47 protein-coding genes and 1 riboswitch (2 of these 48 cut by a window edge) are annotated in these 57,671 nt (G+C 34.0%); of the genes, 10 read left to right on the forward strand and 37 right to left on the reverse strand.

What is annotated here, in order from left to right; genetic code table 11:
• Positions 1-1,144 carry the 5' portion of a sarcosine reductase complex component B subunit alpha gene (gene grdG, locus R9X47_RS10470; protein ID WP_432666769.1) on the reverse strand. The gene continues 143 nt to the left of window position 1, outside the view, so only the first 1,144 of its 1,287 coding nucleotides appear in the window; the start codon lies at positions 1,142-1,144; its stop codon lies beyond the left edge, outside the window.
• Between the two features lie 57 nt (positions 1,145-1,201).
• On the reverse strand, positions 1,202-1,597 hold the full coding sequence (locus R9X47_RS10475; protein WP_432666770.1) for a GrdX family protein: 396 nt from the start codon (positions 1,595-1,597) through the stop codon (positions 1,202-1,204).
• A 374-nt stretch (positions 1,598-1,971) separates the two neighbouring features.
• Here R9X47_RS10475 and R9X47_RS10480 point away from each other — a divergent pair, with 374 nt between their 5' ends.
• Positions 1,972-3,318, forward strand: coding sequence for a sigma-54 dependent transcriptional regulator (locus R9X47_RS10480; protein WP_432666771.1), 1,347 nt, complete (start codon positions 1,972-1,974; stop codon positions 3,316-3,318).
• 257 nt (positions 3,319-3,575) lie between these two features.
• Here the strand turns inward: R9X47_RS10480 and R9X47_RS10485 are convergent, their stop codons facing one another.
• Positions 3,576-5,048, reverse strand: coding sequence for a sodium:solute symporter family protein (locus R9X47_RS10485; protein ID WP_432666772.1), 1,473 nt, complete (start codon positions 5,046-5,048; stop codon positions 3,576-3,578).
• A 220-nt stretch (positions 5,049-5,268) separates the two neighbouring features.
• Positions 5,269-6,414 carry a hypothetical protein gene (locus R9X47_RS10490; protein ID WP_432666773.1) on the reverse strand — a complete coding sequence of 382 codons (1,146 nt, stop codon included), beginning with the start codon at positions 6,412-6,414 and terminating at the stop codon, positions 5,269-5,271.
• 462 nt (positions 6,415-6,876) lie between these two features.
• Here R9X47_RS10490 and R9X47_RS10495 point away from each other — a divergent pair, with 462 nt between their 5' ends.
• Positions 6,877-8,316 (forward strand): sigma-54 interaction domain-containing protein, encoded by a 1,440-nt coding sequence (locus R9X47_RS10495; protein ID WP_432666774.1) that lies wholly within the window; start codon positions 6,877-6,879, stop codon positions 8,314-8,316.
• A gap of 39 nt (positions 8,317-8,355) precedes the next feature.
• Here the strand turns inward: R9X47_RS10495 and R9X47_RS10500 are convergent, their stop codons facing one another.
• A complete protein-coding gene (locus R9X47_RS10500; protein ID WP_432666775.1) occupies positions 8,356-9,282 on the reverse strand; it encodes a right-handed parallel beta-helix repeat-containing protein in 927 nt (308 codons plus the stop codon).
• A gap of 332 nt (positions 9,283-9,614) precedes the next feature.
• The gene (locus tag R9X47_RS10505) at positions 9,615-9,791 is read right to left on the reverse strand and encodes a hypothetical protein (protein WP_432667618.1); all 177 of its coding nucleotides are present in this window, start codon (positions 9,789-9,791) and stop codon (positions 9,615-9,617) included.
• A gap of 375 nt (positions 9,792-10,166) precedes the next feature.
• Here R9X47_RS10505 and R9X47_RS10510 point away from each other — a divergent pair, with 375 nt between their 5' ends.
• Positions 10,167-10,484, forward strand: a complete 318-nt coding sequence (locus tag R9X47_RS10510) for a DUF4489 domain-containing protein (protein ID WP_432666776.1) — start codon at positions 10,167-10,169, stop codon at positions 10,482-10,484.
• 301 nt (positions 10,485-10,785) lie between these two features.
• Here R9X47_RS10510 and R9X47_RS10515 read toward each other — a convergent pair whose 3' ends face one another.
• A complete protein-coding gene (locus tag R9X47_RS10515; protein WP_432666777.1) occupies positions 10,786-11,058 on the reverse strand; it encodes a hypothetical protein in 273 nt (90 codons plus the stop codon).
• A gap of 356 nt (positions 11,059-11,414) precedes the next feature.
• Positions 11,415-11,540, reverse strand: a complete 126-nt coding sequence (locus R9X47_RS10520; protein WP_432666778.1) for a hypothetical protein — start codon at positions 11,538-11,540, stop codon at positions 11,415-11,417.
• Positions 11,541-12,064: 524 nt separating this feature from the next.
• Here R9X47_RS10520 and R9X47_RS10525 point away from each other — a divergent pair.
• A complete protein-coding gene (locus tag R9X47_RS10525) occupies positions 12,065-12,919 on the forward strand; it encodes an AAA family ATPase (RefSeq protein ID WP_432666779.1) in 855 nt (284 codons plus the stop codon).
• Positions 12,920-13,451: 532 nt separating this feature from the next.
• Here the strand turns inward: R9X47_RS10525 and R9X47_RS10530 are convergent.
• Positions 13,452-14,240: a formate/nitrite transporter family protein gene (locus R9X47_RS10530; protein ID WP_432666780.1), complete on the reverse strand. Its 789-nt coding sequence runs from the start codon at positions 14,238-14,240 to the stop codon at positions 13,452-13,454.
• Positions 14,241-14,807: 567 nt separating this feature from the next.
• Complete coding sequence (locus R9X47_RS10535) at positions 14,808-15,077, reverse strand: hypothetical protein (RefSeq protein ID WP_432666781.1); 270 nt, start codon at positions 15,075-15,077, stop codon at positions 14,808-14,810.
• A gap of 432 nt (positions 15,078-15,509) precedes the next feature.
• Between R9X47_RS10535 and R9X47_RS10540 the strand changes: the two genes are divergently transcribed.
• Complete coding sequence (locus R9X47_RS10540) at positions 15,510-16,046, forward strand: hypothetical protein (RefSeq protein ID WP_432666782.1); 537 nt, start codon at positions 15,510-15,512, stop codon at positions 16,044-16,046.
• 419 nt (positions 16,047-16,465) lie between these two features.
• On the opposite strand, the gene R9X47_RS10545 is transcribed toward R9X47_RS10540, so the two are convergent.
• The gene (locus R9X47_RS10545) at positions 16,466-17,140 is read right to left on the reverse strand and encodes a hypothetical protein (RefSeq protein ID WP_432666784.1); all 675 of its coding nucleotides are present in this window, start codon (positions 17,138-17,140) and stop codon (positions 16,466-16,468) included.
• A gap of 649 nt (positions 17,141-17,789) precedes the next feature.
• Between R9X47_RS10545 and R9X47_RS10550 the strand changes: the two genes are divergently transcribed.
• Entirely contained in the window at positions 17,790-18,284 is a 495-nt protein-coding gene (locus tag R9X47_RS10550; RefSeq protein ID WP_432666785.1) for a hypothetical protein, read from the forward strand.
• A gap of 304 nt (positions 18,285-18,588) precedes the next feature.
• Here R9X47_RS10550 and R9X47_RS10555 read toward each other — a convergent pair whose 3' ends face one another.
• The 8 genes from R9X47_RS10555 to R9X47_RS10590 form a co-directional block, all read right to left on the reverse strand.
• Positions 18,589-19,221: a hypothetical protein gene (locus R9X47_RS10555; protein WP_432667619.1), complete on the reverse strand. Its 633-nt coding sequence runs from the start codon at positions 19,219-19,221 to the stop codon at positions 18,589-18,591.
• A gap of 655 nt (positions 19,222-19,876) precedes the next feature.
• Positions 19,877-20,827, reverse strand: coding sequence for a potassium channel family protein (locus tag R9X47_RS10560; RefSeq protein ID WP_432666786.1), 951 nt, complete (start codon positions 20,825-20,827; stop codon positions 19,877-19,879).
• 275 nt (positions 20,828-21,102) lie between these two features.
• Positions 21,103-22,380 (reverse strand): hypothetical protein, encoded by a 1,278-nt coding sequence (locus R9X47_RS10565; protein WP_432666787.1) that lies wholly within the window; start codon positions 22,378-22,380, stop codon positions 21,103-21,105.
• A gap of 284 nt (positions 22,381-22,664) precedes the next feature.
• Complete coding sequence (locus R9X47_RS10570; protein WP_432666788.1) at positions 22,665-23,360, reverse strand: class I SAM-dependent methyltransferase; 696 nt, start codon at positions 23,358-23,360, stop codon at positions 22,665-22,667.
• Positions 23,361-23,665: 305 nt separating this feature from the next.
• The gene (locus R9X47_RS10575) at positions 23,666-24,094 is read right to left on the reverse strand and encodes a hypothetical protein (RefSeq protein ID WP_432666789.1); all 429 of its coding nucleotides are present in this window, start codon (positions 24,092-24,094) and stop codon (positions 23,666-23,668) included.
• 202 nt (positions 24,095-24,296) lie between these two features.
• Entirely contained in the window at positions 24,297-26,081 is a 1,785-nt protein-coding gene (locus R9X47_RS10580) for a hypothetical protein (RefSeq protein WP_432666790.1), read from the reverse strand.
• Between the two features lie 199 nt (positions 26,082-26,280).
• Positions 26,281-27,048 (reverse strand): FRG domain-containing protein, encoded by a 768-nt coding sequence (locus R9X47_RS10585; protein WP_432666791.1) that lies wholly within the window; start codon positions 27,046-27,048, stop codon positions 26,281-26,283.
• A 486-nt stretch (positions 27,049-27,534) separates the two neighbouring features.
• A complete protein-coding gene (locus R9X47_RS10590) occupies positions 27,535-27,825 on the reverse strand; it encodes a hypothetical protein (RefSeq protein WP_432666792.1) in 291 nt (96 codons plus the stop codon).
• Between the two features lie 113 nt (positions 27,826-27,938).
• On the opposite strand from R9X47_RS10590, the gene R9X47_RS10595 reads away from it, so the two are divergent.
• Both R9X47_RS10595 and R9X47_RS10600 read left to right on the forward strand, forming a co-directional pair.
• Positions 27,939-28,172, forward strand: a complete 234-nt coding sequence (locus R9X47_RS10595) for a helix-turn-helix domain-containing protein (protein ID WP_432666793.1) — start codon at positions 27,939-27,941, stop codon at positions 28,170-28,172.
• A 359-nt stretch (positions 28,173-28,531) separates the two neighbouring features.
• The gene (locus R9X47_RS10600; RefSeq protein ID WP_432666794.1) at positions 28,532-29,197 is read left to right on the forward strand and encodes a copper amine oxidase N-terminal domain-containing protein; all 666 of its coding nucleotides are present in this window, start codon (positions 28,532-28,534) and stop codon (positions 29,195-29,197) included.
• 81 nt (positions 29,198-29,278) lie between these two features.
• On the opposite strand, the gene glmS is transcribed toward R9X47_RS10600, so the two are convergent.
• The 6 genes from glmS to R9X47_RS10630 form a co-directional block, all read right to left on the reverse strand.
• The gene (gene glmS, locus R9X47_RS10605) at positions 29,279-31,108 is read right to left on the reverse strand and encodes a glutamine--fructose-6-phosphate transaminase (isomerizing) (protein ID WP_432666795.1); all 1,830 of its coding nucleotides are present in this window, start codon (positions 31,106-31,108) and stop codon (positions 29,279-29,281) included.
• Positions 31,109-31,800: 692 nt separating this feature from the next.
• On the reverse strand, positions 31,801-33,147 hold the full coding sequence (gene glmM, locus R9X47_RS10610) for a phosphoglucosamine mutase (protein ID WP_432666797.1): 1,347 nt from the start codon (positions 33,145-33,147) through the stop codon (positions 31,801-31,803).
• A 302-nt stretch (positions 33,148-33,449) separates the two neighbouring features.
• Entirely contained in the window at positions 33,450-35,981 is a 2,532-nt protein-coding gene (locus R9X47_RS10615; protein WP_432666799.1) for a PIG-L family deacetylase, read from the reverse strand.
• Between the two features lie 405 nt (positions 35,982-36,386).
• Positions 36,387-37,265 (reverse strand): carbohydrate ABC transporter permease, encoded by an 879-nt coding sequence (locus tag R9X47_RS10620; RefSeq protein WP_432666800.1) that lies wholly within the window; start codon positions 37,263-37,265, stop codon positions 36,387-36,389.
• Positions 37,266-37,279: 14 nt separating this feature from the next.
• Positions 37,280-38,155, reverse strand: a complete 876-nt coding sequence (locus R9X47_RS10625; RefSeq protein WP_432666801.1) for a carbohydrate ABC transporter permease — start codon at positions 38,153-38,155, stop codon at positions 37,280-37,282.
• Positions 38,156-38,224: 69 nt separating this feature from the next.
• Positions 38,225-39,568, reverse strand: coding sequence for an ABC transporter substrate-binding protein (locus R9X47_RS10630; protein ID WP_432666802.1), 1,344 nt, complete (start codon positions 39,566-39,568; stop codon positions 38,225-38,227).
• 321 nt (positions 39,569-39,889) lie between these two features.
• On the opposite strand from R9X47_RS10630, the gene R9X47_RS10635 reads away from it, so the two are divergent.
• Together R9X47_RS10635 and R9X47_RS10640 are read left to right on the forward strand one after the other, a co-directional pair.
• Positions 39,890-41,707, forward strand: a complete 1,818-nt coding sequence (locus R9X47_RS10635; protein ID WP_432666803.1) for a sensor histidine kinase — start codon at positions 39,890-39,892, stop codon at positions 41,705-41,707.
• On the forward strand, positions 41,685-43,280 hold the full coding sequence (locus R9X47_RS10640) for a response regulator (protein ID WP_432666804.1): 1,596 nt from the start codon (positions 41,685-41,687) through the stop codon (positions 43,278-43,280). Before R9X47_RS10635 ends, R9X47_RS10640 begins: the two co-directional genes overlap by 23 nt.
• Positions 43,281-43,628: 348 nt before the next feature.
• On the opposite strand, the gene R9X47_RS10645 is transcribed toward R9X47_RS10640, so the two are convergent.
• The 12 genes from R9X47_RS10645 to R9X47_RS10700 form a co-directional block, all read right to left on the reverse strand.
• Positions 43,629-45,245, reverse strand: a complete 1,617-nt coding sequence (locus R9X47_RS10645) for a carbon starvation CstA family protein (protein WP_432666805.1) — start codon at positions 45,243-45,245, stop codon at positions 43,629-43,631.
• 78 nt (positions 45,246-45,323) lie between these two features.
• Positions 45,324-45,818: a hypothetical protein gene (locus R9X47_RS10650; RefSeq protein ID WP_432666806.1), complete on the reverse strand. Its 495-nt coding sequence runs from the start codon at positions 45,816-45,818 to the stop codon at positions 45,324-45,326.
• Between the two features lie 402 nt (positions 45,819-46,220).
• The gene (locus R9X47_RS10655; RefSeq protein WP_432666808.1) at positions 46,221-48,458 is read right to left on the reverse strand and encodes a methyl-accepting chemotaxis protein; all 2,238 of its coding nucleotides are present in this window, start codon (positions 48,456-48,458) and stop codon (positions 46,221-46,223) included.
• Between the two features lie 324 nt (positions 48,459-48,782).
• Positions 48,783-48,870, reverse strand: a riboswitch (cyclic di-GMP riboswitch).
• Positions 48,871-49,220: 350 nt separating this feature from the next.
• Positions 49,221-49,766: a 2-oxoacid:acceptor oxidoreductase family protein gene (locus tag R9X47_RS10660; protein WP_432666810.1), complete on the reverse strand. Its 546-nt coding sequence runs from the start codon at positions 49,764-49,766 to the stop codon at positions 49,221-49,223.
• 1 nt (position 49,767) lies between these two features.
• Positions 49,768-50,514: a thiamine pyrophosphate-dependent enzyme gene (locus R9X47_RS10665; protein WP_432666811.1), complete on the reverse strand. Its 747-nt coding sequence runs from the start codon at positions 50,512-50,514 to the stop codon at positions 49,768-49,770.
• Positions 50,514-51,575 carry a 3-methyl-2-oxobutanoate dehydrogenase subunit VorB gene (locus R9X47_RS10670; protein WP_432666812.1) on the reverse strand — a complete coding sequence of 354 codons (1,062 nt, stop codon included), beginning with the start codon at positions 51,573-51,575 and terminating at the stop codon, positions 50,514-50,516. Before R9X47_RS10670 ends, R9X47_RS10665 begins: the two co-directional genes overlap by 1 nt.
• A 32-nt stretch (positions 51,576-51,607) precedes the next feature.
• Positions 51,608-51,838, reverse strand: coding sequence for a 4Fe-4S binding protein (locus R9X47_RS10675; protein WP_432666813.1), 231 nt, complete (start codon positions 51,836-51,838; stop codon positions 51,608-51,610).
• A gap of 67 nt (positions 51,839-51,905) precedes the next feature.
• On the reverse strand, positions 51,906-52,580 hold the full coding sequence (locus R9X47_RS10680) for an ATP-binding protein (RefSeq protein ID WP_432666814.1): 675 nt from the start codon (positions 52,578-52,580) through the stop codon (positions 51,906-51,908).
• 56 nt (positions 52,581-52,636) lie between these two features.
• On the reverse strand, positions 52,637-53,713 hold the full coding sequence (gene buk, locus R9X47_RS10685; protein ID WP_432666815.1) for a butyrate kinase: 1,077 nt from the start codon (positions 53,711-53,713) through the stop codon (positions 52,637-52,639).
• A gap of 81 nt (positions 53,714-53,794) precedes the next feature.
• The gene (ptb, locus tag R9X47_RS10690) at positions 53,795-54,700 is read right to left on the reverse strand and encodes a phosphate butyryltransferase (RefSeq protein ID WP_432666816.1); all 906 of its coding nucleotides are present in this window, start codon (positions 54,698-54,700) and stop codon (positions 53,795-53,797) included.
• Positions 54,701-54,702: 2 nt separating this feature from the next.
• Entirely contained in the window at positions 54,703-55,782 is a 1,080-nt protein-coding gene (gene buk / locus R9X47_RS10695; protein ID WP_432666817.1) for a butyrate kinase, read from the reverse strand.
• 213 nt (positions 55,783-55,995) lie between these two features.
• Positions 55,996-57,671: the 3' portion of a sigma 54-interacting transcriptional regulator gene (locus R9X47_RS10700; RefSeq protein WP_432666818.1), read on the reverse strand. The gene runs 46 nt beyond the window's last position; the window shows 1,676 of its 1,722 coding nt (coding positions 47-1,722); the start codon falls outside the window, past its right edge; the stop codon is at positions 55,996-55,998.

Consider the following 57,671-nt stretch of genomic DNA (forward strand, 5'->3'; position numbering starts at 1 on the left):
CTATTACTTTATCCATTGGTGGAAACTCAACAATTACATTACCATTTCCACAAGATGCAAGAGCATCTGCTTCAGGAACAGCATCTGCCAATGATTGAGATTTTCCATCTCTACCTGGAAATTCATCGGTTATAAGAACAACCTTAGCCCCTGCCTCTGTAGCCTTCTTGCAGTTCATCATCAAATCTGTATCGGGATTACCGTAACCCTCTTCCGTAATAATCACACCATCTAGTCCCAAAAACTCAACAAATTTTCCAACCATATCCGAAGATCTTTCCTTATCAGCTAGAAATACGTTTTCGTTTGTTAAAATAACCCCTACAAAATTCAAATCCTTACCATGTCTTTTATAAAGATCTTCAATAACTGGATTATTTAAATGATGGAATGTAGTAACCTTGTCACAAGGTGCAACACAATTGCCGCTTGTAATCGCTCCATCCATAATCTCAGTTGGATACATGAAAGTAGGAACCATCTCTTTTGCATCTACTCCATAATAATATGTATCATGAAGTAATCCCTGGGATTGAAGCATATGTATATATCCGACTTTTGGTAAATCTGGATATTGACCTACCTGCTGGAGAAGAGGTTTCGTTTCATAAACAACCACTTCATCGGGTTCAATATTTCTACCAGCTTCTCCTACAAAGGCTCCTATCTTTAAGCCAGCCATTCTAGCAGCTTCTTCGTATGCATGGGTCTCAAGCCCTTCTTTTGGTTCAATAACAATGCAAACATTGTATGTCTGAGAAAATGGAGTATATTTTGCTGTAGGACCAGACATATCAATAATGCCTTCTTGGAATCCCACGATTTTCCCACAGGTAAGAACGGTAGCACCTACTAATGCATGGGTACGTCCAGAACCAACAGTTTTTACTTTATTAACCATTCCGGGGAATATAGCTCCTAAACCTTCAACCTTAACTCTTGGTTCAATGACATCCTTTACTGGAGCAATTCTTATTGATTCTCCTGGGCGTGCAAGTTCAACATCTACATCCTTAATGCGATCGTCTTCCATTGCAATGTCAATTAATTCCTGCTTGTTAACATAAAGCGTTCCATTTTCAACTTTTGTTGTTTCGCCAAATTGAACATCAGTGATTTCAATTTTTCCAAGTTCTAAACGCAATAAAGCCACCTCCTTATATATTTAACAGCCTTGTGCATTTAGCACGACTGCCATAAACTATCCAATATATTTTCCACTCATAGATTTAATGGCACTGCTAATAATCGAGCAATCAATTAATCTAAAATCATCCCTTACCTTCTCTGTCCAAAGGGGTGTAGCTTTACCCTTAATAAATTTTTGGGCGGAAGCAATACTCTCTTCTATGATGGATAAACCATCAAAATCTAAATTTCCTTTCTTTTTACCTATAACAATGGATTTAAAAGGGGTTTCATTTGGTTTTATGCTTCCAGATAGGGGATGTGTCAACAGCTTATGTCCTTTGTGAATCCTATCTCTAACCCATTCTAAAATTTCTAAATATGTATATTCACATAAATACATGGTTTCAAACTTTTTATTATATTTTTCATGAACTAAGCTATTATTTGTAATGATCAATATATCCATAATCTCACCTCTAACCTTAAAATTCACTTATATATCGCTCAAAGAACTCTACTGCCTGTCGAAATTTTATCCTTACTTCTAATTTCTATTTATCTCTTACCTAATATAGGACACTTTTGTATTATGCAACAAATATGCCAATTATTTTTTTAGTAGTTATATTGACTGAAATAGGCAGTTGATAACCTATCCACAGTTTCTTAAGCTTAAAATCAATCAATATATATCGTTGCTAGTCCATGAACTTTTTTTCTTGTGCGTGAATTATTTTTCATGATATAATTTTGAAAATAGGAATTAAAGCTCAAAGGAACATTATCTGTTCAACATAGATATATGTTAAGCGATTAGCGTCGAAAGGAATTGATGTTAATATGGATATCAATATTTTAGTAGTTTCATCAAATAAAAAATATTATAATGATTTTCTTTCAACCCTATCTAACATGAATTTGAATACATTTTATTGTAATACCGTTGAAAAGGCTTTTAATGAAGCCTCAAACCATAATTATGATATTCTAATTTCTGATTTTGATATTTGGAAAGAGAAGATTTCATTAAGCAATTTTGCTAAACTCTATCCTGATACAGAAATAATTATTACAACAAATAAACCTACATATAAGGATGCAGGAATTGCAATCTCTCAAGGTGCCGCCGAGTACATTCCCCTAAACAAAGGAAAAGACTTTCTAATTAAAGCAATTAACAAAGCAATTAAATCTCACACCAATAGAAATTCAATTAAAAAGACGTTAATGACTAACTACTTACTCGAAAGTAAGAATAAAAAATATAATAAGATGTTAGAGTTTTGTCTAAAGGTTGCTAGATCAAATGCTAATATTTTACTTGTTGGCGAATCAGGAACAGGTAAAGAAGTAGCAGCAAAATATATACACCTATACAGCCAAAGAAGTGCCATGCCTTTTATTGCTGTTAATTGTAGTGCATTTACTGATACTTTACTTGAGTCCGAGTTATTTGGACATGAGGAAGGAGCTTATACAGGGGCAACAAAGGCAAGAAAGGGTAGATTTGAAATAGCCAATAAAGGAACGTTGTTTCTTGATGAAATTGGAGATATAAGCTTAACTACACAGGTAAAGTTGTTAAGAGCTATAGAAACAAAAACTATTCAAAGATTAGGTAGTAATATTGACACTTTGATAGACTTTAGATTGATATCTGCTACAAATAAAGATTTAAAATCAGAAATACTAAATAATAACTTCCGTGAAGATTTCATTTATAGGATAAGTACAATTGTTATAAAAGTGCCTACTTTGAGGGAAAGAAAGGAAGATCTAGAAAGTTTAATAAATTTCTTTTTGGAAAAAGCTCAAACTGAACATGGTATTAAGATTTCAAACATTGAACCGGAAGTTAAAAAGTTTTTATACTCATATGATTATCCCGGTAATATTAGAGAACTTAAGAACATTATTGATAGAATGGTTGTATTTTCTGAAAATGGAACTATCACAAAGGATGGTATACCTATAATGTTTGCAATAAGAAAAAGTCAAAATAATAGCTATGATAATTCTTTCAATGAAGTTAAACCCTTTAAAGAATTCAAGAAACTATCCGAATCAAAATATTTGGAATGGGTTTTAAAACAGACAGATGGTAATGTAGCAGAAGCTGCTAGACAGCTTGATATAAGTACTAGACATCTTTTTAATAAAATAAATGAATATAATATAAAGAAATAAAACTGAAATAAAAACAAAAAATAGAAGCGTATAAAAGTCCATTAAACTAAACAAACTTTATACGCTTCTCATAATTCTTATATGTTTTACTGGGTCAATTATTATCCTTTGTTCTTAGTACTATAGATGAACTCTTCGTCTTTAAGTTGAATAAATTCTTTCATTGCTTCTTTACCGTCTTCAATAGCTTTTATGATGGCAACTTCATATTTTGTAAGCTTTTCTTATACAGTTTTCACAAGAACCAATAGAAATTTTTAATTTTCTATCGAACCTTTCACACTAGCGCTCAATTCAAGATTCTTAGGCTTTCTTGCCCCACCATTTGTGATATATCCCATAACTAAATATACAATAGATCCTGCTAAACCAGCTAAAATTGGTGCTTCTACCCAACCAACTTCAAATTGGAATACTAAAATAACATTTACAAAGAATCCTACAAGCATAGAGCTAAGACAAGTACGTAAATCCGATTCAACAAATACACGCATGATTATCGGACCTACAAAGGCAGATATTAAACCTCCTGTACCAATATAAGCTATTTGATTAAGCATTCCTTGAGGAGCTAAGAATGTTAAAAATATTGCCCATATAGCAGTTGCTAGTACTCCTATGCGGTTAAACAAATCACCATGTTTTGAATTTTTATTAGTAACTGATACATACATATCATGAGATAACGAAGAAGCCAATGCTTGTAAAACTGAACTAATTGTTGAAAGCATTGCGAATAAAATAAATAGTGTAATCATGCCTCCTAAGACAGGTGGTAAAAAGGTATTTAAGAAAACTGGCATGGCACTATCTGGGTTAGCCAAGTTAGGATCCTTATAATACATATAAATACCTGTAATTGGAATCAAACTTAAAACTATACCTATAGGCGCCATTATTAAAGCCATAGTGTGTATCTTTATATCTTCTTTGAAGGATAGAAAACGCACTGACATATAAGGTAAAGTAGTGGTAAAAAGAAGTGCATAGATAAACACCAAGAATACACTATATATTCCATTACCATAAGGAACCGATGAAGTAGGATTTATGAATTCAGTTTTTAGTTTACCCACCTGAGTTAATAAATCTACTATAGCTATATCCTTTGTAATTGTAAAAAATACAATAATAGAAGCTATAATCATTCCTATACACATAATTGTATCTGTAATAGCTACAGCTAAAAGTCCTCCTTGCATTGTAAAAATAATAACAACAACCATTAATATCACTGCTGCTAATGCTTGACTAAGACCCAGCCATTCAGATGCTACAAGACCTACGGCTCTAATTTGACCAATTATGTACACTGAAAGGAAAACAAAGGTTGCTATACCTGCAACAAAATGCACTATTCTCTTTTGTTTATCAGTACCCCTGTGGGTTACTGCTATATACTCAGGAACTGTTAGTCCACCAGATTTTTCAGCTTGCTTACGCATAAAACCTGCAAACATCAACGTTCCAAACACAATTGCAGGAGCAAATAAAAAGTTTGCAAAAATTTCAATCGTACCATAAGCATAGGCGGTACCAGGAGAACCAATAAACCCCCATCCACTATAGCCTGTTGCCATTAATGTACCAGCACCTACAAAAGCACCTATCTGTTTTGCTCCCAATAAAAAGCCTTCACCAGATTCTGTAGCTTTCTTTATCTTTCGATTAGAGAGTGCGCCAACGGAGATTAATCCAACTGATGCTACAATTAATATAATCCAGTTCATCAATTTGTATCACCACTTTTCTTTAAATATATCTCTCTATAAAACCATACAGCTGATGGTATTAATATAAGAAGAATACATCCAATAATAAATCCATCCATAGTCCAAGAACCAGTCATTTTATTGCCTCCTTATAAATCCATTTTATGGAGCATAAACAATAAGAGCCAGATAACTAAAATTCTGACTCTCATTCTTCATAGTGTAATTATATCCAATTTTACCAAGTTTTATTTTCAAATGTTACTAATGTTGGATCTTCAACTTGATTTGGGAAGTAGTCTTCACATTTACCTTCACGATAAACGTCAGCAGTAGCACAGTGTAATCCGCCACCAAATGCATAAGCATCTCTAAATGGCACTGGAATTACATTCATACCAAGTTTATCCATTTGTTCCATTTGCGCAGTTTCACTAGCTTCTACTAATACAGTTTTATGATCTAGAACTAAACAGTTCATAGATAACCATACACTTGAATAGCAAAGTGCTGGTGGTTCTTTATGTGCTGGCATTGCAGCTTCAATTATTTCCCAACCGTTTGCTTCAAAGATCTTTCTTTGTTCTTTTGGCAGAAGTCTATGAGGATTGTTTAAGATAACACCAGGTTTTAAAGGTGTAAATGTTGCATCAATATGTATTGGGTATGGATCTCCTGGGAAGTTTACTGCATGTATACGCATATCTGGATACATACGTCTCATCCAGTCCATAGCTTTTCTATTTGTAGTTAATCCGTGTTGTACAAATAAGTCTTTACCTATACGTAATACGTCTGCAGCATCAAATAAAATCTCATGTTCAGTAGTAACCATCTCTAGATTTGCAGTACGTTCTAACAGAACTTCTTCAGTAATATCTCCATCATAATAATGCATGTCATAACTTGCCTTTCCTAATTCTGGACGAGGAGCAGCAATCCATCTAAAATCTGGATCTTGATCAAAGTATGTACGTAAATTTTTTGAATATGCTAGATATTCGAAGTATCTTGATCTAAAGGACATTGGAGCAGTTATAATGTCGCTACCAATTGTTAATAAAACATCTCTTGGCGGCATACATCCAAACATACTTCCTGTCTGGAAATGTGGTGTAACAACAGCTTGATTCCATTGTATAGGTTCTGGCCTATCAACTTTTACTCCATGATCCTCTAGAATCTTTACTAGATTATCAAGTTGTGCATTAGCTTTTTCAACAGTGTCTAGCGGACGAGGACCTGTCATACCACGCATTGGACTATCTAAAGGCACCTTAGCTTTAGATGCTGGTTCAGACGGTGGAATACAACAATTATCTGCTCTACCAACAATCACGTGCTTTAACGGATCAAAATCGTTCCATGAGTTTACTACTTTCATTCATACCCCTCCAAAATTTTTTTATTTATAGTTAACTGCATTTATTTGAAAGTCTGCAAAGCTATGCAGAATTACAAATCAATTTAACCTTCAATATAAAATTTATTAGGTAAGCGATTTATGTATTAAGTCACATTGTTAGCAATATACATTAGGATAATGTTTAAAAATAATACTATGTACTTCTTAGCGTTACTTTAACACGTAAGAAATCACTATAATACTTTGTGGTTCACTTGTTATACTTTTATAAAAGCAACTTCTATGCCAACTAATTAATTTTTTATCAATTAGCTATTTTGTAAGATTTAACAACATATTGAAAAATTGTAAAATAGCTTGCAATTTAAAAAAAGCAAAAAATTCTTATATTAGCTATGAATTTTTTGCTTTTTTGTTGAATAATGAACATGGTTATAGCATAATTATATTAAATCGTAATCTACTTAGGGGGGATAATATATGAATATAGTAAAAGTAAAAGATATGACTTTTACAGATGCTTATATTCAAATATTTAATCTGTTGGATGATTGTGTGTTTGTAATAGATATAGAAGGGAAAATAGTTTTATATAATAAGGCTAGTGAAAAATTAGATGGAATGAAAAAAGAAGATGTGATAGGAAAACATTTTCTTGAAGTGTATAAAATAAAAGAGCAAATAAGCTCTACTTTAAGAACACTTAAAAATAAAAAAGACTATATAAATGTATATCAGGATTATGTTACAGTTCTTGGGAAAAGAGTTTCTTCCGTTAGCAGTTCTTATCCTTTAATGCAAGAAGGTAATATGGTTGGAGTGTTAACTATTACAAAAGATATTACAAGACATAAGGAAATGTTAAATATATTCCATAGAAATGATGCTAAAGAAGCCAAAAAATCTGAAGGAATAGCGGATTTTACGTTTAATAATATTATAGGTGAAAATATAAATTTAAGAAATAATATTGAAATAGCTAAAATGGCATCCAAAACGAATACCAATATTCTAATATATGGTGAAACTGGTACTGGAAAGGAGCTATTTGCCCAAAGCATTCATAATGCAAGTAATGGGACAGGCAACTTTGTATCTTTAAATTGTGCAGCCATTCCAGAAAACTTATTAGAAAGTCTGTTGTTTGGTACTTCTAAAGGAGCATTTACTGGATCTATAGATCATGTTGGTCTTTTTGAAGAAGCAAATGGTGGAACGTTGTTCTTAGATGAATTAAATTCAATGAGTTTAAATTTACAATCTAAACTTTTAAGAGTAATAGAAACAGGTAAAATTAGAAGAGTAGGTGAAATAAAAGAAAGAATAGTCAATACAAAAGTATTAAGTGCTTTAAATATTCACCCTTTAAAAGCTATAGAAGATAATTTAATAAGAAGAGACCTATTTTATAGACTTGGAGCAGTAGTAGTTAATATACCTCCTTTAAGAGAAAGATTAGATGATATAGATCTTCTAGTAAAAGAATTTATAGAAAAATATAATAAAAATTTTTCAAAAAAAGTTCTAGGAGTTTCAAAAGAAGTAAAAGAAATTTTCTACAATCATTCTTGGCCAGGGAATGTACGTGAATTAGAACATGCTATTGAACATAGTCTGATAGTAATGGGTGAAGAGAATTTTATCCAAAAAAAACATATACCTTCTTTTATAGTAGATAGTTATAAAGGTATAGAATTAGAAAGTTTAGAAAGTAATAATCTCTTAGAACACGTTACAAGTGAATTAAAAACAACAGATATAAAAACTATTCTAGAAAATGTAGAAGAAAGTATAATAGATAAAACTTTAAAAGAAAATAAAGGAAATGTAGCAAAAACCGCAAAAAAATTGGGTATCAATAGGCAAACTTTAGATTATAGACTAAGAAAATTTAATATTCAATTAGATTTAAGTTCTTAATCAAATGTCATTTATTGTGATAAAAAGAGTTTTATAAGCTTAACACGAGGATGTATTGTCAATTTTATTATCTTTCCCGTTGTCTACAATATTTTTTAATGTATTACCTATAATCGTGTTTTTAATGATACTATTATTCTCCCCTACTATAGTAATACCGATTTGATTACCAGATATAATATTTTGTTCCACAGTTATTTGATCGGATAAAATATCAATTCCATCTTGTTTTTGACCTTGTATAATATTATTTCGAATTGTATTATTCGAACTATGCATGACGATGCCATATTCATTTTCAAATAAAAGATTTTTAAAAATTACATTATCGTTAGATTCCAAAGCTCCCCATAAGAAACCTATAGATGAACCTATAATTGTGCAATTAAAAATATTGTTACAAATTGCACCGCTTGAAACATTAGCAATACCAATGAATTCTCTGCCAAAACTGCAATTTCTAATCATATGATTTCTATCACTAACATTGATACCTGCAGTACCATTTGCAAAAAATTCAGAGTCCTCTACCGTTTGATTCTGACCTCTAATCACTATACCAAAAGTAGAGTTTTCTGTTGCAACAATATCCGTTATAAAATGGTTCTTGCCTCCAACAAAAATTCCTGTAGAGTAATTTATAATAAAAAAGCCTCGTATTCTAACACCTTCAGCTTGTTCAATTTCGAATCCAGTTCCACTTAGACCAGTTCCATTTAAAACTACAGTTTCATCTTCTCTGGATTGAATCGTAATACGATCTGTAGTAATGCGTACATTTTCGAAATAAACGCCTTCCAATACTTCTATCGTATCTCCAGGTTTAGCCGCATTGACAGCATCCTGAATGGTTAGGAAATCAGTCGGTACTACAAGGTTTTTACTATCTAATTCTATTTTCATTTTTTTCATTGGTTTTGGATCAAAAGAATGATATTTGATCTCTTTATTTTCATGGTTATTCATGTTGTTTTACTCCTTCCTTTCATGTGAGATATAAATGAATTGAAAAGTAATCCTCTATATTATATGAGCACATAAGTAAAAGTGTTCGGGATACAATTTCAATTAACTCTTCAAATTTCAAACTCTCAAATGCATAGATGTAACTCATTCTTTAACAAATCAGGGTCTGACTTTTATAATTTCGTTATCCTTAGAAATAGAAATAACAAAATTATAAAAGTCAGACCCTAATCATTTTCCATAAAAAATCTTATAAATTTATCATACCCAAAGTGTACACTAAAATGGGGTCACTCCAAACCGTCCCTGTCCCCTCGTCTGAGAATTATTTTTTATTTTCTCCAAGAATTAATGTACGCTCCAGAGACTTCAATAGTCTTGAAAATTGAGAACCCAGAAAGCTTTATAGTTATAAGATTCTTTTCGGATTTTATTTTTTTATCAAGGAATACATCAATTCCTTGGCACTCAACCTTTACATAGTTACTTTCATTATCAGGACTTTCCATAGTCACGTATGGAACTGGCAGTTTAGCTCAGCATCCTACCATACGAAAATCAATTTTTAAAGTTTTTTTATTTTTGTTCTTTATGTAATCCTTTACTTTTTCGTCTATCTTTATCTCCATACTTACCATCCCCCTTATCTATTCCATCCACTTTTCGAAATAATTATCTAGGTCTTCTCCAGTAACCTCTTCAAGTACATCTAAAAAATCCTCTGTGGTTGCAATCTTAAACTTATTATAATATATTTTTAGAATTTTATAAAACTTTTCACAGACAGAGGGACAGGGACTTGTCTTCTATTTAATCTCCCCCAGCCTTTTGTAATTTAGTTATTCTTATAAATAGAAATAATAAAATTCTCTAGTACTGTATGTATGGTTAACCTAGATCGAACAAATCTACAACCTGGAACAATTCGGTTGAGATACGAATTATTTAGATTTTGTGATAGTGGAAAACCTATATCCTTAGGAATCTGGATGTTTGATAAAGTTAATGTAACGAATGATTTTTTTGACAGCATTGAAGAGTCATTTAGTTTCATATTTTGTGAATGCCTAACCTGTAATGGCTGCTTTGAATATTTTGTAACTGTCACACCAATTGGAATAAGTACTACTGGCATAATTAGTGAGGTCTTTACAGTAACAGTTAGTAATGGTAGGATGGCAGTTTTGGCTCAAGAAGGATAGATAAGATGTGTAACTTTTAGTTTTGCTCATATAAATATTATAAATACTGCAAAAACTTAAGAAACTATCACAGCCCCTTAATGCTTAAGGCTGTTAAAAAGTAAGTCTTTGTAATCATTCAGTTAAGTAATTTTTTTAGTCATACCTTTTTTACTCTCTCATCTTTCTCACGCTACTAATACTCTCTTCTTTAAAAAACTTCTTGATTTGGTTGCATTTTAACAGTTCTACATATCGATATGTAGAACTGTTAAAATACAAAGTGTCATTAGAACCGTTCCTCTGACATAAAAAATAGTATTTATGGTAGAAACATGGTGAAAAAAGCCATTATCCCAATCACGATTGAAACAGCAAAGTAGAGATAAGATGACTTTCTATTTTGATTATAATTATCTATTCCAAATAAAAAAAACATTACCGTCATTAAAATCTGATTAATATTAGTGATGAGATTTCCATATCCATATATATCATAGTCTTTTACAATGAGGTTTCTAATAGCAAGAATAATTATTGTAAAAGACAATGCACGAATAGCAATTCTGAGTTTTGAAAATTTCTTATTTAACATTCCTAAACCTCCTAGATATTAATTTTTATAAGGAATTGTAATGTTCAAACACAATTATATAATAAGCGATTGTAAAAAGCTATTATGCATCAATTATAATATTAGTGAATATGTCAAACAGATTCTTTAACATACCTAAATTAAAAAACTGCTACCTTTAGACCCACGAAAAATTGAATCTATGGATAAATCACAAAAATAAAAACCTTGAAAATCAAGGTTTTAGTTTTCGTACGTCCTGAGGGACTCGAACCCCCGACGCCTAGATTCGAAGTCTAAGTATCTAATAATTATGTCACACTAAAGGTGTCTATGGAACCGTCCCACGACACCTGCAGAACCATCCCTCTGACACCTTAGTCTTTTTTTAATGGTTTGATCCTTTTAAAAATCAACTTCAAACTAGTGAATTCCATTAGACCTATAAAATAGAGTACAGATGCACCTGCAATAAATAAGATAGAATAAGCGATAAATTTCATAGACAATCACTCCTTCAGATTATAAAAGTAATTATAACAAAGAATTGATTCCAAAACAAACGACGTAAACTTTACTTTTTATTATCCAAAAACCGTTACCTTTAGACCCACGAAAAATCGAATCTATGCCTAAATCAAAATAAATAAAAACCTTGAAAAATGAAGTTTTTTTGTTTGGCACGTCCTGAGGGAATCGACCCCCCGACGCCTAGATTCGAAGTCTAAGTTTCTACTAATTATGTCATACTAAAGGTATCGCCGGAACCATCCCCTTGACATTACAAAATTTTTCAAACATTGACAAAATAGCTAGAGGAATTTTATAAAATTTACATAATTAATATAGTAAATGATTAGTAGGATAATCTTCTAATATTTTCAGTATAATATTACAAACATATATCTTGAATATCATAGTTATTTAGCCGTTCATGCTAGGTTTAAATAGCTGATATTACATCTGCAAAATAGTGTATTATGTGAACTAAAGATTATTTCAATAGAGTAATGGTTAGGAGAGAAGGATGATTTATTTAGATCTTTTTACATTCCCAAATGGGGAAACGGAATTCGATTTTTTTATGGAGATAAAAAGAACGTGCTATGACTCGTTTTATCCGTTTAGTATTTTATCAAAACGTGGTCTTGAAAGAATAGATTTTGAGCCAGTTACCATTCTATATGGCGGGAACGGCTCGGGAAAATCAACAGCATTAAATGTTATAGCAGAAAAAACAAGAATCAGTCGGGATTCTATTTATAATAAATCTAATTTTTTTCCTGACTATGTAGATATGTGTGAAATGCAGCTTAAAGCTCAAATTCCTGAAAATAGTAGAATTATTACCAGTGACGATGTATTTGACTATATGTTGAATATCCGTAACCTAAATGAGGGAATTGACCAAAAACGTGAAGAACTTTTTGAAGAATATTTGGATGCAAAGTATTCTCATTTTCAGATGAAGTCTATAGAAGACTACGATCAACTAAAAAAAGTAAATAATGCTAGATTTAAAACGCAGTCACGTTTTGTTAGAAATGAATTGATTGATAATGTACGGGAATATTCCAATGGAGAAAGTGCATTTCTGTATTTTACCGAAAAAATTGGTGAAAATGGTCTTTATTTATTGGATGAGCCTGAAAACAGTCTTTCTCCAAAACGTCAAATAGAATTAATGAGTTTTATTGAGGACGCTGCACGATTTTTTGGGTGTCAATTTATTATATCAACACATTCTCCATTTCTGCTTGCCATGCGAGGAGCAAAAATATATAACCTTGATGATAATCCTGTTAGTGTAAAACGATGGACGGAATTGGAAAATGTGCGTATATACTATGATTTTTTTAAGCGACATCAAAAGGAGTTTTGATTATTAGCAAAATTAGTGGCTAGGTAAATTCACAATCTTTATAAAAACAAGTAGCTAAGGTGTTAGGCTAAAACACGTAACTTAGAGCAATTAATTATAATTTTATATTTTATGTGTTCTAGTCTGACACCATTCTTCTGTTCCTTCAATTGTTCTGACAATACCAGCAGCTGTGCTTGGAGGTTACTGGGCAAAAAGAGCGAATGAGAAAGTTAAAAACAAAATCTAATTTTCTATTAAAAAAACAGCAAATAGTGAAAGTGTCGCTAGAACCGTCCCCGCGATACCTCTATTTCTTTTAACTCTTTTAGTATTGTATCTATTTCCTCCCTTTTCAGCAAATGGAGAAAACCATTTTTTACTCCATATTTTTCTTCTATTAGTTTAAGGAAAAGGCAAGAGTCAGGCTCTACTAATTCACTTTAGAGATTAATAAGTAAATTAGTGAAGCCTGACCCTGTTCTATTCAAAAAAATTAAAATACCTAGCTCCATTAAAAGTAGCGCTAGGCATTTTAATAACACTTAATTGTTTAGCTTGCTTTCTTTCTACTTGAAACAAGGCTTGCTACTCTTAAATCCTGATCCATGAAGTAATTAACACCAGCAACAAAAATACCGCCACCGATGAAGTTACCTACTGTAACAACACCAAAGCTTGTTAGAATTCCTGATACTGTTACTTCAGCGCCATTTACGAACGCCATCATTAGGTAGAACATGTTTGCAACAATATGCTCTGTACCACTTAATACGAATAATGCAATTGGGAACCAAATTGCAAAGATCTTACCAACAACTGTCTTTGCACTGTAAGCCATCATAACACCACTACATACGATAATGTTACATAGTACTGCACTGATAAACATACGTCCAATTGGCATTGTAGTTTTAGTTACTGCACTCTTGAATACAATTTCAAGCATTTTGTGACTAAAGATTCCTGCACCAGTAGATAATAGAGCCATAATAATTGCTCCAACCAAGTTTGCAATAACAACAGTTACAAGCATCTTCATAAAGCGGTCTAGTTGAACCTCTTTCTTGTAAACACTTAAAATTGCCATACAGTCACTTGTGAATAGTTCAACACCTAATAATAGAATTGCGATGATCCCTGTTGGGAAAATAAGTGCGCCTAAGAACTTACCTAAACCTGGATCAGCTGTATATGCTGCTAGCTTGAAGTACCCGATAGCACCCATAGCAATGAACATACCTGCTAAAATACCTTGTAGAATAAGTGCTCTAGATTTCTTTTCTACCTTACTTTTTCCAGCTGCTACGATGTAGTCAACAATTTCAATAAATGATTTCATATTTCCCCCCAATTATATATTTCAATAATAATTTCCTTTCAGATAATATCATATTTCCAAGCGTATTACAAGATTTTAATGAAAATAGACCGAGGTACATGTCCTCCAATTTCTACAAAAAAAATTGATCTCACAATCAATTAAATTGTGAAATCAATTTATACAACTTTAGTAATTAACTATGTTCATATTACTTATTTTCTTTCATTTAACTAACCTAGTAGAAACCAAGAATATTCCTGAACTTTATACTAATATCATCAGAAGACAACACTATCCTATAGTTTATGTTTTCCCGAACGTCTGAAAAATCCTCAACCTCGCTAAACTTTCGACGAGTATTGCATTAGTAACATTTATATTTCATGTTAATATCATTCTACTCTTAAAACCTTATAGTCAGATACATCAACCATCACACCTATTTAGTCAACTTTAGCAGTGGTCAGCGCTCCACATGCATAGTATGTGGGAAGGCAAGGGTCAGGCTTTTATAATTTCGTTATCGGCATAAGTTGAAATAACAAAATTATAAAAGCCTGACCCCAAGTCATTCCGCAAATTTACCTATTTATTAATTTCAGATGTTTCATCTTCAGTCTCATTGAAGCCAGATGTTTCATCTTCAGTTCCCTTTTCGTCACTATCTTCTAATGGTTGGTTTTCAGTCTCAGTATCTGTCTCAGAAGGATCCTGCTCTGTTTGAAATGGTTCTTCAACAGGAGCCTGTTCTTCTTGAAATGATTCTGATTCAGATGTATTCTCATCCCCAGGTGTGCATGCCACCATTGAAAACATCATTGTACCTAACAATATAATAGCAATTATTTTTTTCATTTTGAATACACTCCTTATATATAAATTTTAATGGCCTTTCTTTGTTACACTTATATTATAGTAAAGAATTGTGGTAGAAAAATGATATAATTATGTAAAAATAAGTGTATTCTCACTGGAAGTACCACTACCTTTATAGTCAATATCTATCTAAATCAATGCTAATCTTAGAACAGGACAAAGAGAATAAACAGGTTTTGTCCTGAAATTCCATCTCAACTAATTATCATCGGACACGCAACCTCTTACTTAGTCCTTTTAGCAAAATGCTGAAAGTGAATATTTCTTAATTAACTATGGATAATAAGAATAAAGAAATTGCAAAAGTCTTGGTATTACAAGTGTAGCGTCAGTAATAAAGGATATAGAGTTGCTAGATGCAACTGGATAGAAGTATAGATTGAGGGGAGTTTGAAAGGTGGTTAAGTAAAGGTGACGAAAGTAATTAAAATAGTTAAACTTTTATGCTTAGGAGTGGTTATAATTTTGGCATTTCGCTGGTTTATTTTTCCGTATGTAATTGACCCACATATTAGTAAGTATAAGTTTAGAGAATTCCTATCAGCATTAGAAAAAGGAGAAGTTAAAAAAGCTGCTGACTATGTACATTATTATGGTGAAAAGCATTCAAAGTATAGCATCAACCCTGATTTACCCATAATAACAGCAGAGGAAGAAAAAGAGCTATGGGTAAGTGGAATGAATAGACTTAAGGAGAAAGGTATTGATTTTATATCTCATAAAGACATGAGAGTGAGAACAGATGATAGTTTTACAAGTGGAAGCGTGATATTAATAATAAAGTATGAGGAGAGAACATATGATATACACCTCTATGCACATCTAAATAGGGGGCGATTATCACCTGGAGGGGTTCAAGGATTAGGTTCTTATCCTCACCCAGATCCTACAGTTCAGTACATAGTAGATCAAATTAATGTGGTAATGCCTACCACTGATCCAGGTTAGATAAATGGGTGAGGACTAAAAATCAAAGATAGAATAAAAAAGATTTCCATTTATCGATTAATGCAATATATCGCTAACTATAAGGTTAATGAATATATCAAACAAATTTATTAACATCGCTTAATCAAAAACCGCTACCTTCAGACCCACGAAAATTCGAATCTATGGATAAATTTTTAAAAATGAAAACCTTGAAAAATCAAGGTTTTAGTTTTGGAACGCCCTGAGGGACTCGACCCCCCGACGACTAGAGTCGAAGTCTAAGTATCTACTAATTATGTCATACCAAAGGTGTCGATGGAACCGTCCCCGCGACACCTCTTCTTTTTCTATTTCAGCCGGGTCCCGGTCCCTCTGTCCGTGGCAAACAAAACGTCCCCTCGCCATATAAAACTTGGGAAGGCAAGGGTCAGGCTTTACTAATTCACTTTAGAGATTAATAAGTAAATTAGTAAAGCCTGACCCCAAGTCATTCTATCTTCTATTTCAGACAAATTCCTGTCCCTTTGTCTGAATTCAATTCCACGTCTATACTTACCATTTATGCTGTTTTGTGGTAAAATTATGGTGCTATCATTAATTTGTATAGTTAATATTTTTTTAGAATAACTGTATAAAATATATGTTCTATATATATTTCCAAATTTCCGTCTGAAGTAGTCATCAAAATCTTTTGGGGCGTCTCCGATGCCTTCATACTCCACCCCCATTTTAGAATAAGGTAAATAACTTATCTTATACATATAGCCTTCATATATATGAACACCTAATACTTTAAAAATGATTTTTTTATCATTGATATATACTATACAGTTTCTCCCACTTTTTGTATCAGTTTTTTCAACTATATCAGTAATAACTGGATAATTTCCGCTTTCAGCTACTTTGTAATCTAAATAGGTATATATCAAAGATTTTGATGCAAATAGAACAGCAATAATAATTAGAGCAATGTATATTACATGTTTTTCTTTAGAAAAATTTTTATTTCCTTTTTCATCTTTGTAGTTTTTAACCCTCACTGCTCCACTAAAGACTAATACAATAACAATTATAAGTAGTTGGTACAATCGACTTAATAAAAGTTGTTCCACTTCCCCCACCCCTCATTAGTTATTGTACCATAAATTTATGTATAGTAATCTAAATTATGAAAGAGAACTACAAGTAATAAAATCTATTAGAGTAATCAGTATACATACCTTAAGATTGGATGTGAGTACATATGAAAAATTTCACTTGTCCACATTGTAATGAAAAGTTCATAACAGTTTGGAAAAAATTAGAGTTGTCTCCTAGAGACAAAAAGAGATGCCCTAATTGCGGACAATATATAGGATTGTCATATAAAATACCAGTAGTTTTTTTTATTCTTATTAGTATTTATTTTATTTTTGCTACAGAGTGGATAAATAGTAATACTGAATTACATTTTTTAGTATTGATCTGCTGGCTAGTTACTTCTATAATCTTAACGCTTATATTTTCTCCAATTATAAAAAAATAATAGATATTGAAAAAAAGGAATTGTCGCACAGACAGAGCTACAGAGACTTGTCTTCCAAAAGCTTATGGAAAATGCCACTATACTGTAGTTGAAAATACGAGATCAGCATATTATGAGAGAGATTTTTCTGTAAATGCTACACTTTACGATTCGATAAAAGTATATGCTGCGGATTAATAAAACATATAGTAGCGTAATACACAAATATATTTTATATATGATATAGGAGAGCTTACATGAGTAAAAAGATGACAATTATTATAATTATAATTCTAGTTCTTGTAGTAGTTATAATTTTTCAGCAAATGAGTATTATAGATGCAAGAAAGAAAGCTGGCGAATTTATTTATAGTAATATTGATTCCCTTCATTCAGATGTCCAATTCAGTAGAAATAAAATTCTTAACACAGAAAATAGGATTAGTACAGGAGCCATGGATACAATCAATGATAATTTTACTTATCAAAATGTAAAAATTTTCACTATTTATACACATGTTATCTATATTCTTGAAGATATCAATAGGTTAGAACGTACAACAAATAATGAAGAGTATTTGAAAGTAAAAGAGTCTTTATTGATTAAGCTTGAGGATTTACTAGAGGCATTAGATACAATAGAAGAAGATTGTAAGGATGAGCCTATTAACTACTATTATTTAAAATATGAAGATAATAATAGTACTATGGAAAAAGTTAAACAGATTCTAAACTACAATAAGAGAAAATGATAGATACTATTAAGCACCATGATTCTTAACTATCTTGAAAAATGTATAAAACTTTAATGTGGGTAAGTAAAGAAATCGTAAAGAAATCGGAAATCGGGGTCAGGCTTTTATAATTTCGTTATCAGCATAAGTTAAAATAACAAAATTATAAAAGCCTGACCCCAAGTCATTTGCTATTGCTAGGTGTCACTCCAAACCGTCCCCTGACACCTGTTCTTCTAGCTCATTGACAAACCCACGATATTTTTATTATGAGTTATGATTTTAAGTGAAAAAGTTTGAGTATCATTTTATATATTAAAAGTTATCTGTCTTCATCTGTAGCACATGAGTATTTAAACTCTGGTTGTGTCTGAATATAATAACCTGTTCTTACATGACCAATCCAATTTTGAAAAATTGATTTCCAATCATTCCTTGCAAAAAATGTTTCAATAGGATTTGGTACTGTGGAGTCCCACTCTAAGATTAAGAATGGACCAATTCCAAAAGCCCATATTCCATTCGGCTCTACGCCTGTTTCTCTAATGAGCAGCAAAGGAAGCCCATATTGATAGGCCATTCCAGGCTCAATCTGTGCAAAAGGACTTCCTTCCCACACTATTTGTCCTATAGGCTCATTAAGATTGTTTTCAATAATCTTAACTTTTTGTTGTCTTAAGTTAAGTGCCACCATTCCATAACTATTTAAAATCATTCTACGAATATTTGTTAACGGTGTCTCAGGGTATTGCTCAGTTTCAGGTAGTGTTCGTGGAAAAAGCAATGCCTTTTTAATTTGCCTAATCATTGCATCAACAAATTGATGCTGTACAGTATTGAGACGACTTGGATGACTTAAAAATACAGGCACTCTAAATAAAAGATTAGCAGATTCTTTCATAATCGCTGTAGGCACTGGACACACGTTGCTTGAAATTTTATTTATACCTTCCATTTGTGTCTCTACATCTATTTTAGCTTTATTCATGATTTCCCCCCATTCCACTATATCTTATGAAATAGAGCTTAATAGTTTACAAATTTTATAACAACAGATTTATATTTCATAGAATAGCCCAATAAATAATGCAGGCATGTAAAAATCTTAGCGAGTTCAAATCAAAAACAACTTAAAGGGTAGATTCATCAATGTTTCTTAATGAAGTACTGCCCTTTAAGTCGCTATCTCTACATTAGTCAAAAGCTCCACCCCTTGTTTCATAAAGGAGTGGAGGAAAGACATAGTAAATTATCTGTCCTGAAATAATTTTTCCTAGTCCTTTTCAAGTTTCTTCTAGTGTATCCTTCCTTGCCGGTTAATTCATCATGATAATTCGCCTAAGCGTCTTTATTTCGAGCTCTAGCATTCTCTATTCCCTTTTTAGTTGCAGAATCTTTCTTTCTGTCATATGAAATCTTCCACTTGCAGGAAATCAGGGTCAGGCTTTTATAATTTCGTTATCGGCATAAGTTGAAATAACAAAATTATAAAAGCCTGACCCCAAGTCATTCCAAATCACTTACACTCTATGTGAGGACATTTCTCCAGAGGCTTTATGACCCTCGCCCGAACCTTGTACAAATCTTTTGTTAGACGAAGTTACCAAACACTACGACCATTCTTTATCTAATAATCTAGAAATGAATATGCCAATTATAATTAAACCACTTAATGTTTGGAGCATTACCATACACCGTATTATTGTTGAATTTGGAAGGATATCACCATAACCTAATGTAGTTATAGTAACAGCACTAAAATATAGAAAATCCATTATTTGGTATGGAACTTTTCCCATTTCAATTTCTTTAAATTGCCAAATTGAGTTATCTTGTAAATTATATGATTTAGAAAGTTTGACCCCTAGTCCAAAGCTCAAAGGTAATAATTCGATTTGTTTACCTTCTATAGACAATGTATTCAAATTATGTTCAGTAAAAATGTAACAGGTTCTTTTTTCATATTTCTCTTTATTAGATTCTAAAATAATCTTATTCTCATTGCCATTAGCTTTGTAAAGATTGATTTTATACATTTTTAGAAGAGGTAATTCATCTTTGGTTTGCCCTTCTCGTAAAAAAAATTCTTCTTCTGTTGCAATATATGGATTATCAATCGGATTTTTCATCTCTAGAATAAATTCTTGATCATAATGGGTGTATCCAGATTTCAAAAATGAATTATAATACAAATCTGCCCAACTATCACCTATCTCACCATCTACAAAGAAAATATCCTCTTTAGCTACTGCACTTTTCATGCACACCATAAAATAAGATTTATCTTTGATAATATTTGCAATATCTTTTTTTGAATATTTAGTATCAAATTTATAATAGAGTGTTTTTGATATTGCATTTACCTTGATATCATTTTGGAAAATAAAATTTTCATTATTACTAAATGTGGCAAATGACCAGTATAATGAACCAAAAATAAGCCAAATAAATATATACATGTACAAAAATGCAAATGCTTTTGTTTTTTTAATTAAATAAAAAGATTTTAATACTGTTAAAAACATGCAAATAACAACTATTATTCCTATGATTTTATTCATCGTTACTCCCCTTCATATTGGCAAAGGTGTCAGGCTAGAACACGTAAATTAAATCAATTACTTATAATTTTATGTGTTCTGGCCTGACACCTTTCCTGTACACAGTTCCCGATGGAGAACGTAGGGATAGAACCTGTCCCCTCGCCACACATGTGTTCTAGCCTTACACCATTCTTTTTGTCACCTACTCCAATCTTTTAACCTTAAAAGAAGTGTTGTCAAAAACCCTGTCCCTCTGACACTTTACTAACTGGCGTGCTGGGCGTAGTTTTCAATTATTGTCTAAATGTATGTTCAATTATTTCCTTAGTACTAACAGATTGTAATTTTATGTTTTTAGCGTACTCATTCAATTCATTAGAAAATGTTAATACTGACTCAAAAGTTTTCTTGAATTCATCCTCTTCATGGTCTCCATAATAACAATAAATAATTTGAGGAGACTCAACATTTGCAAAATACAACCCTGTTATTAAATGTCTAAATATATGGTAATCATTTTCAACATTCACACCAAAAATTACAATTGTATCTATAGTTGAGTTCTTAATTTCTTGTTCTACCATTTCATAAGTGTATTCACATTCTGCATTAAAAGATTTGCCACTTGATAGTTTTTTTAATATCGGATAAAAAGATTTAAATGTAATATAATCTCCTATATCAATATTTGACATCTCAATTAGTTTATCTTCATATTCAAAAGATAAACTTTGAAAATATGAGTATGATTTCCGATTAATAATATACTCCCCATGAAGATGAGGTACTGATTTATCTATAATGCTTTCAAGAATATAATCATAATTCAATGTCCATACAACATCAAAATTATCGAAAAAATCCCTTATCTTATCGATATCTAATGATTCAATATTTTCAAGTTTGCTCGGTTCTATAACTTTACCATTGTTAAAAATAGCTACACTAAATAATGCTCTATAATATGTAAAAAAACCGTTAAGTACAATATTTTGTAAAATTGAAGGCTCAGCAACAAGCTCTCGATTTATGTCACCTGATTTTATTAAAGCTATAAATTCATTAGCTTCAGGATAATTAAAATCATAATCCTCTAATTCATTGATTGCATAATAGAAAAATAATAAAACTGACCAGTTTTCAATATTCACTGATGAATAGCCATACTTATTGCCCACTGTACATATTCTTTCTAAAATAGTTGCTTGTGAAATTCCAAAAGTTAAAACAGAAATACTTTTATTATCAATCAATTTCTTTATTAGAACTTTGTCATCATTTATTTTGTTAGCTAAGTCTAATCCATCTTGAAATAGATTGTCCATCTTTGATTGCGAAAAATATCTGATATAACTCTTTACACTATTAAAGTTATCTTTTAATCTACGCTTCAAAACCTTATTAGGAGTATTGATTTCATAATCTAGATTCCTTACTATAAACTTATTCGCATATCCTAATTTTTCGTAGATTCTTGAAAAGTCAGAGTCGAAGTTTATACTAAATCCATTCCCGGTAATTATTGCTGATTTAGATTTTATAATATTATCAATAAATATATTATGTTCCATTTGCAACCTCCATAATTAAAAATTACGTCTAACGTTCTGGATTTGCGACGTTTCTCAACCTTAGAGCGAAGGTACTCATGCCCTGGCAAGGACTAATGTGCCGAGTGGTCCGACGGACTTAGGTAGAGGGGTGTGTAGGGGCATGTCCCGTTAGGCTTTACGACCTTCGGCCGAACCCTGTGTAAATGCATTGTTAGCTGATGTAAATTCACATGTCCCCAGAGCCTTACCCCATTACTATAATCTATTCAATATAAAGTTCACATTTATCTAGGAATAATTCGTTACTTTTTACAGCACAAGAAATATTGAATCATCCCGCCTACTTTTTCGGTATTTTCAATTTCAAAGTAATCTTGCAACATAACATCAAATTCATTTGATGACATATTAAATTCGTCAGCTCTACCTAAATACTCCTCAATTAACATCGTAATTCGGAAGACTGGGCTATCAAAGTTAGGAATATCTAGAACAAATTTCCCATTAGGTTTTATGATTCGATTAGCTTCGGCGATTGCTTTTCCAACAAAATCTTTTTCAAAGTACTCAAGTATGCCGACGCATGCGCCAAAGTCAAAATAATTATCTTCAAAAGGCGTTTCATGTATACTTCCACAACATAATGATCCAATAGACAATTTCTTCTTTGTAACAAATTCATTAAGTAGCTGAATTGTTTTGCTGCTTATATCAACCCCATAATATGTTGAAAGCCATTTATCATACCCATTAAACATTAGGTTTAAGCAACATCCGAGATCAATAAATTTCATATTTATATCAGGGGAAAGAAAATCCTTGATTTCCTTACGTCCACTATCGGAAAGTAGTCCTTCCATTTTTAGCTTTTTAAATAGAGGGTAGTCAGGATGATTTGTAATATGTTCTGGTAGATTTTCGTACAAATCAATGCCTTTCCTCCCCAAATCAACGCCTTTATCATAAGAATTTGCAACCAATTCTAACTGGTTTTTCATTTTGCTTTCCCCTTTCGCTTTATGAGGACACAGGGACAGGTTTTTTATGTCCTGAAATTTTTATCAAATAATCAACCGAACATCAAACCTGGCCCTACGTCCTTTTAACTTTTTACAGAGAGCTAACTACTTAATTCTTTATATTTTTTCTATATTCTTTTGCAAAATCCCTTTATTCCATTTTCCCTTTTTGGTGAAATATAACGATTCCCATAAAAAACACCTATGACAATTGTCATAGGTGTTTTATTTATAAGCTTTTATTTATCACTTGTTAGGTGTCATTAGAACCGTCCCCACGACACCTACTCTTCTGTATAAACCATAGGATTTTTTGAGGAAGAAGTGTGAGTTGTTGTACTTGTACTTACATCTGTTCTCTTTTTAGGTTTACATAGCATATTTATCATTGCATCTAATTTATCTTGAATCTCATTATAACTTAATGAATTAATATACTTCTGTGCCTTTTTTCTTGAAGCATAGGGATAATTATAAGAACAACCTGATTCATGATTTTCTGATGGATACCTTCTTAAATGGGCAATCCTCTTTGATGTTTTATGTACAAAATATAACCCTGCCCGTTTACATTCTGGACAAAACATTTCTCTATCATAAATATCTGTATCCCCATTGTGTGAATCTGCATAATCAGCTACAACTTCTACTTCATATTTAATCCCATCAGGGCGATAATAGAATTCTTCAAAACTTTTTCGAGTATCTGCCATATAAAACACCTCATTTCGAATCAGTCAGACAGAGGGACAGGGCTTTGTCTTCCGAATGTCATGGGGACGGAGAAGGTGACAAAAGAGTGGCTCAGAAGAGTTGTCGCTAACCCCGTCCCTATGACACCTTCCAAGAAAAAAGCCATTACTTATGGTACGGTTTCACCATACTGTATTCAACAGCGGTTTTTAGATCAACTTATTACTTTCTGCAATGAATATGAACATCTATTCCTAGTTCATTACATCCATTTATTAGTGAACTAATGAACCATAGTATTTGTATTATCTGAGTCTTCTTTGTGCATTCTCCTGTATTCCTCAATTTATATAAGTTTAAAAATAATCTTTCCTTAGAAATAAAATTTATTACAATATTAACCCGCTTTCGAACATTAGGCTCAGATACCTTTTTGATATAGTTTTCTATACTTTCTTCAACTGTTACACCTTTACGAAGTCTATTAATCTGCGTTTGCACATTATCATTTCTGTATTTCTTAGACCATAACTCCTTTTTACTTTCCCACTGCTCAATAGAAGGTGTGAAAAAACTTAGATTTTTTAGTGCTTGACCTACTACATCTTGAAATGCCGTTGCAGAAAGCCCGTCTGCCCCCTTACTCTTAGCATGATAAAAGGATACTGAGTCATTTTCAACAGATATAAAATCTGCCCACTCATTTGATAAATCATCACATATAAGAACTTGACTGTTATTACATAATATAGTTTCTACAAAATTAAATACTGAATCCTCTGTAAAGCACGCTGCGTCTGGTTCAAAGCTCCCCTTTTCACTAGTACATTGACTCATCTCTTCATGTCCAATAAATGTGGACTCAAATAATTCTAAATTTCCCATCAATCTATTATCTCTAAAAATCTTTCTATTAGAATAGATATAATCCGGCTTATCAAAAGAAATGATAAAATTACTTTTTCTATTCATATATTCAAGCATGTTAATTTCCATTTCATCATCATATTTTATCACAACTCTTTTAAGTTTAGAACTCGATATCGTAATACTCTTCTTATTTACTTTTAGGGTAAGTGTCTTATCTATTGTGTTAGGGATTTTATATCTATTTTTAGCTATTTTCTCAACTTCAAAAAAAGTTGATAGCTTGGTGATTATTCCTTCTACTACTGAGTAACTTAGATTCTTTTCTCTGTTATTATGCTTATACATAAACTTTTCAATCAAGTCTAACTCAAGATCATTTAACAGCTCTTCCATTGTAAAAAGGACACATATAGGCGTAATGCTTTCTTTAACAGATTCAAAATCAATAGGTTCTGAGAATATATCTAAGTATGTATTCTTCTCTTCGTAACTTTCAATTTTATCTACAGTACTTATTACCCATGAAAATAACTCGGTAATATTTATTTTATTTCCAATTTTATTAATTCGTGATGTGTTAAGTGATAAAGACATTTTCTCCTTTTCATTGCTTACTCTAAGGTTATTTAATATATATCTACTAGCTGAAAATGTAGAAATTGAACTCCTCAAGTCATTTGACTCTAAAACTTTATTTCTAAGAGCACTATCTGCAATATCCATATTCTTCAAAGAAAATTTATTAAAAAATGTCTTTTCATCTATAAACAGTCGAGATAAAAGTTTATAGTCAATATTTTCAATTTTTTTATAGAATTCCTTTAATCCTGAGATATTTCTTTTACTAACAATAATATAGTCTTTATATTCAACGATTAATAGATACGCAAATTTTACTTCTTTAGCATCTGTATAATCTTCTGAAAGGAAATTAGGCTGACTTTCGAAATCAAATATAAGTAACGAATATATAATATCTAGTTCCTCATTAATACACTTAATAACTTGACATCTAATTTCATTTAACTCTTTTTCAGATGATACGTAACTAAATACCCGACCAATAAATTCCTCAGTAAGCTCTTCTTTACGTTTGTAAAAATAAGCATTTTCTGAGAGTACTAAATGATTTACCATGATATCCCCCCTTTAATATCAGTATACTAATTTCTATTTTGTACCATTATTCATTAATTTCCTTTAACTATATAAAATAGAAGACAAGTCCCGATCCCCTAGTCCGTCTTGATTAAACCTCTTCTTAAAATGTTTTATGTTTTGAAGTTTCATCTCAATTAAACATAAACGAACATTTAACTTGCCTCACTAGTTCTTTCTAATAGCCTTTGATTGTTAATTTATGATTACAATAATTTGTTGATCCAAATAAGTCAGGAAATAGTGTTAAGTAGTTTATATTCATTCTATTTAAATTTCGCATACAACTATCTCTATCTTTAGATGGAATAAGTATTTTCATTAGAATATATGTCGTATCTCTTCCTTTAAAATGCTTGGAAATCCATTTCTCTATATCAATACCTAAAGGAAATCTTGTAAACTCTCCGTTTTGATTTACTAGTCTAGAATTTTCATCAGATAAAGGTCTTATTGATTCAACTATTGATGAATTCTCATTACTGTTCTTAGATTTACGGATTACGCTCTTGATATTTAGTGAGTATATTGATCTATATTCTGAGTCACAATTTTCATTCTGAAATGCAAAAAAAGCAGCAACAAATGGAGAATTACTCCAGTCTAACAGTGGTGTAGCTAATCCATAATGTTGCCCCAATGCCCACCAATCATTCTCCTTCTCAAGTCTTGGAGGATTTGAGCCTCTCCTTCCTCTTACAGAGTATTTAAAGCTTTCTAGATGTCTTTTGACTGCTTTCTCATTTACTGACTTTTGTTTTTTAAGCACTCTATCCAAAGTTGGTTCCAATAGCCAATTTGAATTTTCTTGTCCTCTCCAAATATAATTTGGATAATCTAGCATCTCATCATGTACATAAGTACTAAAATACTTCCAAGATGAAAGTCTGATTATGCCTATACCATCTTTTATATCTTCTTCAATCCATCTAGCTGGTCTAGCCACTATTCCTCCCCCTTACTTTATTAAATATTAGATAACTTTCCCACATCCTCTACAAAATTTTAACTCTTATATTCTTATGTATAACATATTTAGAACTACCGTATTATGAGACGGGATTTATACCAACTTATATTAATAATATTACAATTCTCCCTATGATTGTATAAAAAAAGTCCCAACTCAGACCTAATAAATTCTTTTAATCATATAACTCTAATCCTAATACTTTATGAGTTATTCTAGGTATATAATATCTAACTTATAGATACCTCTCTATTCTACATTTTAGCACAGTTCATTTGTCTCTTTTTCTCATATTTTGTCATAAAGTATATTTTGTCATAAAGTATATTTTGTCATAAAGTATATTTTGTCATGAAAACTAAATATAATTAAAACTATTATATTTAGTTAAACCTTTATCCCTGTGTTCTGTATAGAGATTTATAGTCATTTTAAGTCCTCTCTCTAGTGTTATTAATATCTTCATATCACACCAATTCCTTTCAAAAAACTCACACAATCCCTAAACCCTTCAACATAAACAGCACTATTATAATCATAAGTTATAGCATTTATCGCAGACATATATTCATCAATCACATCTTTCTCATTGCTATCCAATCCCGATATCACTCTTTGCACTTCTTTACTCAGTCTAATTAAGTTAATCTCTTTTTTCCTTATTTTCGGGCTGTTATTTTTCAAATCATTAAGTATATAATCTAGTCTATCACTTACTACATCATTTAAAATACTTTTATAATTATTTTTCATTTAATTACCTCCACAGTCCATTTTGGTCTTTATTTTTTTCAATTATAGTCCGTTTTGTTCTTTATGTCAATAGCCCTCTATGGACTATAATATAATTTTCATGAGGTGGTTTTATGAAATACGAACGTTTAAAAGATTTAAGAGAAGATAATGATTTATTGCAAAAGCATGTAGCAGAAATACTAAGTATTGCTGAAAGAACATACTCACATTACGAGACAGGTCAACGAAATATCGCTGTAGAAGCATTAATAACTCTTGCGAAATTTTACAACACCAGTATCGACTATTTAGTTGGATTAACAGATGATCAATCCCCATATTCTAGATCTAAATCACATAATTAAAAAAATTTTCCACTCCGAACTCATCTATGATCTTAACCGTCATAGGTGAGTTTTCTTTTAATCTTTCATATTCAGTTGCCATAAACCACTCCTTAATTTATACTTGTATCTCTTCTACTAATCTGTAATTTCCTCTGCTTCCACAACTACTCAAGAACTTTTGATATTTCATTTGAGTGCTTTTGATCAGCCTCCTCATATTTCATTTTATAATATAAAAAGCTCCAACATTGACTTTTATGGGTATTTCCCATAAAACAATAATAAATAGGTCTCTAAATTTATTTACCGCATAGTAATTATTAACTACACATTCGTATATTAATAATTAGTAGGTTCAAGGAGGAGATCTTCAAAACATGAATAGAAAATGGAGCGCTTTCATAGGTAGCATCATATTAATCTCAGCTATCACCATTGGATCAGTATATGCATCAAACTCTATTAAATTAATCGTAAACAATAAGGAAGTAAAGTTAAGTGTTCCATTACACATTTCTAATGGTCGTACCATAGGTTCTATCAGGGATGTTGCTGAAGCTTTAGGTGCTTCTGTAGAATGGGATAACGAAAATCAAACAGTAAAAATAACCGATAAGGAGAAACAAGAGCTTAAGCGAAGAATTGAGCTACTTGAGTTTGCACTTATTTCCGATAGTCCAGAAGGAATTGCTAGTACCTGGGCTAAGGGTGTGATCTCTAGGAATGGCGCCTTACAGTATGCAGTTCTTTGTGACAATCTGCAAATCAAATACAAATCAAGTTATGAGTCATGGGATTGGATTACAGGAGCATCCAGTCCATGGATAGATGAATTTGTAATTGAAAGCAAAGAGGAACTAGATGATGGAACATGGAGATTTTCAATAAAATTTCACTGGACAGATTCCACAAGAAGTTCCAGCTACTCAACTCATAATGTCATTATTGGAAAAAAGAAGCTACAAGATGTTCAGTATCCATTACCTATTTATCCTGGTAGTGAAGCTAAATGGTGTGTGATTAGTGTAGAGAAAGCTGAGTGAAAGCTGAGTGAAATTTGAGTCTATTTAATGAATACAAAAAACCACCTCCAACAAACGTCATAGGTGGTTTCCAATCTTCATCTATTCAACCGTAACACTCTTAGCCAAGTTCCTCGGCTTATCAACATCACACCCTCTAGCCACAGCAACATAATAAGAGAACAGCTGCTGAGGTATTACACTTAGTATAGGTGTAAGCTCATCCATAGTATCAGGGATATATAAAACAGTATCTGCTGACTTTTCTACTTCCTTGTTTCCTTCCTTAGCTATAGCAACTACATAAGCTCCTCTAGCCTTTACTTCCTTGATGTTTGAAAGCATCTTTTCATATAGCCTATCTTGAGTAGCTAGAGCCATTACTAAAGTTCCATCTTCAATAAGGGCTATAGTTCCATGCTTTAATTCTCCTGCCGCTATCGCAAAGGAGTTGATATATGATATCTCCTTAAGTTTTAATGAACCTTCCATAGCTACATCTATATCTAAACCTCTTCCCATGAAGAATACACTTTCGTTGTTGAACTGTGTATCAGCTAGGTGCTGAGACTTAGTATAGTCATCTAATATACTCTGTACCTTTTCAGGCATTTTTCCGATTTCTGTTACTATTTCGTCGTATCTTTCTCTGCTTAAGGCTCCCTTAGTTATACCCATGTGTAGAGCTATCATATACATAGCAGTTAACTGAGTTGTGTAGGCCTTAGTTGATGCCACTGCTATCTCTGGACCAGCCCATGTGTAGAATACATCGTGGGATTCTCTTGCTACTGAGCTTCCTACTACATTTACTACAGAAAGGATTCTTGCTCCCTTTCTCTTTGCTTCCCTTAGGGCTGCTAATGTGTCTAGAGTTTCTCCCGACTGACTTACTGCTATGAATAATGTATTTTCATCTATAAAGGGGTCTCTATATCTGAACTCTGAAGCTATATCGCAGGTTACTGGTATCTTTGCAAACTTCTCTATAGCATACTTTCCAACAAGACCTGCATGGTATGCTGTACCACAAGCTACTATATATACCTTGTTTATTCCTTCTAAGTCTTCCTTAGTTATCTTTATTCCATCTAGCTCTATAGTTCCCTCTTTGTTTAATCTTCTGTGTAGAGTTTCGTGGATTCCCTTTGGCTGCTCATGAATTTCCTTAATCATGAAGTGCTCGTAGCCTTCCTTCTCAGCAGACTCTACGTCCCATGTCACCTTGTATACTTCCCTAGCTTGCACCTGTCTTAGCTCGTTGAAGATAGTCACCTTTTCCTTAGTAAGTAGTACTACTTCGTCGTTTTCTATTAAAAGTACGTCCCTTGTATGCTTTAGGATTGCAGGGATATCTGATGCTAGGAAGTTTTCACCTCTTCCGATTCCAACGATAAGTGGACTATCCTTTCTAACTGCCACTATCTTGTCGGGCTCATCCTTACAAACAACTCCTATCGCATATGCACCTTCCATCTTTTCTATGGACTTGAATACTGCGTCTAATAGGTCTCCTTCATAGTGGTAATCTATAAGGTGGGCTATTACCTCTGTATCTGTTTCTGATCTAAAAGTAACTCCCTTTTCTTCTATTAACCATTCCTTTATCTTCATGTAGTTTTCTATTATTCCGTTGTGGATAACTGCTATATTTCCCGACTGATTTGTGTGGGGATGTGAATTCTCATCGGATGGTGCTCCGTGGGTAGCCCATCTCGTATGTCCTATCCCGATTGTACCGTTATAGTCCTTATCCACAACCTTGTCGGCAAGTACGCTTAATCTTCCCTTGTATTTTTCCACATGTACTTCACTGTCCTTAAATACTGCTATACCTGCTGAGTCGTATCCTCTATATTCAAGCTTTGATAATCCTTCTATAAGTATAGGTGTTGCCTTCTTATCTCCTATATATCCAACTATTCCACACATTTACATGTCCTCCTATTTTATAATATTATTTTAGGTTTCATGATACTGTAATCTATGGAACAATTTCACATCTATGTATTCACTTTTAGTCCTTATCTATAAGGTTCTTTAAAAAAGGGCGTAAAAAACCCCTAGTTAAGAAGCACTGAAAAGCCTCTTTACCTTAGAATTAAAAAACGTGACATTAAAACAAACCCCTCAGGCACACTAAAAAGAATGTGTGTCAGATGGGTTAGTCCCAAGTCACATTTTCTTTATTCGTAGTAAGGTACACTTTTTCAGTGATCTCCTAGCTCACCCGACTTTTTTGTTCCCACAATCACTCGTGGGGTTTGTAAAGTCTTTAACGGTGGTGAGACACCGCAGGGCACCCGCCGAAAACTTCGATAAACCCTGACCCTCGTCAACTTAAACCGCTTTCCGATCCGATTTAAGTTCTGGCGCTTTAAAATGATACAAGATGTAAATTCCAAATTACAAGTATTCTGTTTAGCTCATTTTTATCATTACTTTTAAGTCTTAAGCTAAACTATAAAATCTAGCCAAATCACTAATATTCAGTTTTTAGTTATTTTCTCAATAGGCCTCACTCCTTTCAATGTTTGAAGTTAAGAATTTGAGTCACTTCTACATTATACCATAGATCCTACCCAAATTCTTAACATTATTTATTTACTACCATGTACCTATAACTAGCTAAGTCTTTCTTCTATAAGCTCAACTAACTCTGTTGCATACTTATCTAGTACTTCTTCGTCGCTTCCCTCTATCATTACCCTTACTAAAGGCTCAGTTCCCGACGGTCTTATAAGTACCCTTCCATCTCCGTGGAAGATTTCTTCTATTTCTTCGATTCTAGATGCTATAGCCTCATCCTCTAGATATCTATATTTGTTACCATTGGTTACCTTAGCATTTTTTAATATCTGAGGATATGTCTTCATTATTGAAGCCAGCTCAGATAGTGGCTTATTTTTCTTTTTAACTACTGATATAAGCTGTAGTCCTGATAAAAGTCCATCACCAGTAGTATTATGCTCTAAGAATATGATATGTCCCGATTGCTCTCCACCTAAAACGTATCCGCTTTTCTTCATTTCCTCTAGAACATATCGGTCTCCAACCTTAGTCTTTATTATGTCACAATTGTATTCCTTAAGTGCCTTTTCTAATCCTATATTACTCATTACAGTTGCAACTAGTGCATTATTTTTAAGCTTTCCTTCTTCCTTAAGGTAGGCTCCACAGATTGCCATTATTTTATCTCCATCAACGATATTCCCTTTTTCGTCAATAGCTATAAGTCTATCGGCATCTCCATCAAAGGATAAACCAAGATCTGCTCCAGTTTCAAGAACGTATTTTTTTATGATTTCTGGGTGAGTTGATCCACAATTATAGTTTATGTTATAACCGTCTGGATTGTGATTAACTATCTCTATTTCTGCTCCAAGATCAGTTAATGCTTTAGGTGCAGCCATATATGATGCTCCATTGGCACAGTCTATAGCTATCTTCATTCCAGTTAGATCAACGTCTATAGTAGATTTTACAAAATCAGCGTACTCGTCTACTGCGTTATGTACTTTGATTTTCTTTCCTACCTCATTGCCACTCGGCATGAAGTCTATGTCTTTATTATTTAAGATATAATCCTCTATCTTGTCCTCTACTTCGTCGGGTAATTTAAACCCGTCTTTATTGAAGAACTTTATTCCGTTATATTCAACTGGGTTGTGGGATGCAGATATTACTACTCCCGCATCGGCTCCATACTTTCTTGTTAGATATGCCACAGCTGGGGTTGGTACTACGCCTATACAGATGGCATCTGAACCAGCAGACAGTATTCCTGATATAAGGGCTGCCTCCAGCATGTCGCCCGATACTCTTGTGTCCTTTCCAACTAATATCTTAGCTTTTTTCTTTCCTTCTGTTAAAATATATGCACCTATTCTACCAAGTTTATAGGCTAATTCACAACTTAATTCTGTATTTGCTACTCCTCTAACTCCATCTGTTCCAAATAGCTTTCCCATTCTAAACCTCCAAAACGTAAGAATCCTAATCCCCTATATTTTATCATATTCTCAAACCACCAGCAATGTTAATGGAAATCACTGCTTGTACTATTGTATGAAAAGTAAATGGATTTAAGAACCAATAATTTAGTCAAAAAAATGGGTAAGGCCTCGGATGTCTAGCAAATCCAAGGCCTTACTATATTAAACAAAGTGGGGACAATTATGAAATGTAATAAATTTCTGGTAAGCTCAGTAATATTTTGGCATATAATACCTTGCTTTTTCTACAATCAATCTTGAGATGTTCAGTAAATGTCCTATTCTTCTGACAAGCTTAGAATATTTGCCATCATCCTGTAGGCACCCGGTACTAGATTATCTAATTCTAAATGCCATACGATAGATGTGTACATATATGTACCTTTACCGTAGTCTGCTACTAACCAGGTACCATCTCTAGGTGTGTCTTCTTGACCTGGGTCAGCGGCTGACATTAACTCGGTATAATTTTCTTTATCCCAAGATGTAGCTGTCCATTCAGCTCTTTGTTGGAACCAATTATCCCAATCCTTATCTGTAATCTTATTAGGTGTATTGAATACTGGATGATCTGGCGCAAGTAATGTAACTTTTGCATTTTCATCATTGATATTTGTACTACTTAATTCGATTGGATAAGGTGCAAATTCTGATTTCCATTCATATGTCTTGTGGAATTGAACAACCATATTACCACCGTTTTCAACATAGTCGAGTAATCTATCGTTTGCAGTTACAAGATCAGGTCTTGCTTTATATGCCCTTACTCCAAGAATAATAGTGTCATAGATGCTTAAGTCGGCTGTTGCTAAATCATCTGCTGTTAATAGTGTCACATCAACACCCATTTGTCCTAATGATTCATATACTCTATCGTAACCACTATCCACATATCCTATCTTAATACCGTCGGCTATTTTCACGTCTACAACGGTTAATTTATAGGTTGCTGGTTTATACAAGTATTTTGTGTATATATGAGGATATTCAATGATTTGATATCCCTGTGCAAATCTTTCATTATTGGCAACTGCCGTTGCTGTTAGGTAAAAGTCACCGCTTACATTGGCTGGTACTTCTACTTCTATTGCAACGGAGGTTTGACGATCTTCACCATCGATTTCAAAGCCTGTGCTCTGGTTGACTAACTTCCAATCCTCAGGCAAGTCAAATTCTACATAACCGCTTACTGGTCCTTCGTTGTTATTTCTAACAAGTACATTAAATGTATTTACCTGTGGTGCTTCCGATGCAATAAGCATAGCCCTCTCAGGTGTTACCTCTACCGATAGAGCAGGTACTAGTTTTAATTCGTTGAAGGTATCAACTGTCATTGTTTGATTTCCATAATTATAGGACACTTTAATATCTAATGGAGATTTATCATAGGCGTCTGTGTATGCTGATTTACCTGCTGTAATATTAAATTCAACTGTGGCCTGATTACCGGCTTTAAGCCCACCTATAGATATTGAATCATCTTGTAGTTCCCAACCTTCTGGAAGCTTAGCTTCAAGATTAATTTCCTTTAGGTTTGCCTTACTTCTGTTATAAACAGTTGCTGTAGCTGTGAAGTTTTGTCCCGGTATAACGGTCTCATCGGACAACACTATATCAACGGCTACTGCAAGAACGTCTTCCATAACGGTTTCAATATCTGCTTCTTTTTCTTCTAAGTATTGAAGTGCATAGTCTTTTTTCATGGAATCAGCGTTACTTTCACTAACATAGTCTTTTAATGTTCTAACTGACTTGATTGCATCAACTAAGTCTTTATAAATAACTGATTCGTCCTTAGGGTCATACTTTTCTATTATAGAATCAATGCTTTTCTCCAGCTCATCAAATTCCTTTTTAATAGTTCCATATTTCTTATCACCCTTAAGTAAGTCACTAACTTTATCTAAACTGGTGTCAATTCCATCCATAATGCTCTTATTTTTTTGACCTACAACGGTCTGGCTCAACATCCACCTTGAAATGCTTTCACCTTTTTGAGGTGACTTTACCTTCCCCTGACACATATGCATTGAACGTGCTAAGGTACCTAATTCACTATATGACATCCCAAGTACTGGAGAGTATTGACCTAGATTGACCTCAAAATCATAGGTCATACCTTTATTGATATCTCTAGAGCTAATGGCTTGGTAAAGTTTTTTAGCCTGCCAAGATTGCAGACCTTCCTTTGTTATTTGATCTGGGAATCTATTTGGGTCTGCTGCCGCTGTAAAGGCTTCTTCTAGTAAAACTCCCGTTGCCATATGATGACCATGGTCGCCCTTTCCGCTTCTGTGATGGGACATGATAACATCTGGTCTTTCAATTCTAATATGTCTTACCATATTTCCTAATAGTTCTTCTTTATCCCAAATACTAAAGGTTTCTTCTGTTGATACAGAGTAACCAAAATCCGTAGCACCTAAAAATAATTGTTTTGAACCATCGATGGCTCTAGCCGAAGCTAGCTCTTGAGAGCGGATAACTCCAAGTGCCTCATAGAGTTCATCACCGATCTCATTCTGTCCACCTTCACCCCAGTTAGATACTAAATAGCTTGATCTTAGGTGCAGTCCTTTGTCTAGATAAGTTAACATAGCATTGTTTTCATCGTCAGGGTGAGCCCCTATGAACATGACGTTACCAACTTCTTGCAGCTTTAGGATGTCTAACATGGTCTTAGATGTTCCCCTTACCCCTAAGTACTTGAACTGATCGTCCTTTGCTAGTGCTGTGCCTGTGAATAATCCAATCACCATCACTATTGTTAATATCATGCTAATCGCGGATTTCATTCTTTTTTTTCCCATTATTTCGCCCCCTAGAATTTAGAATTCATATGAAGATAAACTACTCTTTTGTGGTTTATCTCAGAAACAATGAATAGGATCCCTCCTCTCGAAATCTATGGATAACTTTGCATCAGTAGGCCCCCACCTAATTGAGTATAAAGTTATTTTTGTAATCTCATTCCCTGGATTGGTGCTTGGATTATGGTTTATATTTTGTATTGTTAGTTGGTAGCTATTTGTTTGGAAAACGTGACATGGGGACAGGCCCACGGACACACTGGAAAGAGAGTATGTCAGATGGGTCCGTCCCCAAGTCACATTTTCTACTCTAACCGTTGGGTTTACTTTATTTGGTTGCTAGTTGATTGTTATTACCTTTGAATCTTAATAGGTTTGACCTAAAAGCCTAGGAGCTAGCGGCTCCTACCCTTTTGTTGAGCCGGCTGCTAGGCTGTCTACTACGTGTTCTTGAAGTATGACGAATATTATTATACTTGGTATACTTACCATTACTATGGCTGCAAACAAGGCTGTGTAGTTGAAGCTGAATTGTGATGTGAAGTAGCTTAGTGCAACAGGTATTGTTCTATTGTTTTGTGAGTTTGTTAGGATTAGGGCGTATAGGAACTCGTTCCAGGACAATAGGAACTGTAGTACCGCCGCTGTTGCGAATCCTGGTTTTGCTATTGGTATCATTATTTTTAAATAGGTTTTAAAGAATCCTGCACCGTCTATATATGCTGCCTCTTCGATACTCCTTGGTATGCTTAGGAAGTAGCTTTTAAGTATATATAGAGTTGTTGGTAAACCGAGTGCAGTATATACCAGTATTAGACCGGCCTTTGTATCATATAGTCCCATCCTCTTTATGGTCATATAAACGGGATGGATAAGTGATGTCATAGGTAATAGTAATGATAAGGACAATATTAGATTTATGGTTTTGCTAAATCTAAACTGAAATCTGGCTAGTACATAGGCCGACATTCCAACTATAAATACATTTAATGCCGTACTTGATAGTGAAACTATTATACTGTTTATATAGAACTTGTGTAGTGGTGAAAGCTTAAAGGCATTTATATATCCATCAAAGGTCCAGCTCTTTGGCAGGCTCAGGGCAGATTCCAATATCTCACTATTTGTTTTAAAGGAGGATATTAGTACCCATAAAAACGGTACAATGGATATAAGTATGACTACTGCTAGAAAAATATTTCTTAATATCTTAAGAAATGATTCCGATGCTTTATCAGGTGAATTTTGATTTTTTTGTTTAACTATTGCTTTGGAAGTATCCATCTTCTACATCCTCTCTATACATCAGCCTTACCCATTCTGAAAATCCTAGAAATGAATATTATGCTGATTATTCCTAAAATTATTAATAGGGTTCCTATTGTGTTTGCATATCCAAAGTTGTTTTCAATCAATGCTGTTTTATACAGATATAATGGCAAGTTTATTGTTAAATCCATTGGCCCACCCTTTGTGGTGAGGTAAATCAATTCAAATTCCTTTAGCATACTTGTTGCCGATATGATTACACAGGTTCCCAATATATTTCTAATCATCGGAAGTGTTATATATATGGAGGTTTGTAAATCCGTTGCCCCATCTATCATAGCTGCTTCAAAGAGTGATTTTGGTATCGATTTGATTTCAGCTAATATAAGTATTGTTATAAGTCCTGCGAAAAGAAGCCAAGAAACTGTAACTGTTCCAAAGGCTGTATCGAAATCAAAGAACCAGTTTCTACTAAAGTCCTTAAAGCCTACTGCTCTAATGATGGAGTTTATTATTCCATACTGAGGATTAAATACATTTAATAGGATCATCCCAAGGGCCGAAGCCGATATAATATTTGGAATCATATATGTTGTTCTTATAAATTTCCATCCAAAGGGCTTTTTAGATAATATTAAAGCTAATATAGCACCTATAGAAACATGGACGGTTGTCTGTAGTAGTATCCATATAAATGTGTTTGAAAGTGCCTTTCTGAAGGTACTGTCATTTTTTAATACATCTATATAGTTTGAAAATCCTATGAAGGTCATTTCACCTGAAAAGCCCTTCCATTTAAAAAAGGAAGTACTTATTACTGTACCAACGGGTATTGCGAAAATTAATAGGAATAGGATTATCGTAGGTAATAGAAACATTGCTATCCATAATGTCTTGTTTTTCATAGTAACTAGTCTCCTTCTTAATAAACCTCCTCAAGAAAGACTTTCTCGAGGAGGTTTGCATATGATGCTCTACTTATTCTTTAATGCCGTTTCAGTTAATCTCTTTGCAAATTCCTCCGGTGTCATTTTATCAAGTGCTAATGCTGGATAGTCTGTGCTTAGTTTATCAAGTACGTTTGGATACCATAGAGACTGATAGTAATTGTACTTATACTTAGTTCCATTTGCCGCCTCTACAAGCTCAACTAATAGTCTATGCTTACCCTTGATATCGTCGCCTATTTGTATTTCTTCAGATGTAGGTATTCTACCAAGCATGTCTAATCCACGTAATTGAGTTTCCTTGCTAGTTAAGAACTTAAGGAACTTAACTGTAGCGTCTGCATGCTCTTTGTCCTTTGATGCCACAAAGTATCCAAGCATAGGAGCATCAAATATACCGCTTCCTGGATATGCTGCTACTCCAACCTTGTCGATAAATCCTTCCGGTGCCTTTGTTGTATCCTTGAAATCTTCGATCATCCATGGTCCATTTGCTATCATAGCTGTTTTTCCTGATAGGAAATTATTAGCTCCGTTTTCATACTTACCACCAACTGCATCTGAAGTTGTGTAGTTTAAGAACATTTTTTGTATCTTTGCTGTTGCATCTAAAAACTCTGGACTACTATAGTCTTCAACATATACTGTGTTCATGAATTTGTTTCCTGCATCGCCATTTGTTCCAATGATTGAGTTCATCCAAAGTGATGTCAACCATCCTGTATCTGCTGTATCCATTGATAATGGAGTGATTCCTGCTGCCTTTAATTTATCACATACTTCAAAGAATTCGTCCCAAGTCTTTGGAGGTGCTTCTACTCCTGCCTTAGCAAATAATTCTTTATTATAGAAGTAGCCTATCATTTGTCTTTCTTCTGGTACTGAGTAGATCTTTCCATCTCTACTATTAAAGTCGAGGTCTCTTTGTGTAAACATAGCTTTCCAGTCAGAATCTTCTTCTAAATAAGGTGTAAGATCAACTGCAACACCCTTTTCTAATGCTGCATCTAATAGGTTGTATCCTCCTGCATAGATTAGATCTGGTAATTCATCGGCAGATAAAAGTACCTTCATCTTATCTACATAGGCCTGATCTCCAGGTATTTCTTCTATTTCTACTCTGATTTCATCGCCATAAAGCTTATGAAATTCTTCTATATTTTGCTGTAATAATGGTGCAGATGGGTTTACACCTACTTGGAATGTAGGATATTTGATTACAATAGGTTCATTTTTCTCTTCCTTAGCTGCATTTTCAGCAGGTGCCGGCTCACTACCGGTTTCATTAGGCTTACTGCCACAGGCTGCTAACGAAAAGATCATTGCAAGGGATAAAATAATTGCAAAACTCTTCTTTAAAATTCTTCCCATTATATTTCCTCCTCAAATCCTCTCAAAATTTATTCTCAAGTATATTGTAAACGTTATCCTAATAAAAGTTAATAAAATAAATTTACTGAAAATTTAAAATTATTTACACAAAACTGTTATTAATGTATCAATATTTATAGTAATACTTCTCTTTATAGAAAGAATAATCTAAATATTTTTACTTTATATCACTTTTTTTACTTTTAAGTCTTTAGTCTTTTAATTATGTTTACAAATTATATATTAACTGATATCTTATGATTAACAGAATATTTGTAAAAGGCCTAAAGCCTTAGAAAATCTTGGTAATCGAGGTGTTTTATGAAATATAATTTTATTAAACGATTTTACAACCAATGTAAATATTCTATAAGATATAAATTCACCTTAACTATTATACTCATTGCCTTGCTGCCCATGTCCTTTTCATACTTCTATCTTTATGGAAGTATTTATTCAACCCTTGAGAAGAATGCTGAAAAGCTTCTCATGAACTCTATTAATATAATAAATAACAATCTAGAGCGGCAGTTTGATATCATCGATCAGACTTCAATGCTTTTTTTATCCAATATAACCCTTAGATCTGTCCTTGAGGACGAGAGCTATAAGAAATTTGACTATACACAGCCGGAGAAGAATCTTTTGATGGACCAAAACTTAAAAAGCCAATTATTATTTAACTATGCCTGGGATAGGAAGTGGCTTGATTCTGTGTTTATTTTAGAAAATCCTGATGTATATTACTTCATAACTCGAAATGGTCCAAGTCCTAAAATTATTGATAATAATGTAGATGTATATAATTATGTTGATACCTTAGAAGGAGAAAAACATTTTATTCCTCCTACTGAGGAAAATCCTATTATATACTTTATAAGAAATATAAATGATTTAAATACTCAAGAACTTATAGGCAGGCTCATCCTTGGAATCGATGTAGACTCCCTATCTCAAACCGATGAGAGATTAATTGAATATGATAATGTTCAGATATTTACCTTTGATGATAATGGCATTATCTACTCCCATACCGATAGAAGTTTACTTGGGCAAAAGGTAGATAATATATTTAGAAACCTTGGCAGGTCTTCGTCGATTCATGATATTGAAATCGATGGCAAGGAATATTTTGTAACCAGTATGGAGATAGACAAGTATAATCTAACCTCTATTATTGCTATTCCAAAAAGTGAGGTACTTTTTGATTTAATAAGTAATATGAGGTATTACAGAGTAACTATTTGGATTGGAGTTGTCTTATCTTTAATAATTGGACTTTATATTTCTTCAAGGCTTGTAAAGCCCATAAAGCTCATAACCAATGTTACTCAGAAGGTTAAAAAGGGAATCTTCCATGAAACCCTACCTCCATCAAAATACACTGAGTTAAATCAATTCAGCGTGGCATTTAATACGATGATCGATGAAATAGATTATCTTATCAATGAGGTTTATGAAAAACAGCTTCTTATTAAGGAATCGGAGCTGGCAATGCTTCAGTCCCAGATCAATCCACATTTTCTCTTTAATGTACTTGAGACTATTGGTTGGGAGGCTGTTTTATCAAACAATGATAAGATCAATGAGATGATTACCTCCTTAGGTCAATTGATACGAGCATCAATTACCCTAGGCAGCAGGGAGAAGATTTCTATAGGTGAAGAGCTTGAATATATAAACTCCTATCTTTGCCTTCAAAAGATTAGATATGAGGATAGGCTAGATTTTGAGGTCAATATTGCCGATGACAGCCTCAGTGATTATTTTATACCGAAGCTTTCAGTTATTCCATTAGTTGAAAATGCTATAGTCCACGGTTTAGAGGAAAAAAGAGGAATAGGTCATTTAGAAATCAATATATATAGGACAGAAATGGGTATTTCCTTTGAGATCATCGATGACGGTAAGGGTTTTGATGCTACGAGCTTTGACTTTAACAGCATCGAATCCTTTGAAAAAAGAAAGTCTACTAGCTCCAGTATTGGTTTATATAATTCACATAAGCGTATAAAGCTGATGTATGGTAATGAATACGGTTTATCTATTGAAAGTAAAATAGACGTGGGAACTATGGTTATACTTCAGATTCCCCTAGATGATGAGGAGGATTTCAATGTATCGACTTATGATAGTTGACGATGAGCCCATAATTAGAAGAGGTCTCTTGAACTTTATACAATGGGAATCGATAGATTGCACTGTAGCTGTCCTTGCTACCGATGGAGTTGATGCCATTGAAAAGTTAAAAACCTCAGATATAGATATAGTGATATCGGATATTAAGATGCCCGAGGTAAATGGTATTGAGCTGACAAAGCATATATATGAGAATTATCCAAGTACTAAGGTTATCATTTTGACTGCCTATAGTGACTTCTCCTTTTCTCAGTCTGCAATTAGGTATGGCGCAATAGATTTTGTTTTAAAGCCCACCTCAAAGGCTAAGCTCCTTGAAGCCATTGAAAAGGCTAAAAAGCTTATCGCAGAAGAAAAGGAGAGGAAAATGGAGATCAAGAATCTTGAGAGTAGGCTTTCAAAGAATACTTTAAGCCTGCAGGAGCATTTTCTTTTTAAGGTAATAAATAATATTAAGCTGGGAAATTCACAGATGATTGAGGAAATGGGCTCCCTTGGAATTAATCTAAGTAATTATTTTTCAATTATTGCTAAGATAGATGACAAGCAGCTAAGGGGTAATAGGCTAGTAGATAATGAGAGCAGTATTTTATCTATCAAAGACTATGTTAGTAAGTCCATCAGAGATAACAAAAGTTATAGTGTTATGGTAGACAACCAGACCCTATGCTTATTTATCTCCTTCGACTCTAATGACCATGGTAGTAATTTAGAAAAGATAATTGATTTATCTAGGGATATTATCTCTTTATCAAATAGTTTTTTAGGGGTTAATGTTTCTATAGGTATAAGTAATATTCATGATAGTCTAGATGATATTTCTAAGGCATATAATGAAGCCTTCAAGGCCCTTTCTAATAGTTTTTTTGTAAAAAATAGTTTCTTCGTATATGCTGGTGATACCCATAGTGATGATAATACCAATGATCTTATGAGGGATTATTTCAAGGATATTCTTGAAAGTATTCAATCGGGAGATTCTATTGGAGCGATAAATGTATTGAAGAAGACCTTTAATATGTATAGGCGTTCAAATCAGCCTATTGAAAATATTAAAAGTAATAATATTTTACTCTATTCACTAATCGGTAATCTTTCTAATGATAGGAATTTGAGACATTTAAATGTATTCGATGATAACAAGAATGTGATTTCTGAGATTTTAAGGAGTAAGTCCTGCGAGAATATTTTAAAGCTTCTCTCCACGGTTATTGAAGGAGTCTGTAGTGGAGTTAATTGTGAAAGGGCAAGTAGTAATTCTGTGGTTGAAAAGGTAAGAAAATATATTGATGAGAACTATATGAATAATATTAGTCTTTCGACTATAGCGGAGGCAATCCATGTTAATAGTAGTTACTTGAGCAGGCTTTATAAGAAGGAGACTAATAAGAATATAACTGCTGTTATTAATGAGGTTAGGCTTGAGAAGGCTAAGGATTTGCTTTTATCGACGGATATGAAGATATATGAGATAGCGGAATCTGTTGGGATTGAGAATGCTACTTACTTCTCGATACTTTTTAAGAAGTATACGGGGTATAATCCTAAGGATTATAAGGGGGTTATGGGGTAGGTATGGCTCAACTGCTAGCTACTTGCTACTAGGTTTTGAAGGCATGGGTTATTGATTAGTTGAGAGGATTAATTTTCTTAGTAAGTTTCGAAAACGTGATATGGGGACAGGCCCACGGACACACTGGGGAGCGCGTGTCAGATGGGTCCGTCCCCATGTCACATTTTCTTTGGCTCTAGTAAGGTATACCTTTTAGGGTCTCGCATTTAGGTCTTTTGGTTTTGGTTGGACTTATCTCGGTTGGTAAATGATCTTTAATAATAATTTAAGGGCTGCGGAATTGATCGCAGCCCTTGGTTATTTTTTGATATTTTTAGTTATGTTTTAGTCTCCGTTAGGCTCTCAACTTTAAGCTTTTTGAGATCTCTTTCCTTTCTTTGAAAGAACTGTGAAGGCTTGGTAGATTAGGATTAATGCTAGGATGAATAGTGCTATACCGAAGCCAACTAGGATGAAGTTTCCTGCTGCCATGTTTCCTTTGATTAGGAGAACTAGTGCTGTTAGTGTGACTGCGAACATGAATACCATTGGGTATACGAACATCTTGTTATTTCTTCCGATGTTAGTCATCCATACTGCCATTGCAAGTAGGGCTATGGCTCCTAGTAGTTGGTTTGATGCTCCGAATAGAGGCCATACCTGTTTCCATCCAGCAACGGCAAGTAATCCACCTAATACAACGGTTATACCCGTTGATACGAATCTGTTGGTAGCTAGGATACTTTGAACTTCCTTTGTATCATCTTCGAAGAATTCCTGGAATACGAATCTCGCAAGCCTTGTTGCTGTATCTAGACTTGTTAATGCAAAGGCTGAAATAGCTAGGGCTACGAATGGCTTACCTACTTCCATAGGAATACCGATTGATGTCATGAATCTACCTACTCCATCGGAGAATACGTTAACTGGTCCTCCAGCTGCTAATAATTCTTTAAGTTTATCTGCTCCAACGTATCCAGCAGTGATTAAAGCTATAACGGCTAATACACACTCTATAAGCATACCACCGTAACCGATTAGCTTAGCATCCTTTTCGTTAGAGATCTGTTTTGATGAGGTTCCTGAACCAACCAGTGAGTGGAAGCCCGATATTGCTCCACATGCAACGATAACAAATAGCATTGGGAATAGATACGTTCCATTTACCTTAAATCCATTGTATGCTGCTAGTTGTAGTGATGGTCTATACATTAATAGTCCAATAACTGCTCCACCTATCATGGCATATAACAGGAAGGAGTTAAGGTAATCTCTAGGCTGTAAAAGTATCCATACCGGTGTAACCGATGCTATGAATATATATCCTAATAGTAATACTATCCAAGTGTTTAATCCAAGGCTTATAGGGAATTTCATACCTAACCATATACATGCAAATAGTAGTAGAACGCCCGCGATACTACCTATGGTTAAGGAAACACCCTTTCTATATACTGCAAATCCAAATACTACAGCTAGAAGTATAAATAATATTGATGCTGTAGCTGCCTGAGGTACCTTTACGAAGGTACTTGCAACGATATTAACAAAGGCTGCTACTACTAGTAGTAATGCCAACCATGCAAATACTGAGAATAGTTTCTTTCCTGCTTTTCCGATGTTTACTTCGATAATCTGACCTACGGATTTACCATCGTGTCTTATGGATGCAAATAGTGATCCAAAGTCCTGTACTCCACCGAAGAAGATACCACCGATGATAATCCAAAGCATTACTGGAAACCATCCAAATATAGCAGCAGCTATTGGTCCTACAATAGGTCCTGCTCCGGCTATAGATGCAAAATGGTGTCCTAGAAGAACTGCTGAGCTTGCTGGCACATAGTCGACTCCATCATTTTTTGTGTGAGCTGGAGTCTTTCTCTTTGAATCCACTCCCCACTGTTTACAGAGCCATGCACCATAGGTTACATAAGCAATAGCAAATACAATAATTGCAAAGGCTACTAATAATAATGCATTCATGTTGAATCCCCCTTTTTATTATTTTAATCCAGATTATTCATAGAATCTTCTTTTCCCTTTTCTATGGATACTCTGGATTTATGGACGATAGAATTTATCGACCTTTTTAGCCTTTTGGCTTGTGAAAACCTCTCCCTTCTTTAGATCAACAAGTATAAGCCCCACATCGGCCCACCCCTTTAGGCCAAATGCAAAGCTCTTTTGATATTTAAATTTTTGAATGCTTTTTATCAAATTATCTTCCTTCAGTTCATCTACTACCAATATCCCTGTTATTGTACTCGACATATGTTCATGATGTGGATCGACATAATCCATAATGCTATCTTTTAAAATCTTTATAATTTCTTCAAGATCATCTTTGCTTAGTTCTTTGAAATGCTTCATGAAGCAATATTGATCATTTTCAAATGCGTATATGGTTAGTTTTTTGCTAGCCATGTATTTCTCATTTCTTACATTTGAAACGGCAAAGAGATCGAATTCCTTATTACTATATGTATATTTTTCTTCTATATTAAAATACCTGGAAAGTCGATCTTTGATGTTTTCTTTATAGTCTTTAAATTCCATATCATCACCAACTCTATTTTATTCTGTAAAGCTATTTTTATGTCTGTATTTTGGAAAATTCTTACATAATTAATATTTTAGTCCATTCCTTTGATGAGTAAATATAGTATTCAACATTTGTTGTATTTTACCTTTATTTCCAGTATTATTTCCCGATTTTTTTTTATTTTCAATTAATAGTTTTTGAGATGCTAGTTTTTTCGTTAGAGTTTGGAAAACGTGACACGGGGACAGGCCCACGGACACACTGGGGAGCGCGTGTCAGATGGGTCCGTCCCCGAGTCACATTTTCAACTTCTTTAGCAATTTATGTTATCTGCCACAATTTTTTTATCTTAGAAAAGAAAAAGACAAGAAAGGCTAGTGCTTTCTTGTCTTAATAGGTTTTCAATTTAATTTATTTTATTCATCTACTTTAAATCTATCCATTGATTGGTTTAAGCTTTCTACTAAGTCAATCAGTTCTTTTGATATATCCCTTAGTTGTTGTGAGGAGCTTGCTTGTTGCTGAGTTGAAGCCATAACTTCTTCTGTTCCTGCTGCTGACTCCTCTGTAACTGCGGCTATGCTTTCCACTGCATCTATGGTCATATTTTTGTACTCTGTTATGTCTTCTACTGCTTTACCTACTTCATTTACTTCCTGAACAATGGATTCAACGGAGTCTATGATATTCTTGAAGGCTGAATCTGTGTCGAATACTGCAAGGTGCTGCTCTCCGAAAATCTTTTCTCCTGCTTCAACTGATTGAACAGTGCTTGTAACGTCTGTGTTTATTTCATTTGCTAAGTCAGTTATTTTATTTGTTGCATCCTTTGATTGCTCAGCTAGTTTTCTTATTTCATCGGCAACAACGGCAAAGCCCTTACCAGCCTCTCCTGATCTTGCTGCTTCGATGGCTGCATTTAGTGCCAAAAGATTTGTCTGATCACTTATGCTCTTTATAAGGTCAACTATGTTGATTATTTCGGACACGCTGTCCTTCAGCTGTGTAATGGTTTCTTTAGTTGCTCCAGATATCTGAGCATATTCTTCAGTTTTTTCATAAAGGCTCTTAACTGTATTTGTAGCGTTATTGCTTATTTCTTTAGTCTTATCTGTTGCCTCATGTACTACCTTTATACTATGAACCATATTGTCTATTCTGTTTGACAGCTGGCTCATTGTATTTGTAGCATCCTCAGCGCTTCTAGCCTGCTCTGAAGCTCCGTTGGCAATTTCTCCAACTGATACAGCTACTTGTTCAGATACCATTGTGTATTGCTCTGCAATATCGTCCACATTCTTTGTACTGTTCTCAACAGACTTAAAGGTTGCGTTGGTATCTTTTATTAGGTTTCTCATGCTATCTATCATGTGATTAAATCCAGTAGATAGCCTTCCAATTTCATTCTTTCCAACAAGGTCTGATTTAACTGTTAAATCTCCTTCTTGAACTTTAGTCATAAGTCCCATTATTTTCTTAAGAGGATTTGTTATGCTAAATGTTATGTATATGGATAGAAGTACTGATACTATAACACATACAATAGCGATAGTTATAGTCATTTGACCTACTTGATTTACATCACCCATTAGTGACTTCATTGGGATAACCGATAGGATCGTCCATCCATTCGCACATTTACTATATGCCACTAGTCCATCATCTTGAAGAAATGATCCAGATTGTGAATCTTCAGGTATATTAGCTGTGAAGATATTATTCATTTCTGCATCTTCTTCATCCACAACCTTTGTTTGTGTTTCGCTTGATTCCTCGGCAGCTTCTTTTGCCTCTTCACCTTCAGCAGCTGGTTCTGCCTTTTCTTCTGCTACGCCTTCTTCACCATAGATGATAGTTCCATCTTTGCCAGCTATTAATAGTTCTGATCCTTCACCCATATTTATATTACTAAATAATTTTTCAACGGTTTTTGTCTCGATTTCTAGGATTACAATCCCTGCTCTAATGTTATAGTAATCTGAAACCTCTCTCATGGCATGTATCTTGTCGTAATGCCCTAATAAACCAGGTGTCCAGAAAACTTGATTTTTTGAATTGCTCACATCTTTGAATAAATCAGTCTTAGTAAATTTTCCATCCTTTAAAAACTCTGCTACATCCTTATTGTTTCCAGCACTTATTACCTCTCCGTTAAGTCTAAGAACAGTTATCGATCTTATATCTGGAGTTGATAGGATTACATTCCATAGTACCTGCTCTACTTTTTTTGTATCTTTTAACTTTTCATGTTGATTAGCATAGTTTCTTGTGGCTAAAACCTTTTGAAGCTCTCGATCTGATTTTACAAGCATTGCTGCCTTTTCGATATCTTCTAGCTTTGAATCTAGTATGAGTGCATTTTGTGTTGATAGTTGCTCCGTAAGCCCACCTACCTTTTTTTCTATTGTGCTGTGGAAGCGAGTGTAGGAAAATCCTCCAACTATTAAGATTGGAACTACACTTAGAATCAAGGAAAATATCATTAGTTTTGCCTTGATACTTAGATTGTTGTTTTTCACTTTCTTCGATTTTTTGCTAAAGTTCATCTTCTTTTCTGGTGTCACTTTCTTTTCAGTTTTCGTTTTCTTCGGCTTTTTCTTGAAGTTTACCTTCTTTAGGCTTAGCTTCTTTTTTGCCTTCATCTTCTTTAGCATGTTCCACCTACCTCCATAACTTATAAACATAATAATACCATCTACTACATGTAACTCTGCGTCCCAATCCCATATTATATTTTCACTTTAGAGCCTAGAGTTGCCCCTTAGCGTGCCTATACAGGCAATCTATTTTTTTAACACATAGGAAATTATAAATCCCTTACAAATTATAATTTCTGTTGTGTATTTCAACAAAGTCTACTTTGAAAATCGCCATTAAAGACTTTTTTATATAAATTAAGGCATCCATAATAAAACGGATGCCTTGATATTCATATAGTGTCATGTAAAATTTTTATCACAACTATATCAAATATATATTTTGGCAACCTGGCGATCATAGAACGTATTATTCCTTAGACCCATAGCTTTGCGACCCTATCTTTCGATAGATGTGCCCTTCTCAAATCTCTTGATTTTTTTTTTATTATCAATGAACTTTTGTATTACTATTTCCCTTAAAATTATACCATATTTTTCGATACTTGACGTCATTTTCTAAAAAAACATATAAATGGCCATAAATATGATACTATATTAAAATTTCGACACATACTCTTTTTTTCCTTCTGGATAACCACGATTACATACCTTTCAGAAAAATTAGGTCTAAAGTCCTAATCCCTAGGTTTAAAGTACCACTTCCCAGAAACTATTCTATAGTCTTGATGTTTAGCAGCTATAATTCTACATAATATTCATTTTACAACGCAAAAAGCAGGCAATATATGCCTGCTTTAAAGTCAAATCTTAATATTATTATGCTTTTACAGCTTCTGCTCCTCTTTGAAGGGCCTCTTGGTTTAATGGAATTAAGTGCTCTTTAGAAGGTCCAAATACCTTTCTTAAAGCTTCTATAACAGTTTCAACCTTAACAACCTTTGTAAGTTCTAAGTATGCTCCTAGCATTACCATATTAGCAACTTTACTGTTACCAATTTCCACAGCTATTTCATTAGCTGGGATACAGTAAGCCTTTACATCTTGTCTTTCAGGTTTTCTATCTATTAGTGAGCTATTTATTAGAACCATTCCATCAGCTTGTAATTCTGATTCGAATTTTATTAATGATGGTAGATTCATAACTATAGCTGCTGTAGCATTATGAGCTATGATTGGAGAACCTATTGGAGTATCTGATACAGTTACGTTACAGTTAGCTGTACCTCCACGCATTTCAGGTCCATAAGAAGGTAACCATGATACATGCTTTTCTTCAATCATTCCAGCATATGAAAGTAACTGTCCCATCGACATAACTCCCTGGCCACCGAATCCTGCACAAATCACTCTTTCAGTTGTCATATTACTCAGCCTCCTCTGGGGTACGGAAATTTCCAAGTGGATAGTATGGAATCATGTTATCTTCTAACCACTTAAGAGATTCTACTGGAGTTAATCCCCAGTTAGTAGGGCATGTAGATAATATTTCTACTATTGAGAAACCTTTACCAGCTAATTGATGCTCAAAGGCTTTCTTTATAGCTTTCTTAGTCTTTCTTATGTTTGCTGCATTATGCACAGATGTTCTTTCTACGAAAGTAGCACCTGGAATAGTTGCAAGCATTTCAGATACCTTAAGAGGCATACCTGTAGTTTTAGTATCTCTACCATAAGGTGAAGTTGTAGCTTTTTGTCCTGGTAATGTAGTTGGAGCCATTTGTCCACCTGTCATACCATATATTGCATTATTTACGAATATTGTAGTCATGTTTTCACTTCTATGTGCCGCATGAATTATTTCAGCAGTACCTATAGACGCTAAGTCACCGTCTCCTTGGTAAGTAAATACAACGCTATCAGGATGTACTCTCTTTATACCAGTTCCAACTGCAGGTGCACGACCATGAGCAGCTTCATGCATATCACAATTAAAGTAATCATATGCTAAAACTGAACATCCAACAGGTGCAACACCAATTGACTTTCCTAATACTCCAAGCTCTTCTAATACCTCTCCAACTAGTCTGTGGACAACTCCATGAGTACATCCAGGGCAATAATGGAAAGGAGTTTCAGTTAACCCTTCTGTTCTTTTGAATACAACAGCCATTACTTAGCACCCCCTAACATTTCTTTAGCCTTATCAACGATTTCTTGTGGAGATGGAATCATTCCACCAACTCTACCGTAGAAGCCTACTGGTAATCTACCGTTGTTAGCAATCTTTACGTCGTCAAGCATTTGTCCACAGCTCATTTCAACTGTTAAGATACCCTTTGCGCTTTCAGGTATTTCATCAAATGCCTTATGTGGGAATGGCCATAAAGTTATAGGTCTTATTAAACCTGCATTTATTCCTTCAGCCTTTAGTAATTCAATAGCATTCTTAACTATTCTTGAAGTAGTACCGTATGCACATAATACTAAGTCTGGATTTTCCATGTTGTACATTTCATATCTAACTTCGTTCTTTTCAATTTCTCTTAATTTATTTTGAATTTCATGATTTAATTCTTCTAATGCTTCTGGGTCAAGTCTAAGTGAGTTGATAATGTTTGGCTTTCTCTTACCCTTTGTTCCATCTGTAGCCCAATCCTTAGCTGGAAGATCTCTCTTCTTAGGCTCCTTGAATTCGATTGGCTCCATCATCTGTCCAATCATACCATCACCAACAACCATAACTGGGTTTCTGTAGTAGTCTGCAACATCAAATGCTTCCATAGTTAAGTCAACAGCCTCTTGAAGATTTGCTGGAGCATAAACGATTAATTTATAGTCTCCGTTTCCTCCACCTCTTGTTGACTGATTGTAGTCAGACTGAGCTGGTTGGATACCACCTAGTCCAGGACCTCCTCTTACTATGTTTACAATAACACATGGAAGTTCTGCACCTGCTATATATGATATACCCTCTTGCTTTAGAGCGATCCCTGGTGAAGATGAAGAAGTCATAACTCTTGCACCTGCTCCTGCTGCTCCATAAACCATGTTAATAGCTGCAACTTCACTCTCAGCTTGAACGAATGTTCCACCATGCTTTCCAAATTCTCTAGCCATAAACTCTGGAAGCTCATTTTGTGGTGTTATTGGATAGCCAAAGAAAAACTTACAACCAGCCTTTATAGCTGCTGCACCAATGGCTTCATTACCTTTCATCAATATCTTAGCCATATCTATATCTCCCTCCTCGATATCTAAATATCTTACTTCTCTATTTCTCTTTCAACTGATATTACAACATCAGGACAGATAGTAGCGCAGTTTCCACATCCTATACACTTGTCCATCTCTTTTACTCCTGCTGGATGATATCCTTTGATGTTAATTCTTTCAGTATCTAACTCTATTATGTTAACTGGACATGCTGTTGTACAAAGCTCACAGCCTTTACATAAGTCTTCTTTGAAAAAAACCTTTCCCTTTGCCTTAGCCATTGTTACAACCCTCCTCATTCTAAATAGTAAGTTATATAAAATCTTCACTACTACAAGTTTCAGAAAATTACATCCAATCCTCCCTCATATACATCTTGATAGGGAAAATCTGTCCCTCTATGTCCTTAGGCAGCTGTCGGGCAACCTCTTCTATAGCACTGACATATTTGATTGGAATAGATAATTTTTCTGAAACTTTAATAGCAAGTTCTTGACCTCTTAGTACATCATCTACCGTTGTATGTCTAAGCAGATGTGTATTATTAATAATTCCAGTAACCTTAGTCCTAGATGCTGCTTCAATACCTTCGATATGCTCTATTGCATCTTCTACTGTTTGAGTTCCTGGTCTATTGGCATTGATAACACAGAACATATCATAGTTTCCTTCTTTGAAGGAAGCATAGTATCTTGCTAATGCCCTTGCTCCTACAGAGTCTCCTCCAACATCTAAAACTAAATCGTAGGATTTGTCTTGGATTGGAGCAAGTATACTTGCCGAAACAGCTGGAAGATCGGCACCGGATTTCATACCTAGTGAACTTCCTATTACTCTGATTCCCTTCTCTTCAAGGATGTCTTGTTTTTCCCTAGAGCGGAAATATGGATTTACCACATCAAGATCTCCCAGAGCAACTTTTTTTCCTTCCTCGGCCAGCTTCATAGCATAATTTACTGAAAACTCAGTTTTACCACTACCATAATGACCTATAATGATTCTCATTCTATTATCATTAAGCATCTAATCACCTTCAACTGAAAGGTCTCAGGCTCAGAACCTTACATCCTTCAACCTTATTATTTGTATTCCTGAGCTTGTTCTTCTTGTCTTAATACTCTTAGTCCACCTTCAGCTAGTGCTATCATTTCGTCTTCTCCTGGATATACTAATACGCTAGATATAAATCCAACCTTTTCCTTTATCCAGTCTACAAACATCTTGTCGTATGCTATACCACCTGTTATTACTATAGCATCAACGTCTCCTTTTAATACTGCTGCACAGCTTCCAATTTCCTTAGCTACTTGGTATGCCATAGCCTTGTATACTAGCTCAGCCTTCTTATCTCCATTTTCTATCATCTTAACTACTTCTCTACCATCATTTGTTCCAAGGTATGCTACTAATCCACCTTGTCCTTTTATCTTTTTCTTGATTTCAGGGTGTGTATACTTGCCTGAGAAAGATAGCTTTGCCATATCTCCTATTGGTAGTCCCCCTGCTCTTTCAGGTGAGAATGGGCCTTCTCCATCTAAAGCATTGTTAACATCTATTACTCTACCTTTTTGGTGTGCTCCAACTGAGATTCCTCCACCAAGATGAGCAACAATAACATTTAAATCTTCATAGTTTTTACCCTTTTCCTGTGCAGCACGTCTTGCAACGGCTTTCTGGTTTAAAGCATGGAATATACTCATTCTCTTGATCTCAGGCATACCTGATATTCTTGCCACATCCTGCATCTCATCAACAACAACTGGGTCTACTATGAATGCTGGGATGTTAAGCTTTGAAGCGATCTCATGGGCTAATATTCCACCAAGGTTAGAAGCATGTTCACCTAAAACTCCCACCTTAAGATCATCAATCATTTTATCATTAACATCGTAGGTTCCACCCTTTATAGGCTTAAGAAGTCCACCTCTACCTACTACTGCGCTTAGCTTTGTTAGGTTCATTTCCTTTTCATTTAGTGCATCAAGGATTACATTTTTTCTAAATTCGTATTGATCGTATATTTTATCATACTTATTTATTTCCTCAGCGGGATGTCTTAATGTAGTTTCTAGTACAGGCTTTTCATTATCAAATATAGCTATCTTTGTCGAGGTAGAACCTGGGTTAATAGCTAGTATTCTAAATACCTCAGTCATCCTATTACCACCTTTCATCTGCATCGTAGAGAGTAAGAACTCTATAGATGTATATTATAAAATTTTATATTTTAACCCTTATTATTTCTTTGCTGCCATCAGTACTCCTAATGCTATTGAGTTAAGCTTAGTTTCTTCACTGTCAGCTCTAGATGTAAGAACGATTGGTGCCTTAGCTCCTACTATAATACCGGCATTCTTTGTATCAGATAAAAATACCAATGACTTATATAGTACGTTTCCAGCTTCTATAGTTGGTACCATTAATATATCTGCAAGACCCGCAACTGGATGTTCAATTCCCTTATGCTTTGCAGCTTCTAGAGATACAGCATTATCTAATGCAAATGGTCCTCCAACGATACATCCTGTTATTTCACCATTCTTATTCATCTTTTCAAGCTCAGCAGCGTCAACTGTTGCAGGCATCTTAGGATTAACCTTCTCCTTAGCACATATTACTGCAACCTTTGGCTCATCGATATCTAATGACTGTGCTACTGTCACAGAGTTCTCGATTATTTGTTTTTTTGCTCCTAAGTCTGGTGCTATATTCATAGCAGCATCGGTTACGAAGAACAATCTATCATGTCCTAATACATCGAATACTGCAACATGGCTAAGTACATTTCCTGTTCTTAGTCCTACTTCAGCATTTAAAACTGCCTTTAGTATGATTGAAGTATCTACTAGACCCTTCATCACGATGTGTGCTTTGCCTGATGAAACTAATTCAACGGCCTTTAATGATGCTTCGCTTAAATCTTTTATATCAATAATTTCGTACTTGCTTAAATCTATAGCCTTTTCCTTTGCTATTTCTTCAATCTTTTCTTTGTCCCCAACTAATATTGCATCTGCGATACCCATTTGTTTTGCGTCATTTACCGCCATAAGAACTTCAGCGTCCTGCGCACATGCAACTGCTATAGTTTTAGGTCCTCTTTCCTTTGCGAATTTCAATACATCATTAAAATTCCTGATCATTGCTACACCTCTTCTTCATATATTTTTGCTTGTTCTTCTCCAGAGATTACTCTTAGAACTCCTTCATTTAGAGCTCTCATTTCATCTTCTCCTGGTTGTAACATTACTGGAGCTATAAATCCTACCATATCTGTTACATAGTCAGTTAATATCTTTGAGTATGCCACTCCACCAGTAAGTACTATTGCATCTATGTCTCCATTTAGTACAGCAGCCATAGCGCCTATTTCTTTTCCTATTTGATATGCCATAGCATCATATATCAATTTAGCGTCTTCATTTCCATTATCAATCATTTTTTGAACTTCTCTAGCATCGTTAGTTCCAAGATATGCCACTAGTCCACCTTTTCCGCGCATCTTCTTTTTCAATTCAGCATGGGTATAGTCTCCTGAGTAACACATTCTAACGATGTCACCTACTGGAAGACCGCCTGCTCTCTCCGGTGAAAATGGTCCCATTTCATTTGCGTTGTTAGCATCTATCATTTTGCCCTTTTTAAGAGGTACGATTGAAATACCACCGCCAAGATGTGCTACAACTAGATTTAGTTCATTAACCTTTTTCCCCATTTCCTTAGCTACATTATGGGTTACTGCCTTTATATTTAAAGCATGCAGTAATGAGCGTCTCTCAATATCAGGCATTCCCGATATTCTTGCTACATCTTCAAACTCATCAACTGCAACTGGGTCAACAATGTATGAGTCTATACCTTCTATATCAGCTATACTTCTAGCTATTATTCCACCAAGATTAGATGCATGCTCACCCTGCACTCCAACCTTTAAATCCTCTATCATAACATCTGTTACCTTATATGTACCACTTGGCATGGGCTTTAGAAGTCCACCTCTACCAACTACTGACTTAAGTTTAGATGTCTCATAACCTTCATCCTTCAGCCAATCAATTATAATATTCTTTCTGTATTCGAATTGATCTGATATTCTTTGGAATTTATCTAATTCTTCCGGTGCATGACTTAAGTTTTTTTGCAAAACGTTTTCCGTATTTTTAAATATTGCAACCTTTGTCGATGTAGAACCAGGGTTAATTGCTAATACGTATTCCCTATTCATCTTCCGCTGGCACCTCCCATTTTTTTTCACATATAATTATTAAGCAAATCCCATGCCAAAATTCTATTTTTTTTTATTTTTCTCAACTCTTGTATTTTTCCCATATTATATTCTGAGTATTACTTTTTTTTCTCCAATATTTCCTTTGTGCATTATTTTGCATGAAAAAAATTGCACACTCTTCTATTGAGTGTGCAATTCATTGCATGGTAACTAATTTTCAATTTCATATTTTCTAATTTTGTAATAGAGATTTCTTATTGATACCTTTAGTTCTTTTGCTGTTTTTGTTTTGTTGTTATCATTTTTTCTTAGAATTTTTTCTATATATTCCTTTTCTATTTTTTCTACGACATTTTCCAGTGGAATAGTTTCCTCTTCTTCTACATTAATTTCTATTCCTCTTACTGTATTTTTTTCTACTTGAATTTCTTTATTTTTAGGTAGATGATAGGATTTTATTATTGTCTCGTTAAACTTCATATTTATAATTGCTCTTCCAATGAAGTTCTCCAGCTCCCTGACATTACCAGGCCAATCATATTCCATAAATACCTCTAGTGCTTCTTCAGAAATATCTGTAACGTATCTACCATATTCTTGGTTATATTTTCTTATAAAATGCCTTACAAGCTCATATATGTCCCCTTTATGCTGTCTTAGGGATGGTATCCTTATGGGAATTACATTTAATCTATAGTATAGGTCCTCTCTAAATGTTCCTTCCTTTACTGCCCTTTCAAGATCCAGATTTGTGGCTGCTAATACCCTTACGTTAATCGCTATTGGTTTTGTTCCACCAACCCTTACTATCTCCTTCTCTTGAAGGACTCTAAGAAGTTTTGCCTGAGTACTCATCTTTATTTCACCAATCTCGTCGAGAAAAATAGTTCCTCCGTGGGCCCTTTCAAAAAGTCCTTTCTTCCCGCCCTTTAAGGCTCCGGTAAAGGCACCCTCTTCATATCCAAAAAGTTCAGATTCTAGGATGCTTTCGCTTATTGCAGCGCAGTTTACTCTAACGAATTGAGAGTGTTTTCTATTGCTTGCATTGTGTATAGCATGGGCAAAAAGTTCTTTACCGGTTCCACTTTCTCCCCTAAGTATTACCGTAGCCGGTGTAGAGGCAGCGATTTTTGCCTTTTCTATAGCGTTGACTAGTTTCTCATCGGAGCCCATTATATCATCGAAAGTGTATTTAGCCTCCAATTTTCTAATTATTTGTTTTGCCTCATCTAATTCTGAGTTAAGCCTTTTGATTTCACTAATATCGTGGATAACTCCGACGCTCCCCCTTAGTTCTCCACGTACTAGTATTGGAGCTGCATCTATTATAACGTCTTTTCTTTTAGGTCCAACCTTTATTCTGGCCGCCTTAATTGGCTTTCTTGTCTCTAACACCTTTAAGTGTATACTTTCTCCTTCTGAAATATCAACTGAGCAGTGTTTGCCAATAACGTCTGTCTCCGATAATCCAGTAAGTCTTGTATAGGCTGGATTGATAAGGACTCCTATACCATTTTGATCTACTACGGATATGGCATCCTGTGTGGAATTAAATATTGCCTCGAACCTTGCCTTCATTTCCTTTAGGTCTGTTATCTCCTCGGCAAGGTCAAGTACCTCTGTTATATCCCTGAAAACAGCAACCGCTCCAATTATATTTCCCTTTTCATCCCGTACAGGCATTCTATTTGTGATAATATTTATATCCCCTAGGGGTTGTTTTCTATTTAACTCCGACTCACCTGTTTCTAGTATATATGGAAGCCTGGTTGTTTCTATAACATCTGTTATATGCATTCCTATAACCATGTCTACATTTTGCTTAGTTAGCTTTTCAGCAGCTTTATTGAATAGAGTTATTATTCCCTTTGAATCAACGGCTATCA

This window comes from Wukongibacter baidiensis (assembly GCF_050888315.1).
GTDB lineage: Bacteria > Bacillota > Clostridia > Peptostreptococcales > Caminicellaceae > Wukongibacter > Wukongibacter baidiensis.

Coding starts and splice junctions, on each gene's coding strand:
- R9X47_RS10475 (WP_432666770.1), bottom strand. CDS start 1,597: ATGGATATATTGATCATTACAAATAATAGCTTAGTTCATGAAAAATAT.
- R9X47_RS10480 (WP_432666771.1), top strand. CDS start 1,972: ATGGATATCAATATTTTAGTAGTTTCATCAAATAAAAAATATTATAAT.
- R9X47_RS10485 (WP_432666772.1), bottom strand. CDS start 5,048: ATGAACTGGATTATATTAATTGTAGCATCAGTTGGATTAATCTCCGTT.
- R9X47_RS10490 (WP_432666773.1), bottom strand. CDS start 6,414: ATGAAAGTAGTAAACTCATGGAACGATTTTGATCCGTTAAAGCACGTG.
- R9X47_RS10495 (WP_432666774.1), top strand. CDS start 6,877: ATGAATATAGTAAAAGTAAAAGATATGACTTTTACAGATGCTTATATT.
- R9X47_RS10500 (WP_432666775.1), bottom strand. CDS start 9,282: ATGAATAACCATGAAAATAAAGAGATCAAATATCATTCTTTTGATCCA.
- R9X47_RS10505 (WP_432667618.1), bottom strand. CDS start 9,791: ATGGAAAGTCCTGATAATGAAAGTAACTATGTAAAGGTTGAGTGCCAA.
- R9X47_RS10510 (WP_432666776.1), top strand. CDS start 10,167: ATGGTTAACCTAGATCGAACAAATCTACAACCTGGAACAATTCGGTTG.
- R9X47_RS10515 (WP_432666777.1), bottom strand. CDS start 11,058: ATGTTAAATAAGAAATTTTCAAAACTCAGAATTGCTATTCGTGCATTG.
- R9X47_RS10520 (WP_432666778.1), bottom strand. CDS start 11,540: ATGAAATTTATCGCTTATTCTATCTTATTTATTGCAGGTGCATCTGTA.
- R9X47_RS10525 (WP_432666779.1), top strand. CDS start 12,065: ATGATTTATTTAGATCTTTTTACATTCCCAAATGGGGAAACGGAATTC.
- R9X47_RS10530 (WP_432666780.1), bottom strand. CDS start 14,240: ATGAAATCATTTATTGAAATTGTTGACTACATCGTAGCAGCTGGAAAA.
- R9X47_RS10535 (WP_432666781.1), bottom strand. CDS start 15,077: ATGAAAAAAATAATTGCTATTATATTGTTAGGTACAATGATGTTTTCA.
- R9X47_RS10550 (WP_432666785.1), top strand. CDS start 17,790: ATGAGTAAAAAGATGACAATTATTATAATTATAATTCTAGTTCTTGTA.
- R9X47_RS10555 (WP_432667619.1), bottom strand. CDS start 19,221: ATGGAAGGTATAAATAAAATTTCAAGCAACGTGTGTCCAGTGCCTACA.
- R9X47_RS10560 (WP_432666786.1), bottom strand. CDS start 20,827: ATGAATAAAATCATAGGAATAATAGTTGTTATTTGCATGTTTTTAACA.
- R9X47_RS10565 (WP_432666787.1), bottom strand. CDS start 22,380: ATGGAACATAATATATTTATTGATAATATTATAAAATCTAAATCAGCA.
- R9X47_RS10570 (WP_432666788.1), bottom strand. CDS start 23,360: ATGAAAAACCAGTTAGAATTGGTTGCAAATTCTTATGATAAAGGCGTT.
- R9X47_RS10575 (WP_432666789.1), bottom strand. CDS start 24,094: ATGGCAGATACTCGAAAAAGTTTTGAAGAATTCTATTATCGCCCTGAT.
- R9X47_RS10580 (WP_432666790.1), bottom strand. CDS start 26,081: ATGGTAAATCATTTAGTACTCTCAGAAAATGCTTATTTTTACAAACGT.
- R9X47_RS10590 (WP_432666792.1), bottom strand. CDS start 27,825: ATGAAAAATAATTATAAAAGTATTTTAAATGATGTAGTAAGTGATAGA.
- R9X47_RS10595 (WP_432666793.1), top strand. CDS start 27,939: ATGAAATACGAACGTTTAAAAGATTTAAGAGAAGATAATGATTTATTG.
- R9X47_RS10600 (WP_432666794.1), top strand. CDS start 28,532: ATGAATAGAAAATGGAGCGCTTTCATAGGTAGCATCATATTAATCTCA.
- glmS (WP_432666795.1), bottom strand. CDS start 31,108: ATGTGTGGAATAGTTGGATATATAGGAGATAAGAAGGCAACACCTATA.
- glmM (WP_432666797.1), bottom strand. CDS start 33,147: ATGGGAAAGCTATTTGGAACAGATGGAGTTAGAGGAGTAGCAAATACA.
- R9X47_RS10615 (WP_432666799.1), bottom strand. CDS start 35,981: ATGGGAAAAAAAAGAATGAAATCCGCGATTAGCATGATATTAACAATA.
- R9X47_RS10620 (WP_432666800.1), bottom strand. CDS start 37,265: ATGGATACTTCCAAAGCAATAGTTAAACAAAAAAATCAAAATTCACCT.
- R9X47_RS10625 (WP_432666801.1), bottom strand. CDS start 38,155: ATGAAAAACAAGACATTATGGATAGCAATGTTTCTATTACCTACGATA.
- R9X47_RS10630 (WP_432666802.1), bottom strand. CDS start 39,568: ATGGGAAGAATTTTAAAGAAGAGTTTTGCAATTATTTTATCCCTTGCA.
- R9X47_RS10635 (WP_432666803.1), top strand. CDS start 39,890: ATGAAATATAATTTTATTAAACGATTTTACAACCAATGTAAATATTCT.
- R9X47_RS10640 (WP_432666804.1), top strand. CDS start 41,685: ATGTATCGACTTATGATAGTTGACGATGAGCCCATAATTAGAAGAGGT.
- R9X47_RS10645 (WP_432666805.1), bottom strand. CDS start 45,245: ATGAATGCATTATTATTAGTAGCCTTTGCAATTATTGTATTTGCTATT.
- R9X47_RS10650 (WP_432666806.1), bottom strand. CDS start 45,818: ATGGAATTTAAAGACTATAAAGAAAACATCAAAGATCGACTTTCCAGG.
- R9X47_RS10655 (WP_432666808.1), bottom strand. CDS start 48,458: ATGCTAAAGAAGATGAAGGCAAAAAAGAAGCTAAGCCTAAAGAAGGTA.
- R9X47_RS10660 (WP_432666810.1), bottom strand. CDS start 49,766: ATGACAACTGAAAGAGTGATTTGTGCAGGATTCGGTGGCCAGGGAGTT.
- R9X47_RS10665 (WP_432666811.1), bottom strand. CDS start 50,514: ATGGCTGTTGTATTCAAAAGAACAGAAGGGTTAACTGAAACTCCTTTC.
- R9X47_RS10670 (WP_432666812.1), bottom strand. CDS start 51,575: ATGGCTAAGATATTGATGAAAGGTAATGAAGCCATTGGTGCAGCAGCT.
- R9X47_RS10675 (WP_432666813.1), bottom strand. CDS start 51,838: ATGGCTAAGGCAAAGGGAAAGGTTTTTTTCAAAGAAGACTTATGTAAA.
- R9X47_RS10680 (WP_432666814.1), bottom strand. CDS start 52,580: ATGCTTAATGATAATAGAATGAGAATCATTATAGGTCATTATGGTAGT.
- buk (WP_432666815.1), bottom strand. CDS start 53,713: ATGACTGAGGTATTTAGAATACTAGCTATTAACCCAGGTTCTACCTCG.
- ptb (WP_432666816.1), bottom strand. CDS start 54,700: ATGATCAGGAATTTTAATGATGTATTGAAATTCGCAAAGGAAAGAGGA.
- buk (WP_432666817.1), bottom strand. CDS start 55,782: ATGAATAGGGAATACGTATTAGCAATTAACCCTGGTTCTACATCGACA.